The organism is Nocardia arthritidis (assembly GCF_011801145.1).
GTDB lineage: Bacteria > Actinomycetota > Actinomycetes > Mycobacteriales > Mycobacteriaceae > Nocardia > Nocardia arthritidis_A.
In genome coordinates, this window is record NZ_CP046172.1 from 5,676,609 (window position 1) to 5,734,279 (window position 57,671).

At 68.5% G+C, this 57,671-nt stretch carries 44 protein-coding genes (2 of these 44 cut by a window edge); 20 read left to right on the plus strand and 24 right to left on the minus strand.

The features are described 5' to 3' along the window. From F5544_RS25525 to F5544_RS25535, 3 genes are all read right to left on the minus strand, one after another. Positions 1-17 carry the start of a serine hydrolase domain-containing protein gene (locus tag F5544_RS25525; RefSeq protein ID WP_167475531.1) on the minus strand. Its footprint begins 1,237 nt before the window's first position, so only the first 17 of its 1,254 coding nucleotides appear in the window; its start codon is at positions 15-17; the stop codon falls past the left edge of the window. Positions 18-68: 51 nt separating this feature from the next. Continuing rightward, the gene (locus tag F5544_RS25530; protein WP_167475532.1) at positions 69-2,300 is read right to left on the minus strand and encodes a phosphocholine-specific phospholipase C; all 2,232 of its coding nucleotides are present in this window, start codon (positions 2,298-2,300) and stop codon (positions 69-71) included. Positions 2,301-2,405: 105 nt separating this feature from the next. After that, positions 2,406-2,858 (minus strand): cupin domain-containing protein, encoded by a 453-nt coding sequence (locus tag F5544_RS25535; protein WP_167475533.1) that lies wholly within the window; start codon positions 2,856-2,858, stop codon positions 2,406-2,408. 51 nt (positions 2,859-2,909) lie between these two features. Between F5544_RS25535 and F5544_RS25540 the strand changes: the two genes are divergently transcribed. Then, on the plus strand, positions 2,910-3,461 hold the full coding sequence (locus F5544_RS25540; RefSeq protein WP_174867405.1) for a class IV adenylate cyclase: 552 nt from the start codon (positions 2,910-2,912) through the stop codon (positions 3,459-3,461). A 1-nt stretch (position 3,462) separates the two neighbouring features. Here the strand turns inward: F5544_RS25540 and F5544_RS25545 are convergent, their stop codons facing one another. Then, a complete protein-coding gene (locus F5544_RS25545; protein ID WP_167475534.1) occupies positions 3,463-4,155 on the minus strand; it encodes a class I SAM-dependent methyltransferase in 693 nt (230 codons plus the stop codon). A gap of 133 nt (positions 4,156-4,288) precedes the next feature. On the opposite strand from F5544_RS25545, the gene F5544_RS25550 reads away from it, so the two are divergent. Both F5544_RS25550 and F5544_RS25555 read left to right on the plus strand, forming a co-directional pair. Further along, positions 4,289-5,404, plus strand: coding sequence for a sensor histidine kinase (locus F5544_RS25550; protein ID WP_167475535.1), 1,116 nt, complete (start codon positions 4,289-4,291; stop codon positions 5,402-5,404). Next, positions 5,362-6,051 carry a response regulator gene (locus F5544_RS25555; protein WP_238846656.1) on the plus strand — a complete coding sequence of 230 codons (690 nt, stop codon included), beginning with the start codon at positions 5,362-5,364 and terminating at the stop codon, positions 6,049-6,051. The genes F5544_RS25550 and F5544_RS25555 overlap by 43 nt, the downstream gene beginning before the upstream one ends. Positions 6,052-6,096: 45 nt before the next feature. Here the strand turns inward: F5544_RS25555 and F5544_RS25560 are convergent, their stop codons facing one another. Beyond that, complete coding sequence (locus F5544_RS25560) at positions 6,097-6,891, minus strand: maleylpyruvate isomerase family mycothiol-dependent enzyme (protein WP_238846657.1); 795 nt, start codon at positions 6,889-6,891, stop codon at positions 6,097-6,099. Between the two features lie 86 nt (positions 6,892-6,977). Continuing rightward, the gene (locus tag F5544_RS25565; protein WP_203217350.1) at positions 6,978-7,433 is read right to left on the minus strand and encodes a nuclear transport factor 2 family protein; all 456 of its coding nucleotides are present in this window, start codon (positions 7,431-7,433) and stop codon (positions 6,978-6,980) included. A 133-nt stretch (positions 7,434-7,566) separates the two neighbouring features. Between F5544_RS25565 and F5544_RS25570 the strand changes: the two genes are divergently transcribed. Continuing rightward, positions 7,567-8,382 carry a DUF6585 family protein gene (locus F5544_RS25570; protein WP_342760382.1) on the plus strand — a complete coding sequence of 272 codons (816 nt, stop codon included), beginning with the start codon at positions 7,567-7,569 and terminating at the stop codon, positions 8,380-8,382. A gap of 86 nt (positions 8,383-8,468) precedes the next feature. Here F5544_RS25570 and F5544_RS25575 read toward each other — a convergent pair whose 3' ends face one another. Further along, a complete protein-coding gene (locus F5544_RS25575) occupies positions 8,469-9,956 on the minus strand; it encodes an HNH endonuclease signature motif containing protein (RefSeq protein WP_167475538.1) in 1,488 nt (495 codons plus the stop codon). A gap of 479 nt (positions 9,957-10,435) precedes the next feature. Here F5544_RS25575 and F5544_RS25580 point away from each other — a divergent pair, with 479 nt between their 5' ends. Beyond that, the gene (locus F5544_RS25580) at positions 10,436-10,699 is read left to right on the plus strand and encodes a hypothetical protein (RefSeq protein ID WP_167475539.1); all 264 of its coding nucleotides are present in this window, start codon (positions 10,436-10,438) and stop codon (positions 10,697-10,699) included. Between the two features lie 203 nt (positions 10,700-10,902). Here F5544_RS25580 and F5544_RS25585 read toward each other — a convergent pair whose 3' ends face one another. The 14 genes from F5544_RS25585 to F5544_RS25650 form a co-directional block, all read right to left on the minus strand. Continuing rightward, positions 10,903-12,720: an ArnT family glycosyltransferase gene (locus F5544_RS25585; RefSeq protein WP_167475540.1), complete on the minus strand. Its 1,818-nt coding sequence runs from the start codon at positions 12,718-12,720 to the stop codon at positions 10,903-10,905. Next, positions 12,720-13,508, minus strand: a complete 789-nt coding sequence (locus tag F5544_RS25590; RefSeq protein WP_167475541.1) for an ABC transporter permease — start codon at positions 13,506-13,508, stop codon at positions 12,720-12,722. Before F5544_RS25590 ends, F5544_RS25585 begins: the two co-directional genes overlap by 1 nt. Then, complete coding sequence (locus F5544_RS25595) at positions 13,495-14,454, minus strand: ABC transporter ATP-binding protein (RefSeq protein ID WP_167475542.1); 960 nt, start codon at positions 14,452-14,454, stop codon at positions 13,495-13,497. Before F5544_RS25595 ends, F5544_RS25590 begins: the two co-directional genes overlap by 14 nt. Continuing rightward, positions 14,417-15,955: an SDR family NAD(P)-dependent oxidoreductase gene (locus F5544_RS25600; RefSeq protein ID WP_167475543.1), complete on the minus strand. Its 1,539-nt coding sequence runs from the start codon at positions 15,953-15,955 to the stop codon at positions 14,417-14,419. Before F5544_RS25600 ends, F5544_RS25595 begins: the two co-directional genes overlap by 38 nt. Further along, entirely contained in the window at positions 15,952-16,203 is a 252-nt protein-coding gene (locus tag F5544_RS25605) for an acyl carrier protein (RefSeq protein WP_167475544.1), read from the minus strand. The genes F5544_RS25600 and F5544_RS25605 overlap by 4 nt, the downstream gene beginning before the upstream one ends. Continuing rightward, positions 16,193-17,947, minus strand: coding sequence for an HAD-IIIC family phosphatase (locus F5544_RS25610; protein ID WP_167475545.1), 1,755 nt, complete (start codon positions 17,945-17,947; stop codon positions 16,193-16,195). Before F5544_RS25610 ends, F5544_RS25605 begins: the two co-directional genes overlap by 11 nt. After that, on the minus strand, positions 17,925-18,911 hold the full coding sequence (locus F5544_RS25615) for a hypothetical protein (RefSeq protein ID WP_167475546.1): 987 nt from the start codon (positions 18,909-18,911) through the stop codon (positions 17,925-17,927). Before F5544_RS25615 ends, F5544_RS25610 begins: the two co-directional genes overlap by 23 nt. After that, positions 18,908-20,638, minus strand: a complete 1,731-nt coding sequence (locus F5544_RS25620; RefSeq protein ID WP_167475547.1) for a fatty acyl-AMP ligase — start codon at positions 20,636-20,638, stop codon at positions 18,908-18,910. Before F5544_RS25620 ends, F5544_RS25615 begins: the two co-directional genes overlap by 4 nt. Beyond that, positions 20,635-26,241: a non-ribosomal peptide synthetase gene (locus tag F5544_RS25625; protein ID WP_167475548.1), complete on the minus strand. Its 5,607-nt coding sequence runs from the start codon at positions 26,239-26,241 to the stop codon at positions 20,635-20,637. Before F5544_RS25625 ends, F5544_RS25620 begins: the two co-directional genes overlap by 4 nt. Next, a complete protein-coding gene (locus F5544_RS25630; RefSeq protein WP_167475549.1) occupies positions 26,234-29,185 on the minus strand; it encodes a type I polyketide synthase in 2,952 nt (983 codons plus the stop codon). Before F5544_RS25630 ends, F5544_RS25625 begins: the two co-directional genes overlap by 8 nt. Further along, a complete protein-coding gene (locus F5544_RS25635; protein WP_167475550.1) occupies positions 29,182-34,551 on the minus strand; it encodes a non-ribosomal peptide synthetase in 5,370 nt (1,789 codons plus the stop codon). Before F5544_RS25635 ends, F5544_RS25630 begins: the two co-directional genes overlap by 4 nt. Beyond that, positions 34,535-37,765 carry a type I polyketide synthase gene (locus tag F5544_RS25640; RefSeq protein ID WP_167475551.1) on the minus strand — a complete coding sequence of 1,077 codons (3,231 nt, stop codon included), beginning with the start codon at positions 37,763-37,765 and terminating at the stop codon, positions 34,535-34,537. Before F5544_RS25640 ends, F5544_RS25635 begins: the two co-directional genes overlap by 17 nt. Further along, the gene (locus F5544_RS25645; protein WP_167475552.1) at positions 37,762-38,595 is read right to left on the minus strand and encodes a CPBP family glutamic-type intramembrane protease; all 834 of its coding nucleotides are present in this window, start codon (positions 38,593-38,595) and stop codon (positions 37,762-37,764) included. Before F5544_RS25645 ends, F5544_RS25640 begins: the two co-directional genes overlap by 4 nt. 636 nt (positions 38,596-39,231) lie before the next feature. Next, positions 39,232-39,705 carry a VOC family protein gene (locus tag F5544_RS25650; RefSeq protein ID WP_167475553.1) on the minus strand — a complete coding sequence of 158 codons (474 nt, stop codon included), beginning with the start codon at positions 39,703-39,705 and terminating at the stop codon, positions 39,232-39,234. A gap of 79 nt (positions 39,706-39,784) precedes the next feature. Here F5544_RS25650 and F5544_RS25655 point away from each other — a divergent pair, with 79 nt between their 5' ends. Continuing rightward, the gene (locus tag F5544_RS25655; protein ID WP_167475554.1) at positions 39,785-40,426 is read left to right on the plus strand and encodes a TetR/AcrR family transcriptional regulator; all 642 of its coding nucleotides are present in this window, start codon (positions 39,785-39,787) and stop codon (positions 40,424-40,426) included. Positions 40,427-40,429: 3 nt separating this feature from the next. Here the strand turns inward: F5544_RS25655 and F5544_RS25660 are convergent, their stop codons facing one another. Further along, the gene (locus F5544_RS25660; protein ID WP_167475555.1) at positions 40,430-41,452 is read right to left on the minus strand and encodes a LacI family DNA-binding transcriptional regulator; all 1,023 of its coding nucleotides are present in this window, start codon (positions 41,450-41,452) and stop codon (positions 40,430-40,432) included. Positions 41,453-41,599: 147 nt separating this feature from the next. On the opposite strand from F5544_RS25660, the gene F5544_RS25665 reads away from it, so the two are divergent. From F5544_RS25665 to F5544_RS25705, 9 genes are all read left to right on the plus strand, one after another. Continuing rightward, a complete protein-coding gene (locus tag F5544_RS25665; protein WP_203217351.1) occupies positions 41,600-42,958 on the plus strand; it encodes an MFS transporter in 1,359 nt (452 codons plus the stop codon). Between the two features lie 5 nt (positions 42,959-42,963). After that, positions 42,964-44,553, plus strand: a complete 1,590-nt coding sequence (locus tag F5544_RS25670) for a metallophosphoesterase (protein WP_167475556.1) — start codon at positions 42,964-42,966, stop codon at positions 44,551-44,553. A gap of 409 nt (positions 44,554-44,962) precedes the next feature. Continuing rightward, positions 44,963-45,238: a hypothetical protein gene (locus F5544_RS25675; protein WP_167475557.1), complete on the plus strand. Its 276-nt coding sequence runs from the start codon at positions 44,963-44,965 to the stop codon at positions 45,236-45,238. Beyond that, positions 45,235-46,881 carry a sensor histidine kinase gene (locus F5544_RS25680; protein ID WP_167475558.1) on the plus strand — a complete coding sequence of 549 codons (1,647 nt, stop codon included), beginning with the start codon at positions 45,235-45,237 and terminating at the stop codon, positions 46,879-46,881. The genes F5544_RS25675 and F5544_RS25680 overlap by 4 nt, the downstream gene beginning before the upstream one ends. Next, entirely contained in the window at positions 46,833-47,483 is a 651-nt protein-coding gene (locus tag F5544_RS25685; RefSeq protein WP_167475559.1) for a LuxR C-terminal-related transcriptional regulator, read from the plus strand. Before F5544_RS25680 ends, F5544_RS25685 begins: the two co-directional genes overlap by 49 nt. Before the next feature lie 98 nt (positions 47,484-47,581). Further along, complete coding sequence (locus F5544_RS25690; RefSeq protein ID WP_167475560.1) at positions 47,582-48,322, plus strand: VIT1/CCC1 transporter family protein; 741 nt, start codon at positions 47,582-47,584, stop codon at positions 48,320-48,322. A gap of 21 nt (positions 48,323-48,343) precedes the next feature. Then, entirely contained in the window at positions 48,344-48,754 is a 411-nt protein-coding gene (locus tag F5544_RS25695) for a TIGR03668 family PPOX class F420-dependent oxidoreductase (RefSeq protein ID WP_167475561.1), read from the plus strand. 63 nt (positions 48,755-48,817) lie between these two features. Further along, complete coding sequence (locus F5544_RS25700) at positions 48,818-49,375, plus strand: HAD family acid phosphatase (RefSeq protein WP_167475562.1); 558 nt, start codon at positions 48,818-48,820, stop codon at positions 49,373-49,375. A 172-nt stretch (positions 49,376-49,547) separates the two neighbouring features. Then, positions 49,548-50,459 (plus strand): serine hydrolase, encoded by a 912-nt coding sequence (locus F5544_RS25705; RefSeq protein WP_167475563.1) that lies wholly within the window; start codon positions 49,548-49,550, stop codon positions 50,457-50,459. 21 nt (positions 50,460-50,480) lie between these two features. Here F5544_RS25705 and F5544_RS25710 read toward each other — a convergent pair whose 3' ends face one another. Together F5544_RS25710 and F5544_RS25715 are read right to left on the minus strand one after the other, a co-directional pair. Further along, a complete protein-coding gene (locus tag F5544_RS25710) occupies positions 50,481-51,344 on the minus strand; it encodes a class II glutamine amidotransferase (protein WP_167475564.1) in 864 nt (287 codons plus the stop codon). Between the two features lie 72 nt (positions 51,345-51,416). Beyond that, a complete protein-coding gene (locus F5544_RS25715) occupies positions 51,417-52,445 on the minus strand; it encodes an alpha/beta fold hydrolase (protein ID WP_167475565.1) in 1,029 nt (342 codons plus the stop codon). A 220-nt stretch (positions 52,446-52,665) separates the two neighbouring features. Here F5544_RS25715 and F5544_RS25720 point away from each other — a divergent pair, with 220 nt between their 5' ends. The 5 genes from F5544_RS25720 to F5544_RS25740 form a co-directional block, all read left to right on the plus strand. Next, complete coding sequence (locus F5544_RS25720) at positions 52,666-53,976, plus strand: extracellular solute-binding protein (protein WP_167475566.1); 1,311 nt, start codon at positions 52,666-52,668, stop codon at positions 53,974-53,976. 6 nt (positions 53,977-53,982) lie between these two features. After that, positions 53,983-54,909 carry a carbohydrate ABC transporter permease gene (locus F5544_RS25725; RefSeq protein WP_167475567.1) on the plus strand — a complete coding sequence of 309 codons (927 nt, stop codon included), beginning with the start codon at positions 53,983-53,985 and terminating at the stop codon, positions 54,907-54,909. Continuing rightward, the gene (locus tag F5544_RS25730) at positions 54,900-55,772 is read left to right on the plus strand and encodes a carbohydrate ABC transporter permease (protein WP_167475568.1); all 873 of its coding nucleotides are present in this window, start codon (positions 54,900-54,902) and stop codon (positions 55,770-55,772) included. Before F5544_RS25725 ends, F5544_RS25730 begins: the two co-directional genes overlap by 10 nt. Continuing rightward, on the plus strand, positions 55,772-57,172 hold the full coding sequence (locus F5544_RS25735) for a beta-N-acetylhexosaminidase (protein ID WP_167475569.1): 1,401 nt from the start codon (positions 55,772-55,774) through the stop codon (positions 57,170-57,172). Before F5544_RS25730 ends, F5544_RS25735 begins: the two co-directional genes overlap by 1 nt. Before the next feature lie 75 nt (positions 57,173-57,247). Continuing rightward, on the plus strand, positions 57,248-57,671 hold the 5' portion of the coding sequence (locus F5544_RS25740) for a carbon-nitrogen hydrolase family protein (RefSeq protein WP_167475570.1). It continues 311 nt past the right edge of the window; 424 of the gene's 735 nt are visible here — the first part of the coding sequence; the start codon lies at positions 57,248-57,250; its stop codon lies off the right edge, out of view.

Consider the following 57,671-nt stretch of genomic DNA (forward strand, 5'->3'; position numbering starts at 1 on the left):
CTCGTAGGCACGCTCACCCGACCATGGTAGGCAGGTTTTCGATCATGCCCAGACAGGGCAACACCAGCTCAGCCAGTGCGGCTGGGGCGGCCGTTCTCCAAGTGGCCGGTGAAGCGGCGACGCCAGTTGGGGCGGGCGGGCAATGTCAGGGTGACGTCGTACCAGCCGTCGGTATCGGCGACGGTGTGGTCGGCGGCGTCGCCCGGTGCGACGGTCACACTGACGCCCGCGATCGTGATATCGATCGGCTTCTGGCCCGAATTACGCATCGTCACAGTGAAATTCGGGTTCGATGCGGTTCCGCCGACGGCCGCGGATACGGTGAGGTCCGCCGCCGAATTATCTCCCGCGGCCTCGAACAGGAATCCGTTCGGGCCGTGCACCGCGACGTCGTACGCGTCGGTGAACGGGATGCGCGCGGTCGCGGTACCGCCCGCGGTGGCCAGCACCTGGCGGACCGGTGCGTCGACGCCGGGATGGTATGCGTAGCACTGGAATTGGAGCGCCGCCGCACCCTGGTTGGCAAGCATCAGGCTGAGCGGGGCGGCGGTGGTGTCGGCCCACGCCACCGGCTGATACGGCAGCGGGCGGGCCTTGGCGGTACCCGGCTCGGGTACCGGCATCTCCTGGTCGTCCGGCGCGGGCGGCACCGGTTTGGGCAGCGACGACTGGGTTCGATCCGCCTCCGCGCGCAGCGCGGCCGTATCGGGCAGCAGCGGAATGGTGGTGTCGGTGGTGCGGAAGTCGAAGCAGCTGGTCAGGTCGCCGCAGACGGCGCGGCGCCAATCCGAGATATTGGGTTCGCGCACGCCGGTCCACGCCTCGAGGAAGCGCAGCACCGAAGTGTGGTCGAACACTTGGGAATTCACCCAGCCGCCCCGGCTCCACGGGGAGATCACCAGCAGCGGAACCCGCGGGCCGAGTCCGATCGGCGTCGGCCGACCCCACGCCGGTCTCAATTCGGCGGAACCGGTTTTGCCGACCAATTCCGTTACCCCGCTTGCCGCCAGCTGCGGCAGCTCGGTGCCGCCGCCGGGTTGGTTGGCGGGCAGGAATTCACCCGGTGTGCCGGGCGGCGGCGTCGGTGGGACGAGATGGTCGAACAGACCGTCGTTTTCGTCGTAGTTGATCAGTACGACGGTCGACTCCCACAGTTTCGGGTTGTCCCACAACGCTTTCAGCATCCGCTGCACATATACCGCGCCGTCCACCGGACGAGCCGCCGGATGCTCGGTGTATCCCATCGGCGCGACCACCCACGACACCTGCGGCAGCGTATTCGTGGCGCACGCCGAAATGAACTGTTCCAGAACGTAATCCACATTTTTGCCGTCGGCGCCGTCGGCCGGTTTCCAGGTACCGGTGACGTTTGCGCGCTCGGCCAGCTGGCGCACCGCCGGATCAGTCGAGGCCAGCGCGTCGTGATAGGCCTGGAACAGCCACAGCGGATTGTCGCCGTAGTCGCCGAGGAATATCGCGTCGGTATCGCCCGCGCGGTCGTTGGCGAACACCTGCCAGGAGATGCCGGCCTGCTGCAACCGCTCCGGATAGGTCGTCCACCGGTACACGGGCTTGTAGTCGGCCGGGTTGAAAGTCGCCGGGCCGCCGAGGGTTCCGCCGGGATCGATCGTTCCGGTCCAGTGGTACAACCGGTTCGGCGTCGTCGGGCCCTGGATCGAACAGAAATAGTTGTCGCACAACGTGAACGCTTGGGCGAGCGCACGATGGAACGGGATATCGGCCTCGGTGAAATAACCCATCGTCATCTCCGACTTGGCCGCGATCCACGAGTGGTACGCGCCGTCGGCCCACGCCTGATGGGTGGTGTTCCAGTCGTGCGGGAGATCGCCCGCGTCCTGGGCGTCGAAGCGTGTGGTGTCCAGATGGAACGGCAGCAGATAGCCCGCGCCGAGCGAGTCCGGCTGCGCGAACACGTCGCCGCGCACCGAACCGCTACTGCCCGTCGGCAATCCGCTGACGCCGGTGCCCGGCTGCCTGCCGTTGGACGCGGCCGCGACGCCCTCGGCCACCGCCTGACTCGCCGGATCGGCGCCGCCGGGCAGCAACCGCAGCGCGGTCGGGTCCCCGAAACCCCTGGCGCCGGCCATGGTCCCGTAGTAGTGATCGAACGAACGGTTCTCCTGCATCAGGATCACGACATGTCGCACGTCGTCGAGGCTGCCGCGCCGCGGCGCCGCACCGGCCCGCTGCGCGCGCAGGCCGAGTCCGGCCACACCCGCGGCGGCGAACAGCCCGCCGAGTGCGGTACGCCGTTTGATCCTGCCAAATCTGTACGCCATCGGTCTCCGATCAGAGGGTGGTGTCCAGCGGATCCACGGCCCATGCTCACGGATGTGCGGGCGCGTTTCAACTGGATCAAGATCCCCAGCCGAACCGGGACCGGCTCAACTCAGCGCCCGGATCGCGGCAGCGTGCCGCGGATGCAGCCGCGTCAGCTCGGCGGCGTCGGCGGTGCGGACGATATCCGGGCGGAACGGCGGCGCGACGACGACGCTGGCGAGGGTGTATTCGCCCGTCGGGTCGGCGGCCTGCCAAACACCAGGTGGGACGATCAGATGTGGGTGATGGCCTGCGGCCGGATCGGGGCCGAGCAGGGCCTCGGTCAGTTCCCCGTTCGGATACAGCAGCGTGAAACGCAGTGGTGTGCCCGCGTGATAGGTGTACACCTCCGGATATTCGGCGCTGTGCAGACCCGCGCGATGGGTGGCGGGCATGAGCCAGTAGATGACGGTCGAATGGTCGTCGCGCCAGGTCTCCCGGAAATAGCCGTTGCAGACGGGCAGCGGAGCGAGCTCCAGGCGATCGATGATCGACTGTGTGGTCGAGCTGAGGGTCATGCTGCGAGTTTCCCCTGTACGAAAGAGACAAGCCATCCGGAAAGGGAACTGGTGATCGAAGCGGAATTCAAGGCGAAGCTCACCGATCCCGGTGCGGTTCGCGCAAGATTGGAGCAGCGAGCGCGCCCCGAACAGGCGACCTATCGGGACACCTATTTCGATACCGCGAATCACGCACTCGCACAAGCGGATCGCGAACTCCGACTGCGAACTGTCATCACGGGGAACGAAACCCGCGAACTGCTGACGTTCAAGGACGCCGCCGTCGACGCGGCGACCGGTTCCAAACCCGAATTCGAGGTCATGGTCGGCGAGCGCGAACCGATGGCGCGGATCATCGCCGGGCTCGGCTACGAACCGGCGATCGAGTTGACGAAGCGGTGCGAGAACTTCCGGTTCGTGGCGGCCGGGCGCGAATTACTCGCATCGCTCGTCACGGTTCCCGAAATCGACGGTGTATTCCTCGAATTGGAGACGCACGCCGCCGAACAGGACCTCCGGGCGGCGCTCGACGATCTGCGGACCGTGCTGTCCGAACTGGGTGTGTCCGAGGATCAGTTGACCACCGAGCTTTACACCGATGCCGTGGCCCGGCATCGATAACTCACCGCTCGGTGCGGGCCGAGGTGCCGACCGGAATATCCGCGTGCACCGGACGGCACAACCGGTGCACCCGGGCGGGCGGCAGATTCAACCACGCGGTGCGGCATCCGAGCGCGTAGCGCCGCCGATATCCGTCGAGCACCGCCTCGACGCGGCGATGACGCAGCGCCTCGCTCCGGCTGGACAGCAGGCCGCGGGCCGTCGCGGTGCCGCGATAGGCGAAGTAGGTGAGCACGCCGCCGGGCCGGAGCAGCTCGAAATAGCGGCCCATAATCGAATCCACCTGGTGCGGTTCGAAATTGGTGAACGGCAGACCAGAGACGATCACATCGTAGCGTTGGCTGGTTTCCAGTTGCTCCACCAGAGTCTGATGCAGCCGCACCCGAGGACCCGCCGCGTCGGCGAGTTCGCGCAACAGTTCGGCGAACCGCGGATTGGCCTCGACGATATCGAGCTCGCTGTCGGCGCGCAGCAGCGGGAGCAGTACGCGAGTCACCGCGCCGGTGCCGGCGCCCACCTCGAGTATGCGCAGCGGACGATCCTGTTCGGCCCGTACGGGTTCGGTCAGCAATCGGGCGAGCGCCCGGCCGCTCGGCGCGACCGCACCGGTGGCGCGCGAGTCGAGGATCGCCTCGGCGATGAATTCCAGATGTTCGGAAAAGCGGTGCCTGCGTGGATATTTCGAGGTAGTCACGGCATTCGACGGTAGAAATCGTTGCCGCCCTTCGAATCCGCCATTACACGACCGCCACCCCCGACGAAAGTAGGGGTTCGGCGGGGCGGAAAGTCGGCGGCGCGCGGGCGGGGCGCCCGCCTAGAATTCCCGGATGAGCTGGAACGACAGCGCAATCTGGGCTCGGTTTGGCCGCGCCGTGCTCGTTGTCACGGTGACGGCGGTCGCCGTGCACAACGGCGCCATCAACGCGCAGGGCGGCTACCTGACGCCGTTCACGGCGGCGGCCGTGCTGTGCGGTATCGCGCTGCTGTTGCGGCGACCGTGGTGGCTGCCGCTCACCGCCACCCTCGCCACGGCGGCCTTCTGGGGCGTGCCGATGCTGCCGCCGCTGCTGGTCGCCCTGTACGACGCGACATCCGCGGGCAGGCTACTCGCGGCGCTCATCGGCGCAGGACTCACGCTCGCGGCCAATTCGCTGTGGCGGCCCGACCATTCGCTGTGGGCGATCCAGCAGTACGGCGCGACGCTCTTCCTGCTGGTCGCCGTGGCGACCGGACTCCTGGTGAACGACCGGCGCCGCCGCGTCGCCGCGCTGGCCGCCGAGGTCGACCATCTGCGCGTCGAACGCGAGCTGCGGGAACATGCGGCGCGCAGCGCGGAACGATCGGCCGTGGCCGAGGAGATGCACGATGTGCTCGCCCACCGGCTCAGCCTGATCGCCCTGCACACCGGCGCGCTGCTGACCAGGCGCGACGATCTGCCCGAACCGGTCGGCGAGCGGCTCGCGCTGCTGCGCACCACCGCCACCGAGGCGCTCGCCGACCTGCGCGACGTGCTCGGCGCATTGCACGACGACGAAACTCCCGCCAAACCACCGGCACCGACGCTGCGCGCGGTGGCCGACCTGGTCGACGAGGGACGCGCGGCGGGACAGCGAATCGAATTGCACGTCGACGGCGAACCGGAGCGGGTGCCCGCCACCCATCGCCTCGCCGTCGCGCGGCTCGTGCAGGAGGCGATGACCAACGTCCGCAAACATGCGCCGGAGGCCACCGCCGCGGTCCGCATCACCTACGGCCCGCCGACTACCGTTGTCGAGGTGAGCAACAGCGCGAGCGCCCGCCCAGCGACAACAGTGCCATCGGGTTACGGCCTGATCGGCCTGCGCGCGCGGGTCGCCGCACTCGGCGGCGAATTACAGGCCGGGCCGACGGATTCGGCCGCATGGCTGCTCAGCGCCCGGATACCGCACCCGGATATCGCATGATTCGCGCCATGATCGTCGACGACGACGCGCTCGTCCGGCTGGGCCTCACCGATCTGCTGGCCGCGGACCCGCGGATCGAGGTCGTCGCGGAGGCCGCCGACGGGCTCGCCGCCGTGGAACGGGCCGCCGCACAGCGCGTCGACGTCGCACTGGTCGATGTCCGCATGCCGCGGATGGACGGCATCACCGCGATCGGACGCCTGCGCGCACTGCCCACGCCGCCCCGGATCATCACCCTCACCACCTTCGACCTCGACGAATACGTCTACGACGCACTCGCCGCCGGTGCCGACGGCTTCCTACTCAAAGACACCGATCCCGCCGAAATCCTGCGCGCCGTCCACCTCGTCGCCGACGGATCCGCCATGCTGCATCCGGCCGCCGCGCGCCGGGTGATCGACCGATTCCACCGCACCGACCAACCCAGAACCGCGGCGGCCCGTTCCCGGATCGCGGCCCTCACCCCGCGCGAACGAGATGTCCTGACCCTGCTCGGCGCCGGTGCCACCAACGCCGAGATCGCCACCGATTTGCGCATGCGCGAGAGCACGGTGAAGGCGCACGTCAGCCGAATCCTGCTCGGGCTGGAGGTGACCAACCGGGTGCAGGCCGCGTTACTCGCCCGGGATGCGGGTCTTACGAACTGACGCAGCGGATTTCACGTCGCCGGACGGATACGAGCCGGCGCCGGATCAGGCGACCACGGCCAGCAATGTCATTGCCGCGTCGGACAATTCGGGGTCGCCATCCCGCTCGGTGCGCCGACGCGCCTCATCGACGGTGAGCCCGCGGCTGGCCAGCCGCCAGAGCGTGTCCTGGTCCATCCGCACCGACGCGGCGGGCCGAGGCGCCGGTGTCGAGCCGAGATCCCAACCGGCGCCATCGGATACGGCCGTCCATTGGCCGCCTGCCGGACCGGTCACCTCGAACCGCACCACGGTCCCCGCCGGGCGAACTCGATCGCGCAGCGCGAACGGCAGGGCATGCAGGAATGTGATGAGCACCGGACGCATCATCAGCACGTCGTCGGCGCCCGGACGCGACACCGCATCGCGGATCTGCTGGTGATGCACCCAGAATTCGGTGTACTCACGAGCGATATCGAGCCACGCCGGACTGCTTCCCGGGCCCGCCCACGATACGTCGAGATGCGCGGGGCCCGCGAGATCCGTTGCCGCCCAGATGAAGTCCAGCTGAGGACCCAGATGGTCCAGCAGATCGATCAACACCTGCGGACTGCACTGTCGCATCGCACGGACGAACTCGCCGTTCACCCGTGCCAGATAGGTCGGCAAGGTGTCGCCCTGCTCGAATACCGCGCCGCTGTATCCGTCCCGGGCGCCCGAGATTCGACGCAGATGGTCGTTGACGATATGCGCCGTCACATCGTGGACATCCCAGCCGGGACATGCGGTCGGCTTCGCCCAGTCGGCCGCGTCCAGCGACCGCAGGAGCTCCGATAACGCCTGCCGTTCAAGTGGAAACAAGGATCGGGTGTCAAGTGGGATCACCGTGCGCAGTCAACCGCTCACGAACCGGCGATGCCACCGAATTTCCAGACTCTGGAACGCGGCTAGGGCCTGTCCTCGCTGACAGACGACGAGCAGGCCTCGGCGATTATCGCCGTATCCCAGTAGAAGGGCCGGACCTCGGTGATCCTCCCGTCCACCACGGTGATCGTTTGCAGGATAGGGAAATTCAGCTCACGACCGCTGACGCGGGATCGAGCGCGCACGTGAGTCAGCACGACAAGCGGGTCGCCCTCGGACAGGAATGCCTGTTCGATCAGCTCGAAGCGCTCCCAGGTCGCGCTCATCGCTAGAAAAAACCGCTCCATACCTTCATGGCCGCGCCACGCTCCCCCGTAAGGCAGCGAATCTGCCTGCCACAACACAACTTCCGGCGCGAAGAACGGCGCAAGCGTGCTGAACGAAGCCATGCCGGGACCGCCGGCGGCGAGATATTCGGCCTCGGCCCGATACATGCCCTCCAGCACAAGCCGGGCCGGGGATACGGAAGATACGGTCATACCGGCAACTATCAGTCCTTTGCCAATGGATTGCTGGCGATTATCGGACGGCGCATTCGGACCAGTTCCAGGGATCGTTTGTACTTGGTCGGATAGTGTCTCGGGCAAAGGCATATAGGTCATGGGGGTAGCTATGTCCGCGAAAGTCGGTCGGGTTCAGACGGATTCGAACCTGCTGGGACAGATTGCGCAGGCTGCGTCGCAGGCGGGGCTGGGGCAGCATCGTTCGGCGCATCTCGCTGGTCCGTCGCCGCATCGGAAGAGTTTGCGCAATGCCAGCCTGGGCGTGGCGATACTGGTGCCGGTGGCGCTGGTCGGCGTGGCGACAAGAGCCCCGTGGGCGATGTTCGCGGCAATCGGTGCGACGATATTCGGGCTGGCCTTGCTCATTGTTGCCCTACAAAGCAGGCCCTATCTTGTCGCGGATCGTTGCCTGCGGATCGATCTGTACGAGCGTGGTCTGGTGGCGGTGCAACGCAGGGGCCTGCGGGCGGTGCGTTACGAGAACACCTCGGTGCGGCAGTCGATCACCACGTTCGAACGCACCGGGCGTACCGAATACCGCTACCGAATCACCGATGTCACCGGTGTGCAGCTCGAGCTTCGCGGGAACCTCGAGCACCCGCAGGACTGGGGACCGGCGATCCAGAGCGGAGTCGCCGACGCCCAGCTGCCGCTGATGTGGTCCGCGGTGCAGGCCGGGCAGCGAGTCGAATTCGGTCCGTTCTGGATCACGTTGTCGGAATTCGGTACCGCGCGGAAGTCTGTGGCGTGGAACCAGATCGAGGAGATCAAGATCTACGATGGCTCGGTTGTCGTGCAAGTAGTGGGACAGCTGTTGATCTTGGCGTCCGCCGAGGTGCGCGACATTCCGAACCTTCTCGTCTTCCGGGCCTTGGCCGATCATTTGTGCAAGATGCATGGGCGCGACGACGCCGTGCGTGCGTAGCCGGATACCCACCAAGACCGTCGGAAAATAACGCCACGGATAGCCGCCGACACGACCTGTGCCCGCACACCCTGGGGATGTGCGGGTCAGTCCGAATCAGTTGGTGGCTGTTGGTCTTTCAGCCACTCACCGTGCCGTGACAGGTCACGGTGGTTGCGGTGGTGGATACGAGACAGCGCCCGCGCCAGCAGCTCACCCGGATGGTGGCGATGGTTCACTCGCGGTGTCCCAGTGGGGTCGATATGCGGCGGCGCGATCCACCCGGTCCGCCCCGGATACCGTGAATCCTCGCCAAGGACAACGGTTTTCCAGCTGTTCGGGCCATCATTGATCAGCGCATGACAGTGATCGCAGGCCAGGGTCAGATTTCCCACATCCGTCGCGGCGCCCGCACTCCACCCCGTGACATGATGCACCGCACACATACTCGCGGGTGCATCACACCCCGGACGGGTACAGCCACGCAGCGCCGCGGTCAACGCCATCCGCTGCGCAGCCGAGGCCAAACGGCGTTTGCGCGCGAAATGCAGTGGCAGACCTTGTTTGTCGAACACCATCAGGTATGGGTCGGCATGTTCGGCCAACCGCAGGACTTCGCTGATCGGGATCATGCCACCGGTCGCGGTCGTCGCGACACCGGTCTTGCGTTCCAGATCCTCCACGCTGACGGTCATGATCATCGACACCGGCAACCCCCGGTGCTCACCCAACGCATCAACCCGCGTTTGCGGATGCAGCAAGGCGAGCAAAGCATCATGCTGACGTTGGGCCACGGTGCGGGTATCCCGGATCGCGGCCGCCACCATGGCCTCACGGTCCACGAAATCACAGGCCCCATGCGGAGAATCGGGATCATCAGGGTTGTTCAGGCCCGGGCGCGCGTATTTGGCTATGAACGCATCCCATAAGGCCCGCAACGTCGGAGAAAGCTCACCGCGAATCGCCGACATACCATCGGCACGCTGCGGACCCACGGTGATCCCCCGCATCCGCGCCCGATCCTTGTCGTCGGTGATGCGGCCGTCCGGATCGAGGTAGGCCAAGATCTTCTCCCCGACGACAGTGATATCGCGCGGGCTCAGCGTGCGCGCGTGCTCCGCGAGCAGCTTCTCGACGGCCTCGAACTCAGGGTTGTCCACCGACCCGGGCACCCGCTTCATCACCGCCGAAATCCGTTGCGCATGCTCCGCCGTGATCGCACCCTCGGCCTGGGCGGCCGCCGTCGCAGGCAACAACGGCGGATGCACCTCACCCGCCATATCGATTCGAGGACCGAGCTCCTCGGCGGCTTTGGCCCGCGCCGCGGCCTCGGACTGCGAAATATTCAGCGTCTCAACCAAAAACCGCGACACGCCCGCCGCGCCCACCCGCGCCGGAATCGACCGCTGAGACACCTGCGCCAACACCTGATGCCCGAACCCCGCCAACCGCCGCACCACACACTCGACATCCCGCACCAACTGGATCAGATCCTCATCCAACAATGGTGTCAACGGAGTGTCCACCAGCCGATCCACGCTCGCGAGCAACGAGTCGGCGACTCGTTGCCGTACCGCAGGATCGTCCGGTGTCATACCCACACCCTATCGAACCAACATTCGATTGTCACGAAAAAACGATGACCACAAAGGTAAAATACCGCTGCTCACAATCACGCCAAACCCTTTGCAGGGCAATAGAAAAGAGCGATCCAGCGACACCACGCTACATTCAAGCCCAGCCCGGCGCTTTCGACGTCGAGCGCTATCGCAAGCATGCGAACCTCGTTACGAGGCAGGACCTCAGCACTCATGAGCAACCGACTCGCCTCCGCAATCGCCCTTCACGACGAGCCGTCGAAAGGAATGCGAAGCCGACCTCACCTGCCGACACGAATCCGGCACCTTGCAACCGGCGTTCACTGCCCGCCGGACTGAGGATCGGCTGAAGATGGCGGCCATCGGCTGGGCGAGGAACAGCGGGCGGGGTTGAATCGGCTGTGTGATCGGCTGAGCGGCGCGCGAGCCTGACCGAGATCACCTGGTACACAATCTCTTTCGAAAAGGTGAGTGATATGACGAACGGAGCGCGACGGGGTCGAGCCGTCCGGGTCGCTGTTGTGGCGGCGGTGATTGCCACGCCATTGCTGGCCACGGCGGGAGTAGCCGCCGCCGATCCCGGGCCGAGCGGCGGGGCCGCTCAGCCGACGGTTCGGCTGGTCGATTATGACGATTGGTATCACTGGCACTGCCAGGTCCAGCACGAGTGGTGGCGGCCGCACTGCCACGACCACGACTGGGATCGGCCCGATCCGCCTGCGACCGGCAGCGCGGTATAGGTCCGGTCCGAACGGATGTGGCGCCGCCGAGCGATGCCACATCCGTTCGGGCACAACTGAATTAGCTTCCGGCGACAGGAGTCGACGTAGGAGGCCCGGACGAATCCGCCTGCGCACGAAGCTATCTCGCGACTTGGGCAAGTTTGACGGTCCCCGGCACGATCAGGGGCCTCCTGGGCACAGCGCGTCGGACAGGCGCAGCATCAACGCACTGAGGCCGGGGTGCACCGGTATGCGGTAACCGCGCCCTTGCCGAGCAGCCGCCCGCAGTGGTGCCGGATCCAGCCGACCCGTTCGTCATCGGATTCGGTGACCAGCACCAACCCGATATCGCCCGCCGCCACCCGGTCGGCGATCTGATCGACGGTCGGTGCGGGAGCGGTACCGGTGAACCCGCCGATGGACGGGATCTGTTTACCGGAGACCAGAATGAACGGCGCGGCCACCACCGAGGTGTAGGTGGTGACCGGATACCGGGAGCTGTACGAATTACCAACGAACGCAAGTAGTTCCGTCGCCTGATGCACTGCATCCCTGGAGTACCGCTGGGTGACGACGGTCGCCGCCAGCGGTTCGAACGGGGTATCGACGGGCCCGAAGCGATCGGCCGTCACAGCGACAGATGCCGCCGCGGGCGCGGCCAGCGCACCGATGAGCAGCGCGATCAGCCATCGGCCGCCGAGTAGCCCCAGCGCGACGCACAGCAGCGCGAAACAGACTATCCCCCACCGCACTTCACGAGGCGCGGGCGCGAGTAACAACCAACCATAGCCGACAGTGGCGATCACCGCCGCGATCCCAGCCCAACGCACCGCGGGCCGAGCCGCCAGCTCCCGGAATCCCACCGCCCCCATACCGATCAGCGCCGCGATCGAAGGGGTAAGCGACGCAAGGTAATACGGCGATACCGTACCGATGGCCTGGAATACCACCAGATGCACCAGCAGCGAGCCGCCCCACAGCACAAGCGCCGCCGTCTGCGGCTGTGTCCGCCGCCCTCGGGACCGAAAGGCCAAGCCCACCAGGCAGATCAGCGCGAGCGGCACCAGCCAGCCGATAGCCCGCCCGCCCCCGCCCGCGAAAATATGCTCCATCCGCTGATCCGGACCGAATACCAGGATGTTCCGGTACCCGACCCCGCTGTCACCGACCGCGATATTTCCCGCACCGACACCGAACGAATCGTTCGCCCGGTTCGCCGCATTGAACAGAAAGACCTGCTCGAAGAGCGAATTATGCTGGCTCCCATCGACATACGGCCGCGAGCCGACCGGTATCGCCGAAACCACCGCCATCCACAGCAGCGACACCGCGACGGCGCTACCGGCGAACCAGGCGGTGCCGGTGATCCGCTGCCGCAGTTCGGCTTTCGGTGCGGTGCACAGCACGGCCGCCACGACGGCGGGTACCACCAGCCACGCCTGCACCATCTTCGCGTTGAAGGCCAGGCCGACGAGGATCCCGGCATATCCGAGATTGCGCAGGCGACCCGTGGTGAGCGCAACGGCGACCCGGTCGAATGCCAGCACCAGCAGCAGGATCAGCAGCGAATCCGGGACGTTGCCGCGGTTCAGCGCGACCGTCGCGGGTGTCACCGCCAGTACGAGCGCCGCGATCAGACCCGCGGCCGGGCCCGAAATCCGTTGCACGGCGCGGAAAAGCACCAGCACGGTGAGCACGCCCTCCACCACCTGCGGCAGGATGTAGGCCCAGTCGTGCGGGCCGAACACCCGCACCGAGAGCGCCTGCACCCAGAACGCGGCGGGAAGTTTGTCGATGCTGATCGTGGCATCCGGGTCGAAGGCGGCGAAGAAGAAGTTGTGCCAGCTCATGGACATCGACCGCGCGGCGGCGGCATAGAACATGACCGGCGGCTGGGTCCGGATGCCCCAGGCATAGCTCGTCGCGGCCAAGGCCGCGATCAGCAGCAGCGCGGGGCGCACCCAGCGTGCACCGTCGCGCCGCGGCAATGATGTTCGGTCGGTTTGGGTTTCGGGATATGCGATGGTTGTCGCGGTCATCAACTCCGGCCAATCTTGGTGTGCCGCAATCGGAATCGAAATGCGGCCAGAAGCGCGCCGACCAAGCCGACGCCGAGCAGAACCAGGCAGGGCGTCACGACGGCGCCGAAGCCCTCGCCGCGCAGGATGACATCCTGATAGCCCTTCAAAGCCCAGTACTGCGGTGTGTACGGCGAGAGCGCCCGCGCCCATCCGGGCAGGGTGGCCCTCGGTGTGATGGTGCCCGCCAGTCCGCCGAGGGCGAGCGACCCGAGCTGCGCCATGATCGACAGCTGATCGATGGTGCGGCACAGCGAAACAAGCGCGATGCCGAACCCCCAGGTCGCGACGGCGAGGGCGGCGGTGAGCACCGCGATCGGTCCGATCGACCCCTTGCTGTGCAGATCGAACACCCGGAAGGCGACCACCCACAGGATGGTCAGCTGCACCGCCGAGAAAAGCAGTGTGGGCAAGGACTTTCCGACGATGATCTCGGCCGCGCGCACCGGCGCCGCACGCAGCCGGTCCCAGGTACCCCACTCGTGTTCGCGGAAGAACGAGGCGCCGAGCAGTGTGGTGATGAAAAAGGCGAACAGCACGATGGTGCCCGGTCCGGACTGTTCGGCGCCGTTGGCGTTGAAGTAGCCCGAGAAGCGCAGCTGCGCCTTGTTCGCCGGGGTCAGGAAGGCCATCATGCCGATGGGCAGCACGGTGATGACCATCAGCTGGGCCGGATCGTTGCGGATGCGCCGCAGATCCGCCCAGGACAGCGCGCGCACCCTGGCGAGCGCGGAATCATGCAGCAACATGTTCGGTTCCTTCTGTGACAACGGTTTTCGCCGGACCCGCCGCCGCGGCCATGATGGCCGTGTACGCGTTCTCCAGGTCCGGGTGGTGCACCTCGGCCGAGAGCAGCCGCTCGGTGTCGCCGTTGAGGACGGTGAACAGGTGCGCCAGCAGCTGACCGGGCGTTCCGGTCGGAATGGTCAGCCGGGTTCCGCCGGCGGCCGCGCCGTCGATTTGCCGGAAGCTGTTCAGGCAGTTCGGTATCGCATCCGAGAATTCCAGGCTGACAGCGGCTTTCGCGTATTTTTCGACCAGCTCGGTGACGCTGCCCTGCGCCAGGATCCGGCCCTGGTGCAATATCACCACCCGCGCGTCGAGCGCCTCCAGTTCCGGCAGGTAGTGCGTCGCGTAGACCACCGCCGCGCCGCGGTCGGCCAGGCTGCGCACCTCGGCGAGCAGATCGCGGCGGGCGTTGACGTCGGCGCCGACGGTCGGCTCGTCCAGCCACAGCACCTCGGGCTCGTGCAGCAGCGCCATCGCGGTGTGCAGCCTGCGCTGCTGACCACCCGAGAGGTGTTCGGCCTTGATATCGAGAAATGCGTTCACGCCGAGACTTTCGGCCACCGCCGCGACGCGTGGGCCGAGATCCGCACGCCCGACGCCCATCAACCGTCCGAAGAAGATCAGGTTCTCCCGCGCGGTGAGCGTCGGGTAGACGCCGAGTTCCTGTGGCGCCAAACCCAATTTGCGCCGCGCCTGCCGGGGCCGCTCGCGCACGTCGATGCCCGAGATCCGCACCGTGCCCCCATCCGCCGGGGTCAGTCCGGCGACGATCGATGCCGTTGTGGTCTTGCCCGCGCCGTTGGGCCCGAGCAGTCCCAGCACCTCGCCGGGGGCCACCTCGATATCTATGCCGCCGAGCACCTTTCGCTCACCATACGACTTGACGAGCCCGCAGATCTCCAGCATCTCGCACCTCCTCAGCGACCGACGGCCAGGGCTGGGTATCCGGCCCGATTATCGAAACTTCTCCCGTGCCCGCGTCTTCCGATCGGAACGCGGTGACGATCTCGGCGGCGACCGGCGCGATCGGATGACTGGCGGCCCGCCCGCCCGGCGTATTCGTCAGGTCGGTCCACAGCCGGGGCGGACGCGCCACCACCACATTCCAGTGATGGTGGTGCGCAAGGTATTTCGCCAGGCCCTCCAGCGCGGCCTTGGCCGCGACGTAATGCGGCCACCAGCGCGGCGGTTCGACGACGGCCTCGGACGACACCAGCACCACCGTCGCGCCGGGCCGCAGCCGAGGAGCGCACACCGACAGCGGCCCGAAGACCAATCTGGTGCTCGCGGCCATGAATTGGGCCGCGGGCTCGATGGCGTCGGGCGCCAGCGAGAGGTTCGGGATGGCGGGTGCAGCCAGCAGTACGACACCGTCGAGCGGGGTGTCCGGCAGCGCGGTCTGCAGCGCCCAGCCGTCGCTCACGTCGGCGAGCACCGGCACCAGCCGACCCGTATACCGGCTCGCCGCCTCCATCAGCGGATGCGAGACGCGGGTGCAGCTCACCAGAACTCGCGCGCCCTGGCTCGCCAGCCCGATCGAGACCGCCGCGCCGAGCCCCCGGCTGCCGCCGACCACGAGAATGGTCCGCCCGGCCAGGTCCTGCGACGGCGGCAGCACCGCCGCCAGCTCGGCCGGGTCCGGTCCCGGAACCGGTTCGCGGATAAGGCTTTCCACGGTGATGTCGGCGGCGGCGCCGCGCGTGCTGCGCGCCCGCACGGTCACCAGTCCGGAGCCTCGGTCGGCCTCCGGTTCCTGTGTCTCGAATTTTATTGCGCCGCAGCCCGATCCGCGTAGCCGCATGGTCAACGCGACGAGCAGCGCGTCCCGACCCGGCGTGCACATCCCGGTCCAGTAGCTGGCCCAGCCGAGCACCGTCGCCAGATGTTCGGGTATCCAGCCGCCGATCACCCTGGCCACCAGTCCGGACACCTGCCGGTAATCGATGGCGTACGAACCACGTTCGCGGCCGGGTCCACCCGATGGGCTGATCAGGTGGCCCAGTCCGAGCACCCGCGGCTCGGTGCGCAGCTCCGCGCCGACGGCGGCCGGACCGCACCACGGCAGCGCTGCGCCGAGCACGCACCGGATATCGACGACCTCGATATCGCCGAACCGCACCCGGCCGCGCGCCCGCCCGTCCGAGACCGTCCAGTCGATCTCGTAGCGGCGGCCCGGCAGCGTCGGCTGCCGGAAGATCACCCGGATCTCGTGCACCGTACGCGGATCCAGCAATTCGGCGAGCGCGCCGAGTGCGAGCGTCACCACCAGCGCGCCGTGCGCGACCGGCCTGCCGTAGGGCGAGCGCCTGCCGAATTCGCCGTCGACGTGCAGCGGGTTGCGATCGCCCACCGCGCTGGCATACGCGGCGATATCGTTGTCGACGAGCCGGAAAACCCTTGTGGTCATGACACATCCGCCTCCCGCGCGGCGGATATGGCGGCGGCCACCTCGGCGAGCGATACCTCGGAGGTGAGCAGGTTCCCTGGCAACTCGACGCCGAAATGTCGCTCCACCGCGTACACCAGCCGCACCTGGGCCAGCGAATCCCAGACGTCCATATCGCCGCGCACGGTGTCGATTCCGTGTACGGCCGGATCGCCGACCACATCGGCGAACAGGGTGAGCAGATCCTCGATCACGCGTTCAGTGCTCATGTTGTAGCTGCGCCTCTCGTATATGGGGACTCGCGGGCACGGGGCCGCCGGTGAGGTCGTATCCGAATACCGACACCTCGGGCGTTCGCCGTTCGGTGTCGAAACCCAGCCGGGGGTACAGATCGGCGACGAGCGCGTTGCGCACGGTCGGCACGTAGCGGCCGGTCAGCTGCCGCGCTCCCCGCTCTATCGCCCAATGCGACACGGCGGCAAGCAGATTCGACTCGGCTGTGCGCCCGATGACCCGGCAGCTCAACAGCAGCGTGTCGATCTCGACGCCGTCGCCGATATGTTCGGCGAGCAGCACCCCGACGATGCCGTGGTCGGCGAAGCGGTCGCGCAGCCGCAGCGTCGCGGTGAACCATCGCTCGTCCGTGCGCAATTGGCCCACCTCGGCCTGGGTGTGCCTGCGGGTGGTCAGGTTGAACTGGTTGGTCTTCGCGATCAGCTGTGCGGCGCGGTCCAGGGTGCGGGCATCGATCGGTTCGATCACCGCGGTCATCTCCAGACCGTCCAGGAATTCGTCGAGGGAATTGCCGACCGACAGCTCCTCCGCGGCGGCCAGCGCCTGGTAGGAGCGTTGCCGAGCGAAATCCTCCGCCGAGAGCGTGCCCGGCTGCAACCACGGCACCGCGGCCAGCGCGGCCGGGAATTTCGACGGCGCGACCGGCAGGCAGATGGCACGCACCTGCGGATGCGCCGCCACCACCTGCTCACATTCGGCCCGGTTGTCGTCGACGAAGACCATACTGGCCAGACCGAGTCGCAGCTTGTTCGAAATCTCCTTCAGCTGTTCGGATTTCGGCCGCCAGTCGGCGACTACGCAGGCGAAGTCCGACGGGCGCAACACCATTCCCGGCGTCTCGGCGAGCGCCTCCAGCGCGAGCTCGCGATCGTTCTTGCTGGCCACCGCGAGCAGCACACCGCGCTCGGTGAGCCCGCGCAGGTATCGCTGGAAGTCGGCGAACGCCTCACCTTCCGCGCCGACGCCGACGCGGACACCGGTGATGCCGTCGTCGCCGAGCACGCCGCCCCACAGCGTCCCGTCCAGATCGACGACCACGCACCGGGCCGACAGCCCGCGATCGGCGGCGATCGTGTCCGCGATCGCGGTGGCCAGCCATGGCAGGCTGTCGGCCGCGAACGGTTGGCGCATCGCGTACCAACCGCGCCCATCCTCCCAGTTGCGCAGCCCGACCTGGGCGGCGAGCTGTTCGACATCGACGAAAAGCACACGGCCCGCGGCATATTCGGCCAGCTGCCGGTTCACCTCACGCACCAGCGCGGAACGCGACCGCGGGGTGCGCAGCGCCGCGCCCCGATACGGGTCGAGCACCGGCGGCGCGAAACCCAGCTGCACCACCCGCACGCCGAGCCTGGCCGCGGCCTCCCACAGACCGACCCAGCGGCGCACACTGTCCTCCACGGTATCGACGAGATCGTGGTGACTGCCCGCGAGCACCACGTAATCGCCCTCGCGCAAATCGTTTTCGCCGTCGAACAGCACCTGTTCCAGCTGGCCGAAGGGGAAGGTGCGCAGCTGCGCGGACAATCCGGCGCGGGCCGCCGCCAGCGGCAGCAGATCGGCCAGGAATTCCGCGGCGAAGGTGGCCAGCAGCGCGATCCGCACCGGTGGCCGCCCGGCCGCGTCCGGATCCGGTTGCCGCTCGAAGGCTTTCGCGCGTTCGGCCCAGGCCGGATAGCCCGCGTCGGCGCGTAGCTCAGTGGCCAAGCGGGAGTGCATGATGTCCCATCTCCTCCGGTCGGTCGGCGAACGCCTGATGCCTTCCCTCGAATTCGGCCAGGGCCGTGAGTGTTTCGACGATGCGGCCGGTATCGACCGTGCCGCCCGACGCGGCCCGCATGCGCGCGTGCAATAGCAGCGGCGGCAGTTTGCGCCATTCGTCGGTGGCCCGCTGCCAGTGCTCGCGACCCGCCGCGTCCAGCACCGCGTCGTCGATACCCGCCGCCCAGACCAGCAGTTCGCGCTGGCGCAGCGCCTGCCACAGATCGTCCACCTGCGCGAAATCCGCCGTGGTGCGGGCGAATCGGAAGCGGGCGGCCAGCGCGGTGAGCGCATCGGGGCCGACGAGGCGATCCGGGTCCGGCGCGGGCGCGACGGTATCCGGGACCGCCTCCAGCCAGCGGTAGCGGCACTCCGAGTAGATCTCCGCCGTGCCCGCGGCGGACTGCTCCCGCAGCCGCGAAACGGTATCCGCCCGTTCGATGCTCACCGCCCACTCACGCAGGTCGGCGGGGGTCGGCACGGGTACCCGGGTACCGAGTTGCGGCCCCAATTCGGTTGTCATGCTCAGCGGGTCGTCCAGTACCAGGATCTGCCCGTTGTCCACCACCGAAAGCCAGTGCGGCGCATGCCATTTGCCGTGCGCTCGCTGCCACGGCAGATGGTGGATGTCGGCGAGCAGCACGGCGGCGCCGTAGCTGTCCACCTGCTCGCTGATCGCCGGGTAGGCGATATCCCAGTCGTCCGAGCCCGCGATTCGGAAGCCGAGCGCGGGCAGCGGCGGCACCGCGTGATGCTCGAACAGCAGCAGGTCCTCCTCGGCCGGGCGCACCGCGAGCACCGGGCCGTCCACGAGCAGCGGCCGCCACCAACGGGTTTCGCCGCTCGCGACCAGGGCGCTGGCCAGCGCCGCGGTGAAGCAGGTGAGTTTGTCGCCGTGTTCGGCGGGACTCGTACCGTTCATCGCGCCCTCGCATTCCGCAACGTGCCGTCGAGGTAGGCGGTGCGCGACGCGGACCGCTGGATCTTGCCGCTGGAGGTGCGCGGAATGGCGCCGGGTGCGAGCAGCACCACCTCGTGCACGCTCACCGCGTGCGTGTCGAAGATGGCCTGCCGCACCGAATCACGCAGTTGCGCCGCCGCGTCCTCGGCGGATTTGCCGCGCTGGGTTTCCACCAGCACCACCACCTTCTCCTGCGCGTCCTGTTCGATCGAGAAGATCGAGCAGCGTCCGGGCAGCACCTGCGGATGCGCCTGCTCGGCCGTGGTTTCCAGATCCGGCGGGTACAGGTTGCGGCCGTCGACGATGATCAGATCCTTCAGCCTGCTCGTCGGATACAGCTCGCCGTCGTGCAGGAAACCGAGATCGCCGGTGCGCATATAGCGTTTGCCATCGGGCGGCGTGAGCTCGGCGTGGAAGGTCTGCGCCGTTTCCGCGGGCCGATTGAAATACCCTGCGGCGACAGCGGGTCCGTGCACCCACACCTCGCCGATCCGGTCCTCCGGCAAACGCTCGTGGGTGGCCGGATCGACGATCAGCATGTCGGTATCGGGCACGACCGATCCGGCGCCGACCACCTCCACACCGCTGACGGCCTCGGTGGCAATGCCTTTCGCGAGCGCGTCCCGGTCGACGGTGCGGATGCGGATCCCGGATTCGGTGCGCCAGTTCGCCGAGACGATCAACGTCGCCTCGGCCAGCCCGTATCCGGCGATCACCGTCGAGGCGGGCAGACCGTTTCCGGCGAACATCTCCTGGAATCGGCGAATCGTGCTCGCGCGCACCGGTTCCGCTCCACACAGGCCGAATCGCCAGCGACTCAGGTCGACGCCGTCGAGCTGATCCGGCTTGATCCGCTGCGTGCACAGCTCGTAGGCCATATTCGGCGCCGCCGACATGGTCTGCTCGGGGCGGCCGCCGATAGCGCGCAGCCACCGTTCCGGCCTGCGCAGGAACGACATCGGCGACATCTGCAGCACCGGATCGCCGCCGACGGCGGGCAGCGTCACCCCGACCATCAGGCCCATATCGTGGAACAGCGGCAGCCAGCTGACGAAGGTGAGCGGCTCGTCCGCCGAAATGCCGACGCTGTCGAACATTTCATAGATCTGCCTGCCGTTGGCCAGCAGCCCGCGGTGCGGCACCATCACCCCCGCGGGCGTGCGGGTGGAGCCGGAGGTGTACTGCAGCAGGGCGATATCGTCCGCGCCGAGTTCGGGCCGGGCCCACGAGTCGGCGAATCCGGGATCGACCTCGGCGATATTCAGCACCAGCCGGGTGATCTCGGCGGGCGCGTCGTCCAGCCACGCGGTGACCGTCGGCAGGTCGGCGTCGGCGGTGATCAGGCAGATCGGGTCGGAGTCGAGACATACCGCGTCGAGCCGATCATTGCTCTGGTGCGCGCTCGGCGGAAAGAGCGGCACGGCAACGACTCCGGCGTACAGGCAGCCGAAGAACGCGGTGACGTACTCCAGTCCGGGCGGCAGCAGCAGCACCGCCCGATCCCCCGGCCGGGCGAGCTGGCTCAGCGTCACGGCGAACGCCCGTGCGGCACGGTCGGTTTCGGCGAAGGTCAGCGAATCGACCTGTCCGTGCATATCGCGCGAATCCGGATAGCTCACGAAGCTGTACGCCTCGCCGCCCGGATTCCGCTCGCAGCGCTCGCGCAGCGCGTCGACCAGGGTTGTCATGCCTCGACCTCCTGTCGGGCCGGCTCCGCGAGAAACCCGATCTTGCGGAAGTAACTCAGGTAGCGTTCGAACAGCTCTCGCGACACGGGCGGGCACGCCACATCGAGCCGGGCCAGCGCCGGATCGGGCGCGAATCGCAGTGCGGGCGCGAGGCCGTCGTGCCCGCCGAGCAGGCTCAGCACCCGGTGCGCGGCCGAATCCGGTGCGGTGGCGGCGTATTCGGTGATCGCCGCGCGCCATTCCGGAATATCGGCGGTGCGCAGCTCCCAGCCCGCACCGCGCAGCCACTCGACCGCCTCGGCGAACGCACCCGGCGCGTGGTTGCGGATGTGGTAGATGTTTGCGCCCGGCCCGGTTTCGCGGGCCAGCTCCACCATGGCGGCGGCGGCGAAATCGGCCGGGGCCAGATCGACGACGAAGTCGACGTCCGGCGCCAGCCCGGCCTCCTGGCTCGCCTTCACAAGCAGCCAGAAGAAATCGCTGGTCTGGCAGGCGCCGGTGACGCTGTCCCCGGCGATCCGGCCGAGCCGGAAGACGTTCACCGGCAGCCCGCGCTCCCCTGCCGCGCACACCAGGCGTTCGGCCACCCACTTCGTCTGCAGATAGCCGAGCGCCAGCCGGGACGGATCGCGGGCGAGCGCGGGCGCGCCGATCTCGCCCGCCGCCGCGTCGCCGGGGCCGAGCACGTACAGCGAGGACACGAAATGCAGTGGGGTGCCCGCGATCCGGGCCAGCGCGATGATCTCCTGCGTACCCGCGACATTGGCCGCGGCCAGCGAATCGTATGGCAGCGCGAAGTTCACCTGCGCGCCGTTGTGGTAGATACCGTCCACGCGACGGCCGAGCAGCAGGAATTCCTTCTCGGACAGGCCGAATCGCGGTGCGCCGAGCTCGCCGAGCACCGGGATGACCCGGTCCAGGCCGTCGGTGGGCAGTTCGTATGCCTCGAAGGCCGCGACAAGCCGCGCCAGCGCCGCGTCCGCGGTCTGCGCGCGCACCAGGCAGTGCACCCGGGAATCGGTGCGCCGCAACAGCTCACGCAGCAGGAACGCGCCGACGAAGCCGGTCGCGCCGGTGAGCAGCACCTCGCCCGTCCGTGGCCGGGCGGCCGGGATCGGGACGTCCGGCCAGGCCGCGATTCCGGCGCGCACCTGCGCCGCCAGATCGATGGCGGCGGCCTCCTCCGCTGTTCCGGACAGCAGCGCGACCACGCCGGCGACGGTCGGCCGCGCGAACACCGATCCGAGCGGAATATCCTCGGCGAACGTCTCTTTCAGCCGCAGGATCAACTGGGCCGCCAACAATGAATGCCCGCCCAGATCGAAGAAGTTGTCCGTGCGCCCGACCCGGGGCACGCCGAGCACCTGTGCGAAGACACCGGCCACCCGCTGCTCCAGCGGGGTGCGCGGCGGTTCGTACTCCAGCGTCGTGCGCCGCACCGTGGGCGCGGGCAGCGCGCGCCGGTCCAGTTTTCCGTTGGGGGTCAACGGGAAACCGTCGAGAACGACGACGGCCGACGGCACCATGTGCTGGGGCAGTCGCCGGGCCAGCCGGGCCCGCACCGCGACCGCCAGATCGGCACGCGCCTTGACCCGCAACGGATCCGAGACCACCGGCTCGTGCAGCCAGTCCGTATCCCGCCGCGGGATCGCCACCGGTCCGCTGTCGGCACGCGCGGCGACGACGTCGTAGCGGCCACCGGGACGGCGCAGCGCCTCCACCCGATACGGCAGCCGATCGGCCAGCCGCAGATAGTCTTCCGGATTCCGGCCGCCGGATTCGGCCAGCACGGCGCGGATCCGGGCGGCGTTGATCCGGCCGCGGCCGAATTCCTCGACCAGCGCGACGGGTCCGGCCACCCGGCCGTCCGTCACGTCCGGAACGATCACCGCCGCCGGGGCCTCCCGCTCCAGCAGTTCGGCGAGCAGCTCCGGGCTGGTGCCCGCGTTCAGCGCCTGCGGCCGCACCGGCAACCGCCCGAGGTCGGCGTGCAGCACCGCGTCGTAGCGGAAACGCGACATCTCGTTGAGGTGCACACCGCGCTTGAGCCGGATCCGGCAGCAGGCGAACCGGCTGTGTGCCGCGGCGAAATCGTGGAAGTACTTGGGCGACAACACCAATTCCGCGTCATTCTCGACACCGGCCTTGGTCGCGGCCGCCAATTCGGCGGAGTGCGCGTTCGGGGCGGCGGCCGCCGCCACCGAGGCGTGGAAGGCCGCGTTCAGCGTCAGGTCCCGCACATCGCCGACATACAGCACGCCGCCGGGCGCGAGCAGGTCGGCCGCGGATTCCAGTACGCGGGTGAGATATTCGGCGCTCGGGAAGTACTGCACCACCGAATTGATCAGCACCAGGTCGTAATGAGCGCCCAGGTCGGGCAGTTCGTCCGCGGCGCACTGGAACAGACGGACGTGGCCGAGCCCATCGGGTTCGACGATCTTCGTCCGCACCTGTTCGACCGCCGATGCGGACAGATCGGTGGCGTCGTAGTGCTCCGCGTCCGGGGCCAGCCGGGAGAGCAGCAGGCCGGTGCCGCAGCCGATTTCGAGGATCCGGCGGGGCGCGCGGGCGTCCGGCGGCGCGAAGCCGCGCACGGCGGCCACGGTCGCCTCCACCCATTCCCGCATATGTTCTTCCGGGATCTCGGCGTTGGTGTAGGAGCTGTTCCAGCCGGTGATGTTGAAATCGGCGGCCAGTTCGGCGCGTTCCTGTCCGTAGGTGCTGTCGAAGACGGCGGCCCAGTCGGCGACCTGATCTGCCTCCGGCGCGGCCTCCGACGCCGCGTCGGGCGTGAGATACGCGGTGAGCGCGACATTGCCGCCCTCGGTGCGGGCGATCACCACCGCCTCGCCGACACCCGGCTGCGCCGCGATGGCGGCCTCGATCTCGCCGAGTTCGATCCGGAAACCGCGCACCTTCACCTGCTGATCGATCCGGCCCAGGTATTCGAGTTCGCCGTCGGCGCGGCGACGGGCGAGATCACCGGTCCGGTACACCCGCCGACCGTCCAATACCGGGCTGGGCAGGAATCTTTCGGCCGTCAGCTCGTCGCGGCCGAGATAGCCGCGGCCGACACCGGCGCCGCACACGTACATTTCGCCCGCGACACCGTCGGGCACCGGATTGCCGGCCGAATCCAGCAGCAGCACACCGAGATCCGGCAGCTGCGCGCCGATCACGCTGCCGACGCCCTCGGCCACCTCCGCTCGGGTGAGCTCGCGATAGGTGACGTGCACCGTGGTTTCGGTGATGCCGTACATATTCACCAGCCGGGCGCGGTCGCCGTAGCGGTCGAACCATGGCCGCAGGGTCGCCGGGTCCAGCGCCTCGCCGCCGAAGATCACCCACCGGATCGCCGGATCCGCCGCACCGTCCAACGTCCGCAGCAGCTGGACGAAGGCCGATGGCGTCTGGTTCAGCACGGTGACCCGCTCGCGGATCAGCAGTTCGGCGAATTGTTCGGTGGCGCGACCGATTTCGCCGGGCACCACGACCAGCTTGCCGCCGTGCAGCAGCGCACCCCACAGCTCCCAGACCGAGAAGTCGAAGGAGTAGGAGTGGAACATCGTCCACACGTCGTCCGGGCCGAAGTCGAACAGATCCGCGGTGGTCGAGAACAGCCGCACCACGTTGGCATGCTCGATGACAACGCCTTTCGGCACGCCGGTCGAGCCGGAGGTGTAGATGACGTATGCGGCGTCCGAGGGCCGAGGCAGCGAAAATTCCTGCGGTGCGACGGCTTCGTCGATTTCGTCGATCGACAGGAGCCGCGGCCCCTCCAGCGCCGAGGAGCCGTCGGTGAGGATCAGCCGGGCTCCGGAGTCGGCGATCATGAACTCGACCCGCTCCGCCGGATACATCGGATCCAGCGGCACATATGCCGCGCCGACGCGAAGCACCGCGAGTATCGCGATCACGACATCGGCCGACCGATCGAGGTGGATGCCGACGAAATCCCCGCGCGTGACACCGTTTTCGGCCAGCACTCCGGCGAGCCGGGCCGCCGCGGCGTCGAGTTCGGCGTAGCTGAAGTCCCGGTCGCGATCCGTGAGGGCGATCGCATCGGGCGTCCGCGCCACCTGCGCCGCGAAGAGTTCGGGCAACGTCGCGGCCGGTTCCGCCGCCTCCGCGACCGGCAGCGCGGCCGCGACGGCCCGCTCCCGTTCCTCGGGCGCGAGGATGTCGAGTTGCGGCAGCGGTGTATCCGGCTCAGCCACCACGGCGGCGAGCAGCGCCTGGAAATGCCGGGCGATCCCGGTGACCGTCGACTCGTCGTAGAGGTCGACGTCGTATTCGATGCCGCCGACGAGTTCGTCGTCCACCGCCCGCAGCGTCACCAGCACGTCGAATTTCGTTGTCCCCGAATGCACGTCCAGGAATTCCGCGCGCACACCCGGCACCCGCAGCTCCGGCATTCCGGTGTTCTGCAGGACGAGCGCGGTGCGGAACAGCGGCGAGTGGCTCAGCTCGCGATCCGGCCGCACCTGCTCGACCACCAGGTCGAACGGCACCTCCTGGTGATCGAAAGCCGCCGATACCACCCGCAATTCGCGGGCGAGCAGCTCGCGGAAGGTCGGCGCGCCGGACAGATCGGTGCGCAGCGCGAGCGCGTTGACGAAGAATCCGATCAACGATTCCACCTCGGGCACGGTGCGATTCGCGATCGCGGTGCCGACGGTGATGTCCTCGGCGCCGGTGTAATACCGCAGCAGCGCCTTGAATCCGGCCAGCAGCGCGACGAACAGCGTCGCGGGCCGGTCGTCCGCCCGCACCGATCCGGCCAGCCGCACCAGATCACGGTGCAGCTCCGCCGGAATCGTGAACGGCACTCGGGCGCCGCGGTTCTCCGGTTCGGCGGCCCGGGGGCGGTCGGGATGGAAGGTCACCAGCGGCGGTTCGTCGCCGAGCACGCCGCGCCAGTACTCCAGCTCGCCCGCGAAGCGGTCGCGCTGTTCGCGTTCGCGCAGCCAGGTGGTGAAATCGCCGTACTGCACCGGCAATTCGCGCACCCTCGGGGGCCGGTCGTCGACGTAGTCGGCATATGCCGACATCAGCTCGGTGGCGAAGACGCCGAGCGACCAGCCGTCGGAGATGATGTGGTGCATGGCCACCGCGAAGTAGGCGTCGTGCTCGTCGAGGCGCACCAGCAGCGTCGCGAACAGCGGGCCGGACAGCTCGAAGACCGTGCGGCCGAATGCCTCCACCCGGGCCAGCGCATCCGCCGCCGGCCGCTCCGGATCCAGCTCGGACGGCTCGACCACCGTGAGCGGCACCGGTCCTGCCGGGTTTATCACCTGAACCGGCACGCCGTCACGCAGTTCGATGCCGGTGCGCAGCGCCTCCTGACCGCCCGCGACCAGCGTCAGCGCGCACCGGAACGCGTTGAGGTCGAGCCTGCCCTTCAGCCGCAGCGCCAGCGGCATGGTGTAGGTGGCGCGGTTCGGAAACAGCTGTTCCAGGAACCAGATCCGCTGCTGCGCCGCCGAGAGATCGGCGACCGAGCGGTCCGGGCGCTGCGGGATGGTGGGCCGGGCGATCATCCCGGTCGCCCAGCGCCGCAATAGTTCTCGGCGGGAGGCCCGCGCGTCCACGTGCTCAACCATTGTCGTTCCGTTCCTCCGCGGGCTCGGCGAGCAGCAGCTCGACCTCGCCGTCGGACATTGCTTCCAGCCGCTGCATCAGGTGATCGCCGATGCGCTCGGTCATCGCGGCGATGGTCGGCTTGGCGAACAGCTCGCCGAGCGGCAGTTCCAGCGGGAACACGGCCCGCAACCGGGTCGCGACCTGCACGGCGAGCAGCGAATCACCGCCCGCCTCGAAGAAATTCGCGTGCTCGTCGATGTCGTTGACGCCCAACGCGGTGCGCCACACCTCGGCGACGCCGCTCCGGATCGATTCCGTCAGTTCGTCTTCCGGCGGGAAGTCGTCGAATGCCTCGGCCGCCTCGACAATCGGCTCCGGGACCGGTTCGGCGGATATCGGGCGCGGCGCGTCCGGCGGCTCGATCCAGTGCCGCTGCCGCGCGAACGGATAGGTCGGCAGGCTGACGAATCCGGCGCGCGGGCGGCCGTGTACGGCAGCGAAATCGACGTCTACCCCGCTGACCCACAGCCGTCCGGCCGCCACCACCACCGCCTCGCCGGTACCCGTGCCGCTGGCGACGGTCGTCGCCGATCGATCGGCGGTGCGCAGGAACGAGATCAGCGTCCGTCCCGGACCCACCTCGAGTCCGACGGTGGCCGACTGTCGCGCGCCGAGCGCCTCGGCGGCGGCGCGGAACCGCACCGGACCGGTCATCTGCGCGGCCCAATAGCCGGGATCGGTGGCCTGTTCGGCGGTGATCGGCGCTCCGGTGTGATTGGACCAGAACGGTATCCGCGGCGCCTGCCGGGGTACGGACGCGACGAGTTCGGCGAAGCGCGCCGCCGCATCCCGCAGATACGGGGTGTGGAAGGCGTGCCGCACCGGAAGCAGGGCCGTCGCGGCATTCTCCGCCGCCAGCTCGCCCGCCAGCCGCTGCACCGCCTCGGGCGATCCGGCGACGACGCACCTGGTGGCCGAGTTGTCCGCGGCCAACCAGACGCCTTCCGGCAGTCGGTCTTCGATATCGGCCGCGCCGAGCGACACCGTCAGCATCGCGCCGTCCTGGCTGGCCGCCATGAGCCTGCCGCGCGCCACCACCAGCCGCAGTGCGTCCGGTAGCGCGAAAACACCGGCGACCGTCGCGCAGACCAGTTCGCCCAGGCTGTGACCGAGCAATTCCTTTGGTGCGACACCGAATTCGCGCCACATGTGGGCCAGGGCGTATTCCACCGCGAACAGCGCGACCTGATCCCGCGCCGGATCGCCGCCGTCACCGATCGCCCGCGCCAGATCGAAATCCGATTCCGCGCGCAGCAATTCGGCGCATTCGCGTAGACCCGCGCCGAATGCGGGCACCGCGGTGGCCAGTTCGTTCCAGCCTGCCCCGAGCGTGATGCCCTGTCCGGGGAACAACCACACCAGTTCCGGCGCGGGCTGTGCCTGCCCCGCGATCGGTTCGGTCAATGCCTGCGCGGCCGCGGCGACCGTCGCGCCGACGGCGACCCGCCGGTGTGTGAAGCGGCGCCGGCCATAGGCCAAAGTGTCCGCGATAGACGACAATTCCTGCTTCGTATCGCGGAGGTGGGTGGCCAGGTCGGCGGCGAGCCGGTCCGCCTCGGCGGCGGTGCGGGCGGAGACGAGCAACGCCTGCGGTCCGGTCGCGTCGGCCGAATTCGCCCGCGCGGGCGGCCGTTCCAGGATCACGTGCGCATTGGTGCCGCCGATCCCGAAGGCGCTCACCGCCGCGCGACGCCGCTCGTCGGGCCACTCCCGCAGTTCGGTATTGACGAAGAACGGGCTGTTCGCGAAGTCGATCTCCGGGTTCGGTCGGGTGAAATGCAGGCTGGCCGGGATCTTTCCGTCCCGCACGGCCAGCACCGCCTTGATGAACCCGGCCACGCCCGCCGCCGAATTGAGGTGTCCGACATTGGTTTTCACCGAGCCGATGGCGCAGAACTGCCGGGCCTCGGTGTGCTCGCGGTAGGCCGAGGTGAGCGCGGCGATCTCGATCGGGTCGCCGAGCCGGGTGCCGGTGCCGTGCGCCTCGACGTAGCCGATGCTCTCCGCCGCGATACCCGCGACATCGAGCGCCTCCCGGATCACGTTGCGCTGCCCGGTGATCCCCGGCGCGGTATAGCCGACCTTGCGGCCGCCGTCGTTGTTCACCGCCGAACCGATGATCACCGCGTGGATGTTGTTCCCGTCGGCGAGCGCGTCGTCGAGTCGTTTCAGCACCACCGCACCGGCGCCGGAACCGAATACCGTCCCGGCAGCCGCCGCGTCGAACGCGCGGCAGTGCCCGTCCGGGGACAGGATCGAGCCTTCCTCGTAGACGTATCCCGTCTCGTGCGGCACCTGCACGCTGGCCCCGCCCGCCAGGGCGAGATCGCAGTGGAAGTCGAGCAGTGCCTGTACCGCCTGATGGATGGCGACCAGCGAGGTCGAGCAGGCGGTCTGCACCGCGACGCTCGGCCCGGTCAGGTCCAGCTTGTAGGACACCTTGCTGGCCAGGTAATCCGAGGCGTTCCCGTGCAGCACGGGCAGCTGCGTGCTCGGCGTCTCGAACAGCCCGCCGTGCCCGATGAGGTTGTTCAGCAGGTAGGTGCTGACGCCGGCGCCCGCGAAAACGCCTACGGGGGACGGATTTTCGCCGGGCACGAAGCCCGCGTCCTCGAAAGCCTCCCAGGCGCAACGCAGGAACAGCCGGTGCTGCGGATCGGTCAGCTGCGCCTCGCGCGGGCTCATCCCGAAGAAATCGGCGTCGAAGCGGTCGACATCGGACAGCGTCGCGCCGACGTGCACGTAACCGGCGGGCGTTCGGGCCGGACGGGTCTCGGCGGCCAAGGGCCGCAACGACTCCCGGCCCGCGCACAGGTTCCGCCAGTACTCCTCGACGGTATCCGCCTCCGGGAAGTGGCAGGCCATGCCGACCACGGCGATCCGGAATGCGTGTTCGTCCGTCATGGCCTGCTCCCTTCACGATCGGCCCGGCCGCGCGGACGGCGGTCGGCGGTGCGCCGGGCCATGGCGGCGCGGCGCTCGCGGCCGCGGTCGGATTCCGCGGCGGGCGCGAGCCGCCCGGACAGCAGCCGCGCGAGATCGTCGACGGTCGGCGCGGCGAACAGATCGGTCAGCGCCAGTTCGACATTCAGCCGCCGCTCCAGCAGCCCACGCACCCTGGCCAAGGCCAGTGAATGCCCGCCGAGGTCGAAGAAGTTCTGCCCGAGTCCCACCTCACGGCCGAGCACCTGACCCCAGATCTCGGCCACCGCCTTTTCCAATTCGGTGCCCGGCGGCGACCATACGGGCGGTTCGGGCGGCGCGATCGGCGGCAGCGCGGACCGGTCGAGTTTGCCGGTCATCCCGCGCGGCAGGGTGTCGAGCACCAGATAGGCCGAGGGAATCATGTAGTCCGGCAACCGGGTTCGCAGATATGCCGACAGCTCGCGCGGATCGGGGGTGAGCGGTCCGTCCTGGGTCAGGTACGCGACCAGACGCGGTTCCGCCGCCGCGGTGTCCAGTACGACGGCCGCCTCACCCACCGTGGGATGCGACCGCAGGAAGGTCTCGGCCTCACCGGGTTCCACTCGGTGACCGCGAATCTTGACCTGCCGGTCCTTGCGTCCGGCGAATACCAGTTCGCCGTCGGGCAGCCGCCGCGCGAGATCGCCGGTGCGGTAGTACCGCACACCGTCCGAACCTATGCCGAACGCCGCCTCGGTCAGCTCCGGACGCCGCCAGTAGCCGAGCGCGACATGTTCGCCGCGCAGCGCGATCTCACCGTAAACCTCGGTGGGACGGCCGTTCTCGTCCACCAGCTCGACGCCGACACCGGCCACCGGATGACCGATCGGCACGCCGTCGCGCTCCGCGTCCGCCGCCGTGATCAGATGTTGCAGCGCGACAGAGCATTCGGACGGCCCGTAGAGGCTCACCAATCGGCATTCGGCCGGGAAGTGCCGCGCGAAATCGCGAACGTCGCCGCGCACCACCTCCTCGCCGCCGAAGGCGACCAGGCGCAGCGTCGCGGGCAGCCAAGGTTCGTCGATATCGCTCAGCAGGTAACGGAACAGTGTTGGCGTGCAGTGCAATACCGTGATGCCGGCGGCCTCGATCGCGGCGCGCAGTCCGGCCGGATCGTGGTCGTGCGGATCGAGTACGTGCAGCCGCGCACCCGCGACGGCCGCGCCGAACGAGTGCAACGCACCGGCGTCGAAGGTGTAGCGGGAGCTGCCCGCGACCACGTCGTCCGGGCCGAGCCGCAGCCGCCGCGCATACCGGACGGCGTGGAACAGCGCGTTGTCCCGGCTCTGCGCAACGCCTTTCGGGCGGCCGGTGGATCCGGAGGTGTGCAGGATGTAGGCGATCTCGGCGTCCTCGGGCACCACCGCCGAATCCGTTGCCGCGGTGGGCACCGCCGCGATCACCGCGATCGAATCACCGGCCACCGCGGCGGCGAGCTCCGCCAGCGCCGGATCACACAGCAGCGCGGCAACTTTCGCCTCATCGATGATCTCCCGCAACCGCGCCAGCGGCGCCCGCGGGTCGAGCGGCACATACGTCAGCCCAGCCCGCAGGACCGCCCAGACCGCGACGAAACTGTCCGGCGTGTGGTCGAACAGCAGCGCGACTCGCGCGCCGGGCGCGACCGCGTTCACCAGCGCCGCAGCCATATTCGCACTGCGTGCGCCGAGTTCGGCATAGGTGATGGCGTTCTCGCCCGCGCTCAGCGCGACGGCGCCGGGCCGTTCGGCGATGTGCCGCGCCAGCCGGTCGGTGAGCCGATCGTCCGATCCGCGTTCGGGCACCGACGGCGTGCCGGGCAGCGGCCAATCCGGTATCACCGCAACAGGATTCGGCTCCTCGAGAGCAACCTCGCCGACCAACAGACCGGGCTGGGCGACCACCCGTGCCAGCGCCTCGGCGTAGTGCCGCAGCAGACGGTCGGCGGTCGCCGCGTCGTAGATATCGGTGCTGTATTCGAGCTCCAGCCGGGCCGCGGCGCCGGTCTCGTCGACGGTGAGGTCCAGGTCCATCCTGGCCGTACTGCGCGGGGCGTCGACGAATTCCACGTCGAGCCCGGCCATATCGTAGGTGGGCGGCGGGGTGTTCAGATAGTTGAACATGATCTGCGCCAACGGTGTCCGGCTCGGATCCCGGTCGGGCACCAGCGCCTCGATCACCTTCTCGAACGGCGCGTCCTGGTTGGCGTGCGCCGCCAGCACCACCTGACCCACCTCGGCGATCAGGTCCCGGCAGCTGCGCTCGGGATCCACCCGGCCGCGCAGCGCCAGCGTATTGAGGAAGCAGCCGACGAGCGGTTCGGTCGCGGCCCTGGTGCGCCCGGCGATCGGCGCGGCGACGATCAGATCCCGTTGCCGGGTATAGCGATTCAGTACCAGGTAGAAGGTGGCGAGCAGCACCGCGAAACCGGTGACGCCGAGTTCGGCCGCCAGCGCGCGCACCTGGGCCTGCACCGCGGGGTCGATGGTGCGTCGCGCCACCGCGCCCCGGCCGCTGCGGCGCGGCGGACGCGGCCGGTCACCGGGCAGCTCGGTCACCGGCGGGTCGGCGAGCTCGGTGCGCCAGTAGTCCAGCTGGTTTTCCAGCCGACCGGCGATATCCCGCTGCCACACCGCGTAATCCGGGTATTGCACCGGCAGCGGCGGCAATTCGAGTTCGCCGCCCGTCGTCGCCGCCCGGTAGACCGCCGCGACCTCTTGGCTCAGCACCGCCAATGACCAACCGTCGCAGGCGATGTGGTGCAGCGCGATGAGCAGCAGGTGCGCGCCGGGGCCGGTGGTCAGCAGGTGATACCGCCATACCGGGCCCTCGGCGAGATCGAACGGCGCGGCGTAGACCGCGGCGGTGAGGTCGGTCTGGATGCGCGCGGCCCGCTCGGCGGGCAGCCCGCCGATATCGGTGTGCGGCAACGGACGTGGCGTCGCGGGCCGCACCAGCTGGCGCAGCTCGCCGTCCTCGGTGGTGCGATATACGGTGCGCAGCACCTCGTGCCGCTTCTCCACCCTGGACAGCGCCAGCTCCAGCGCGTCGATATCGACCGCGCCCCGCAGCCGCAGCCCGCCCGGCATGATGTGGGTGCTGTTGCCCGGATCCAGCGCCTCGAGGAACCACAGCCGCTCCTGGGCGTAGGACACCGGAAGCAGATCGCCGTCGGCACGGGCCGCCGGACGCAGCGCGGGCAGCGAATTCTCCTGCGCGGGAGCCGATTCCAGCAGCAACGCGGCCTGGGCGACCGTCGGGTGCTCGAACAGCTCGCGCAGCGAGACGGTGACGGCGAATTCGTCGAGCAGCTGGGCCAGCACTCTCGTCGCGCCCAGCGAGGTGCCGCCGAGCAGGAAGAAATCGTCGTGCCTGCCGACCTCGGGCAGGTCGAGCGCCTGCGCGAACAGCGCCGCGAGGCGCTGCTCCAGCGGTCCGACGGGCGCCTCCGAGCCACCCGCCTGCGTACCGAGCCCGTCCTGACGCTCCGGTTCCTCCGGAATCGGTTGTGCGGCACGATTGTTCGATCGGTCGAAACCCCAGGTCGCCAGCCTGTTGTCGCCGACGGACAGCTCGGCGACTCGCCGCCCGACCAGCCAGCCCGTCGCGAAATCGTCGGCCGCCGTGCGCTCGTCGAGCTCGACCACCCTGGTATCCGCGATCGCACCCCGGGTGCGCACCTGACCGGTCGGGCCCACGAGCAGGCAGACGATTCCGCCGTCGGCACAACGCTTTACCAGCTCCGCCACGTCGGCACGGCTGTCCCGCACCACCAGCAGGTCGACCTGGTCGTCCGGCAACTCGGCGGTGGACCCGCCGGTCACCCGGGCAGGTACCGAGCCGCGAGCCAACGCGGCCGCGATGCCCGCGGCGACAGTGCCGTCCGGCGATTCGAGCACATGAATGGACAGGTACCGGCGCGGCAGTTCGGCCGTCAGCTCGGTGATCGCCGCGGTCGGATCCCATGCCGCGGCGCGTGCCACGGTCAGCACGTCGCGCACCAGTCCGATGGCGACCGGCTCGTCCAATACCGCGGTGTTGTAGGTGAGTTCGCAGGCGAAGCCGCTTCCGGTTTCGGCCAGGTGGAATACCAGGTCGTACAGCGTCGCCCCGGTCTCGATGGGCTGCCAGTCCAATGCGAGCCCGTCGCCGGTCGGGGCGGGCCGGTCCAGCCGCTGCTGCACGAACAGCACCTGGAACACCGGGCTGAACGCGGGATCCCAAGGCCCGCCGATGGTCTCGACAACCCGCTCGAACGGGATGGTCTCGTCGGCGTACGCGGCCAGCGCGGTATCCCTGGTGCGGTGCAGCAGGTCGCGGAAGGACCGCGCCGCGGCGAGGTCCGACCGGATCGGCACGGTGTTGACGAAATGCCCGATGGTGTCGGCGAGTTCGGTGTACGGCCGCCCCGCCATCGGAATGCCGACGCAGAACTCGTCCTGCCCGGTGTGCGCGGCGAGCACCAGTTCGTAGCAGGCCAGCAGGAAGACGAACGGCGGAACCTCGTTGGCGGCGGCGCACTTTCGCACCGATTCGGCGAGATCGTGCGGGAAGTCCGTACGCACCCGCGCACCGTCGTTGCGCACCCGCCGCGGCCGGGGCCGGGTCGCCACATCCAGTGCGGGCACACCGTCGACGAGCGCGGCGCGCCGCCGCACGGAGGCCGAAGATGGTGTGGCACTGGGGTTCTCGGCCAGCCAAGTGGCGTAGTCCGCATATTGGCGGCGCGGCGCGAGCTCGGGTTCGACACCGGCCCGGCGCGCGTCGTACGCCGACCACAGCCGGTCGATCAACAGTCCGATCGAGATTCCGTCCAGCACCAGGTGATGGGCGACGATGCCGAGCACCCATTCCTGCCCGCCGACCCGGAGCAGCGTCCACCGCACCGGCGGACCGACCGCGAGATCGAAAGGCGCGCACGCGAATTCGGACAGTTGCTCGGCAACGGCGCTATCCCGCGCCGCCTCCGGGATCAGCCGCAGATCGTGGTCGCGCCAATCCGGATCCACGACGTCCGCCACGGTCGCGCGCAGCCCGGCCGGGGTGTCGGCGAAGACCGTCCGCAACGTGTGCTGCTGCCGAATCAGATCGGCGGCCGCGGTTTTCAGCGCCGCGACATCCAGCGGACCGGAGATCCGGATGCCGAACGGCACGTGGTAGAGCGCCGGGTTGTCGGCCAACTGTTCGTGCAGCCGGATGCCGCGCTGGGCCGCGGTGGCCGGATACGGCCCGGATCCGGTCCGTGCCGCGATGGTGGCGACCGCCGGGCCCGCGGCCCGGCGCTGGCGCAATCGGGCCAGTGCGAGTTCGCTAGCCGGTGAGTTCATCGGTGGTCTCCAATAAGGCTTGCGCTTGTTCGACCATCAGCTGCTCGAGCGTGGCCGCGACCTGGGCGACCGTCGGCTCGGTCAGCATGCGCCGCAGCGGCATATCGATCTCGAACCGCTCGCGGACGGTGCGCACAAATTGCGTTGCCAGCAGCGAATGTCCGCCGAGCCGGAAGAAGTTCTCGAAGACGCCGACCCGGTCCAGGCCGAGCATCTCGGCCCACATCTCGGCGACCACCTGCTCGTATTCGTTGCGCGGCGCCACCAGATCGGCGTCGTCGGCGAACAGCCCGGTGCGCGCGGCGCGCTCGGGAGCGGGCCCGATTTCGGTGCGTCCCTGCACAATTCGGAAGGACGACCGCTCGTACGGATACAGCGGAAGGGGCACCCGGCGCGGCGCCCTGCGGTGCAGTGCGGACCAGCGCAGCTCGTGTCCGCGCACATGCAGCTCGCCGAGCGCAGCGTGCAGCACGGCCTGGTCGTCCACATCCCTGGTGAGCGACGGCACCGCGATCCCGGCCCGATCGTGTTGGCGCAGCAGGTTCTTCAGCATCCCGCTGAGCACCGGATGCGGCCCGATCTCGATGAAGTCGGTGACGCCCGCCTCGATCATCGAGCCGATCGCCGCGGCGAAGGCCACCGGCATGGTCACCTGGTCGGCCCAGTACCCGCCGTCCAGCGCCGCGCCGTCCAGCAGCGCGCCGGTCGCCGTCGAATAGAACGGGACGGCGCTCGCCGTCGCGGTGAACGCGGGCATCGCCGCCGCGAAATCGGCCGCGCAGTCCCGCATCAGCGGCGAATGGAAGGCGTACGGCCCCGGCAGCGGCCTGGCCAGGATCTGGCGCTGCTCCAACCCGGCCAGCAGCGCGGCGATCGCGGTATCCGTACCGGAGAGCACCGTCCAGCGCGCCGCGTTCACGCCCGCGAGGTGCACGCCCTCCGGCAGCGGATCCAGCTCGGCGAGCGGGCAGTTCACCACGGCCATGCGACCGTTGCCGCGGGCGGACGCGGTCGCCTTCGCCCGCGCGGCGATGATCGCCGCCGCCGCGGGCAAGTCGAGCGCACCCGCCACGTACGCGGCGGCCACCTCGCCCATGCTGTGCCCGGCCACCGCGGCCGGTTCGATGCCGAGCGAGCGCCACAGCGCCGCGAGCGCGACCTGCAGCGCGAACAGAACGGGTTGCGCCACACCGGTATCGGTGAGCTCGTCGGCGTCGCGGCCGCGGTCCAGGATGGTGAACGGCGACCATCCGAGCAGCGGCCGCAGTTCCTTGTCCACCTCGAGCAGCGCATCACGGAAGACGGCCTGCCGCCGGATCAGCGTGCGCCCCATGCCGATCCACTGATTGCCCTGCCCGGTGAAGATGAATCCGACAGGTCCGGCCCCGCTGCGCGGTACCCGTCCAGCCGCGCAGCCGGGCGGCAGCGCGCCTGCGGTGAGCGCCGCCAGCTTGTCGGCCAATTCGGCGGGTTCGTTCGCGACCACCGCGATCCGGAACGGATGGTGAGTGCGGTGTGCCAGCGAGGTATCCGACAACTCGGCCAGATCCGTTGTGTCGTCCAGCATTTCACGCCACGATTCGGCGACCGCAAGCGCGGCGGTCTCGCTGCGACCGGACAGCGCGAACAGGTGCGGCCCACCGGACGCGACGGACGGCCGCTTCGGCTCCCGCCGCGCCACGCCCGTCGCGACGACATGTGCGTTGGTGCCGCCGAATCCGAACGAGCTCACCCCGGCCAGCGCCGGACCGTCGCCGGGCCATGGCGTCGGCGCGGTCGGCACCTCGAACGGCAGATCCGCGAAAGCGATGTGCGCGCTGGGTGATTCGAAGTTCCGGTTGCCGGGCACCTGACCGTGGTGCAGGGCGAGCACCGTCTTCACCAGCCCGGCGATGCCCGCCGCAGCCTCGAGGTGCCCGAAGATGGTCTTAACCGAACCGACCAGTGCCCGATCGGCTTCCGTGCGCCCGTCGGTGAGTACCGCGCCGAGTGCCCGCGCCTCGATGGCATCGCCCAGCGCGGTGCCGGTGCCGTGCGCCTCGATGTACTGGACCGCGCCAGGTGCGACGCCGGCCCGCTCGTAGGCGCGCCGCAGCACATCGACCTGCGCGCGGTAGTTCGGCGCGGTGAGCCCGTTGGTGCGGCCGTCCTGGTTCACCGCGCTGCCGAGCAGCACCGCGTACACCCGGTCGCCATCGCGCTCGGCGGCGGCCAGCGGCTTCAAAACGACTGCCAGGCAACCTTCGCCGCGCACATAGCCGTCCGCGCGGCGATCGAAGGTCTTGCACCGGCCGTCGGGCGCGAGCATGCCCGCCGCGGCGAGCGAATCGGTGACCCGGGGGTCGAGGGTGAGGTTCACCCCCGCCGCGACGGCGAGTTCGCAGTCGCCGTCGTGCAGGCTGCGCAGCGCCAGATGCACGGCGACCAGCGAGGACGAGCAGGCGGTGTCGACGCTCAGGCTGGGGCCGCGCAGATCGTAAAGGTAGGCAAGGCGATTCGCGGCGATGCTGCTCGCGTTGCCGGTCACCGCGTTGATATCCGCGCCGTCGGCGCCCGCCAGCTCGCGGCCGTAATCGCCCGCGCCGATACCGACGAACGTCCCGGTGGCGCTGCCCGCCAGCCGCTCGGTGGGCAGGCCCGCGTCGTCGAATGCGTCGGCGACGGTTTCCAGCAGGATGCGCTGCTGCGGATCCATCTGCGCCGCCTCGGCCGCGGAGATGCCGAAGTGGTTGGCGTCGAACGCGTACGGATCGGGCAGGAAGGAGCCGAACCCGCCGGGTCCGCCGCGCCACCGCGGCGCCGCGCCGACCAGTTCCGTTCCATCGCACAGCGCCTGCCAGAGCTGTCGCGGCCCACGCAGATCCGCGACAACGCAACCGATGCCGATCACCGCGACCGGCTCCTGGGCGGCCCCCGACGCCGCCCGGGTGCGCTGGTCGACGGGCGTATCCCGCTGCGCGGCAAGCCCTTCGGCCATCTCCCTGATGGTCGGGTACTGCCAGGCCAGATCCGGCGGCAGGGTGCGGCCGAGCCAACCACCGACCCGCTCCACCATGGTGACCGCCGACGCCGACGAAAGACCCAGCGCGGCAAAGGTTTCCCGAACGCTCACCTGCTCCCGCGGCACTCCGGCCAGTTCGGCGATGGTGCGAGCGAGGAAGGCGCTGATCTCGTCGGCGCTGGGCGCACCCCGCTCGACGGACGCGGTGGTCATGGACGCGCCTCCACCGGGCCACCCGCCTGGGCGAGTGCGCGTTCGGCCTGCTCGTCGTCCAGCGTTTTGCCCGGGATCTCGGACAGCCCGCGCGCCGCCATATTCTTCCTGGCCAGCGTCAACGGGAAGGCGAGCACCCGCAGATCATGGAACAGCTTGACCGCCAACACCGGCCACAGCGCACCGGTGAATTTGTACAGCACCGCAAGGGAAGTCGCGCCGAGCACCACCTGCGCCGCCACCGCGGGCCGCACAATGTGGCGCGCACCCTCGATCACGCCGCCGCCGAGCACCACCAGCCACCAGAACGGCACGCCCGGCCACAGCACTTGGACCGCGTACAGGGTGAACCCGCGATAGATGATTTCCTCCGCGGGCGTGGAGAACGAGTTCGTCACCCACCACACCCGTTCCTTCGCGGTCGCGGGGGTGATGAATACGACGTACTCGATATTGCGGGCGATGAAATCCCGTCCCCTGCGCCCGGTCAGCGGAAGTACGACGGGACCGAGCAGATAGCAGATGTATGCCGCGATGAGCACCAGCCCGAGCACCTGTTCGCCACGGCTGCGCTCGTGGAACAGCGTGGTGTCGAAGCCGCCCAGCCCGAGCCGGGTGAGCGAGGTGCCGTTGATGGCGAATGCGATGACGATCACCGCCAGAATGAACCAGGTGCGGAATACACCTTCGCGGTACAGCCGGACGCGCGCGTCGTCCCGTATCGCGTACTCACCCATGAAGGTGCGGACCGCCCGCGCCTCCAGCCACGGCTCGAGCGCAGCGAGATATATCAGCCCGATGACGCAAAAGGCCTTCACGGAGAACTCCATTTCACGCTTGTTTATCCGAATTGCTCACCCGTTATCCGAATAGTTCGGCTTCGAGGTGTCGCCCGGTCATCCAAGAATGGATGAAACAGGCCGTTGGACGGTTTTCAGGTATCCCCCGCGGAACAGAGACGGTACTGCCAGCTGGAAACAAACGTCCAGACTTGTGCTCGTTTTGCGCAATACCGGTCAGGTGTCCGATTAATCCCGTTCCGTGCCATTCTCGGTCGTCGATTTCCAGCAAACTTTTCGCTAATAATGGACTATTCGTATACATGCGATATCCGGCATGAAATATGTTCCGACGCAGCGAAAGCGCTACGTACACAGTGGATTCGAGTTCGAGAATTGCCATGTCCACATCGCCGGAAAGGCGGTCCGACAGGCGATTATGAGCACCCATCCGAATTGACAGATGCTCGCAATATTCCAGGATTTACGGCGCCTGATGTGGCGTACGCCGCAATTATTACCGCACCGAATGGAGTTTGCCGCACCTCGGGCATCGTTCGAAAGTAAAGAGAAAGTCAAGGGCGATTGGGTTACCTACGATAGCGTAAGCGAGTCAACCGCCCATAGCCTTTTTGCAATTTTCTGCCAACCGGCAGTTACCTTTCTGACCAAATATCTCAGCGACAGCTAGTCCGCGCCCGGAAAATTGAGATAGTGCGCGAGCCCCGGACCGCCCCGGCCCATCTCGACGAGCTCCAAATACAGCCCCTCGCTCGTCCGGTGATAGAAAACGCCGGGGTCGGTGTCGCCGCTCAGCACCACGGCGGCCGCCTGCAGCGGAAACCCCTTACTGCTCAACAGGTCCGAATCGCCCCGGGCGTCTGCGGACCAGAAACCCAGGTGATGCAGCCCCGGCCTATCCCAGATCGTGTCCGGAACCCGTTGCAGCAGTTCGATATACGGCGGACCCTGGTTGGAGATCGTCATCAGCGGGCCGATTCCGTCGCCGGACGCCGCGATACCGTGTTTGCCCAATATCTGATGACCGCTGCGCAATACCGGCCCCCAATCGAGGCCCAACATCTCGGTCAGCTCCGACATAGCCTGTTCCAGATTGTTCACCACGACTCCGGCGTGGTAGTTGGCGGGAATGGTCGGCATGTCGCCCTCCAATCATGCGGTTATCGAATAACCAAAGAATATGACCGACCAGTCGGATAGTTTATGTTAAGTTATTCACATGCCCGATCCCACTCCGACCGACGGCCGCCGAATCCGCGGCGAACGCACCCGGACCGCCGTACTGGACGCGGCCGTCCGCCTGGCCTCGACCGACGGACTCGGCGGCCTCAGCCTGGCGCAGCTCGCGTCCGGGCTGACGGTGAGCAAATCGGCGCTGTTCACGCACTGGCCGGATAAGCAGGCACTACAGCTGGCCGCCGTCGACCATGCCGCCGAGCAGTGGGCCGAGCAGGTGGTCCGCCCCGCGCTCGCGGACCGCACCGGGGTGCGCGCGCTGTGGGCGCTGGCCGAGCACCGGCTCGACTTCTATCGGAAACCGGTGCTGCCCGGCCGCTGCTTCTTCGTCACGACACAGGCCGAATTCGACGATCATCCCGGCCCGGTGCGCGACCGCCTGCGCAGCCACCTGCGGACCTGGGACGAGTTGACGCGCAACCTGATTCGCCAGGCGATCCAGGCGGGCGAGCTGAACAGCGAGACCGATCCGGCACTGCTCTCCTACGAAATCGACGCGCTCACCGGCGCTGTGGTCGTGCGGTCGCACCTGCTCGACGAGGACACCTTCGCGCTGGCGCGGGCCGCGGTGCTGGCCCGGCTGCGCGGGCTCGGCGCGGATCCCGCTCTGCTGCCGAAGAATTGACGATCACACCGCCGGCGGTGCGGTCGACGAGCGCACCCGCAGCAGGACCGGGACGATCACCTCGGTGGCCTCCGGCGTCCGCCCGCCGAGCGCATCGATGAGCAGCGTCGCCGCGCGTTCGCCGATCTCCCTGCGGTTCACCGCGACGGTGGTCAGCGGCGGCGCGAGCGACGCCGAGGTCGGCAGGTCGTCGTGGCCGATCACCGAAATATCGTGCGGCACGGTCAAATCGAGATCGGCGGCGGCCAGGTAGACGGCGTGCGCGAGGTAGTCGCTGTTGGCGATGAACGCGGTGGGCCGCTCCCCCGGCGGACGGCGTAGCTCCGCCACGGCGGCGGAACGCGCTGCCGCGGCCGATAGTTCGGTGACCACCGCGTCCGCCCGGAAATCCAATTCCGCGCTCAGCTCCCGGAAGCGTTGCCAGCGTTCGGGATCCGGTGATTTCTCCGGCGGCGCCACCAGCATGGCCAGCCGCCGGTGGCCCAGCCCGATCAGGTGCCGCACCGCGAAATCGACGGCGGCGCGGTGATCCGCGCGCACGCTCATCGGCGCGCGCTCGCCGCGCTCGGCGGCGTTGAGCAGCACCACCGGCCGTTTGGTCGCCGAATGCCATTCGCGCACTTGCGGACTCGCGCCGATCGGGGCCACCGCCAGCCCGTCCACCGCGCGGTCCTGAAAAGCGTCGAGCAGTTCGCGCTCCCGGTCCGGGTCGTAGCGCGACGAACCGACCATCACGTCGTATCCGGCGCGCGCGCAGGTCTCGTCGAAACCGTCGATCACGTCGAGGAAGTGCGGGTTGCGCAGATTGCGGATGAGCAGACCGAGCACCTTGGTGCGCTTGGTGCGCAGCGCAACCGCGGAAACGTTGGGGCGATAGCCCAATTCGGCGGCGCGGGCGAGGATCTGCGCGCGCAGCCGGTCGCTGACGCCGGCCCGCCCGGACAGCGCCAGGCTCACCGCGGAGATGGAGACGCCGAGCGAGGCCGCGACGTCTCGCTGGGTGATCGGTTCCCGCCCGGCTACCACGAATGGACACCTTAGCGAACGGAATCTGAACCGAGATGACCGTGTACCGAACACTCGACGACATCGGGCGCTACCCTCTGGCTCAACGCCACTGCCATTGCTAAAACGTTTGAGTACCGCCCCTACGAACGATTAGGACCAGCCATCGTGTCGCGCGATGCCTTCTCCGTCCTCGACTCGACGGATCTGACCGCCTTCCACCGCCGCGTCACCGTGCTCTCGGCCGCGGGCATGTTCCTCGACGGCTACGACATCACCGTGATCGCGGTCGCCCTGCCCACCGTCACCAAGCAGTGGCATCTCTCCTCGCTGATGTCCGGCGCGCTCACCGCGTCGGCGGTGATCGGCATGTTCGTCGGCGCGCTCGTCTTCGGCAGGCTCACCGACCGGCTCGGTCGCAAGAAGATGTACCTGGTGAACCTGATCGGCTTCGTCGCGTTCGCGGTGCTCGCCGCGTTCACCCAGGATGCCTGGCAGTTGCTGGTATGCCGGTTCCTGCTCGGGCTCGCGCTCGGCGCGGACTACACGATCTCCACCTCACTGCTCGCCGAATACGCGCCCGCGCGCCGCCGCGGCAGCCTCATGTGCCGGCTCGGCGCCACCTGGTTCGTCGGCGCGGCATGCACCTATCTGTTCGCTTTGCTGCTGCTGCCGCTCGGCGAATACACCTGGCGCGCAATGCTGCTGCTCGGCGCGATCTTCGCGCTGATCGTGCTGTGGATGCGGCGCAGCATCCCGGAATCGCCGCGCTGGCTCGCCGCGCGGGGACATACGGACCGGGCCCGCGCGGTACTCACCGAACTCGGCGATACCGCAACGGCGGCGACCATCGCCGACAACGCAGCGGCGCAACACAATTCACCGTGGCGCACGCTGCTCACCCTGCCGCTGCTGCGAATGACGCTGTTCTGCTGCGGATTCTGGTTCATGTACACGCTGGCCTACTACGGCATCACGCTGTACACGCCGACCATTCTGAAGCAGGTCACCACCAGCACCGCGGGCAGCTACACCGGATCGCTGATCATCGCGTTGGTCGGCGTCGCGGGCGCGTTCACCGGTGTGGCGCTGGTGGATCGGGTCGGCCGCAGGCCGCTGCTCATCACCGGATTCGCGGGTATGCTCACCGCGCTCACCATTCTGGCGCTGCTGGGCTCGCCCGGACTCGCCGCGCTGGTGATCCTGCTCGGCATCGCGGTGCTGTTCGCCAATTCCGGTCCGGGCATCGTGAACCTGGTCTACCCGAGCGAGGTGTTCCCGACGGCGGTGCGCGCCACCGCGAACGGGCTCGGCACCGCCGTCTCGCGCATCGGCGCGATCACCGGAACCCTGCTGCTGCCGACGCTCATCAACGCCTGGGGCCTGCACAATGTGCTTTGGATCTTCGTCGCGGCGGGTGCGATCGGGCTGACCATCGCGATAACGCTGGCCCCGGAGACCAAGGGCCGCACGCTGGAGGAGCTCACCGAAACCCACACCGCCGCACCGGAAAAGGTGGTGGGCTGACCGGCATGTCCACCAGCGACCGAACCGTGACACCGGCCGATGGCGGCGGTTACCGCAAGCTGACAACCGGTCCGGGCGAGGCGCACGTGCCGCGCACCGAACTGGCGGCGGCACCGGAACGCGGCACCGCCGCGACGCTGCTGCGCTTCGTCCATCTCACCGATTTCCAACTGGCCGACCCGATTTCGCCGGGCCGCCTGGACTTCCTGCAGCGGCTGGCCGGCCGTCCCGGCTGGGACGGGATGTTCCCCGCGTACCGGCCGCAGGAGCTGGTCGCGCCGCAGGCGTTCGAGGCGATGATCCGGACCATCCGCGAAACCGCCGCCGCGGATACCGCATTCGTCATCACCACCGGAGACAACACCGACAACGCGCAATACAACGAGCTGCTGGCATTTCTCACCCTGCTCGACGGCGGCGCCGAATTCGATCCGCTCTTCGGCGCCACCGATCCGAAAACCCATCCGTCGCATACGGTCTCGGGCGACTTCTACAATCCGGAGCCGGCATCCCGCGACCGCTACAAACGCGAGCACGATTTCCCGGACGCGCCGGGAGCGCTTGCGGCGGCGGCACTTCCGTTTCCGGCCCGCGGCCTCGGTATCCCGTGGCTGGCCTGCTTCGGCAACCACGACTGTCTGGCGCAGGGACGCGCACCGGTGTCGCCGGAATTCCAGCGCCTGGTGACCGGGGACCGCAGGCCGATCGATATTGCCGGAGAGTTGCCGGACGATCCGATGGCGCGCTACCTCGCCGACCCCACCGCGCTGTCCGGCGGCCCCGCGCTGCCCATCGAATCCCGCGCCGATCGCCGTTTGGTGAGCCCGGCGGAGTACATTCGCGCCCACCTGGACAGTCCGGCCCTGCCGCCCGGCCACGGCTTCACGCCGGACAACCTCGCCGATGACACGACGTACTACTGCTACGACGATATCCCCGGAGTCCGGGTGATCGTACTCGACACCACCAATCCCGCGGGCGGCGTCACCGGCAGTATCGGTGCGCGGCAGCGGGATTGGCTGATCGACCGGCTCACCGAGGTGCATTCCGCGCATCTGGACGCCGACGGCGCGACGGTCCGCACCGGCAACCGGGACCGAGTGGTGATCCTCGCCTCCCACCACGGTATCGCCATGCTGGACAACGCCATCCAAGGTCACGAACCCCGCTACCTGGCCGCCGATATCGAGGCGATCCTGCACCGCTTCGGCAATGTCGTGCTGTGGCTGGCCGGGCACGAGCACCGCAATTCGGCCGTACCGCGTCCGGGACCGACCGGCGGCTACTGGCATGTCATCACCTCGGGCCTGTGCGAATGGCCCTGCCAGGCAAGGACATTGGAACTCCTGCGGCCCGCCGAGGGCGACCGTCTGATCATCCGGTCGACCATGATCGATCACGCCGCGCCCGCACACCCCGAACACGATTGGGATCTCTGGCAACTCGCGAGCCTGCACCGCGAACTGGCCTACAACGAGCCCACCCGAGTCGGCGGACCACACTCCGCGGGCACCCCGGCCGACCGCAACGCCGACCTGGTGGTCCCGATCAGTCCAACCCTCGCCGCCGAACTCGCAGCGCTCGCCGAGCAGTAACCGCCGCGCCTCGTCTTCGAGCCGGACACCCGGTACTTCCAATGCACGGTTCGAAGACGGGGTGCGGGCCGCCGTACCAGGTACCATCGCCGACCACACGCGCCCGCATGACATTCATGAAGGCGCGAGAAGCTGAAACTTGCGCGAGAACGGCGTCATCCGAGGCGCGCGACCGCCACGCCGCATATCAGCGCACCCCGCACCCACCTCGGGCGATTACGTCGTCGTCGCGGCGCAACCAATTCCCGACGTACCGATCCCTCGGCAACCCAGCCCAAACAGACCCGACACGAGCACTAGCCCCGTCCGAAGGTGGTGCCAGCCCCACCGTCATGCGGGACCGAGGGCCAGTGCGTCCCAGCTGCTGGATAGTCCAGACTGGACTTCCGGCAGAGCAGGAGACGACACGATGCGGCACGGGCGCGGCAATTTCATCGCGATAGCGCGTGGTATCGCGCTGTTCGCGCGCGGCCCGCTGGCGCTGCTGGCATTCGCGGCACACGTGTTGGCGATCGCCGGGGCCTGTGTCGGCCTGATCTTCCTCATGCCACCGGTTGTCTCGACCAGCAGGCGGCTGACCGAATCGGCTCGGCGTCTCGCGCCGGATTGGTCCGGTGTGCCGATTCCGTCGCCCTACCAGCCCCGGAGCCACTCGAGCAGGACGACGACGGTTTCTACCGGGTGACGGGCAGCCAGCACGTCTATTTCGAGCGGCGCACCGCCGCTTTCGCCGCCCGATCGCGCAGGATCTGGACCGATCCCGCGACCTGGCGCGACCTGCTCTGGACCATCGCCGACCCGGTGGTCGGCGGCGCGCTCGCGGTGTCGCCCGCCGCGCTGATCGCCTTCGGGATAGGCGCAATCGCGCTGTTGCCGTTGGTATTCGGCCCGCTCGCCGTAGCCTGCGTCGCGATCGGCTGGTTCATCGCGCCGAAAACCCTGCGCTGGCACGGCCGTTGGACCGCGCTACTGCTCGGCCCGCCGACACCGGCCGGACTGGCCCGCGGCCGCGCTTGGCGGCGCTGGTTCGGCGCGGGACTGCTCTCGGTGTTCCGGGGCGTCGTCCTGAGCGGACTTTCGCTGATCGCGTTGCCGCTGTTGCTGATCTGCCTGCTGGCGGCGGTGTTCACCGGACCGGTGGTCGCGATGTGGGTGGTGTCCCGGGCCCGCTGGTTGCCGAATCTGTTCCGGCGGTTGGGCGGTCACTGGTCGGGCGTCGAGCTGCCCGCACCCTATCTGACCACCCCACGGCTGCCGGAGCGGGAATCCGCGGCGCGCCAATCGACTTCGGCGTGGTGGGCCGCATTCTCCGCCGGCGGCCGCGCGCTCTGGCACGACCCGTCGACCTGGCGCGACCTGCTGTGGCTGGCCGCCCAACCGCTGGTCGGCACGCTGACGCTGCTGCCCGCCGCGCTGATCGGTTACGGAATCTGGGGTTTGGCGCTGCCCGCCCTCCAGGTGCCATTCGGCATGACGCCCTCGCCCGGCTACGGCGAACTGTTCGGCGCGGTATGGCCCGCGGTGCCCGCCGGGCTGCTGCTCGCGGCGGCCGGGCTGACCATCGCGCCGAAACTGCTACGGCTGCACGGCCGCTGGCTGACGCTGCTGCTGCGGCCGACCGGACGCGCTCGGCTGCTCATCGAACGCGAACAGCTCACCGCGCGAGTGGAGCGGCTCACCGAGACCAGGGCCGACGCGGTCGCCCGGCTCGGCGCCGAACTGCGCCGCATCGAGCGGGATCTGCACGACGGCGCGCAGGCCAGGCTGGTCGCGCTCGGGATGACCCTCGGCGCAGTGGAAGCGCTCATCGACCGCGATCCGGCTGCCGCGAAAAACCTTGTCGCACAGGCCAGGAACGCGTCGGTGGCGGCGCTGGCCGAACTGCGCGGGCTGGTGCGCGGCATCCATCCGCCGGTGCTGGCCGAGCGCGGTCTGGTCGACGCGATCCGGGCGCAGGCGCTCGACTGTCCCGTGCCCGTCACGGTCGACGCGGCGCTGGACGGAACCGTCGATCCGCCGGTCGATTCGGCCGTTTACTTCGCCGTCGCCGAACTCCTGACCAATGCCGTGCGCCACGCCGACCCGCGAAATATTCGGATCACGGTGCGGCACAGCGGCGCCGTCCTGCGGGTCACCGTCGCCGACGACGGCAGCGGCGGTGCGGATCCGAACGGGGGCAGCGGACTGCGCGGGCTCGAGCGCAGGCTGGGCGGCTTCGACGGTAGGGTGGCCATCGATAGCCCGGCCGGCGGGCCGACGATGGTGACACTGGAGGTGCCGTGCGTGTTGTCCTCGCCGAGGACCTCTTCCTCCTCCGCGACGGCCTGACCCATCTGCTCACCGCGCACGGCTTCGAGATCGCGGCGGCCGTCGCCACCGGGCCGGAGTTGCAGCACGCCCTGCGCACCGCGAATCCGGATGTTGCCGTCGTCGACGTGCGGCTGCCGCCGACATTCACCGACGAGGGGCTGCAGGCCGCGCTGCAAGCCAGGCGGGAGCGGCCGGGCCTGCCGGTGCTGGTGCTCTCGCAGCATGTCGAGCAGCTCTATGCCAGGGAGCTGCTGGCCGACGGCACCGGCGGCATCGGCTATCTGCTCAAGGATCGGGTTTTCGACGCCGACCAGTTCGTCGACGCGGTGCGCCGGGTCGCCGCGGGCGGCACCGCGATGGATCCCGAGGTGATCGCGAAACTCCTTGCCAGCACGGCGCGTAACGAACCACTCGCCGCGCTGACGCCGCGCGAGCGCGAGGTGCTCGCGCTGATGGCCGAGGGCTGTTCCAATGCCGCGATCGCAGGCCGGTTATACGTCAGCGAGGGCGCGGTCGGCAAACACATAGCCAACATATTCGGCAAGCTCGGCATCGGGCAGTCCGACGAGACCAACCGCAGGGTGCTCGCCGTCCTGGCCTACTTGAACGGCACCGATTAGGTTAGGTTCGAAATACCTTCCTATGCAACGCATTACCTCACTTCGGTGAGCCTTTCATTGCTGGCGATGCGCTGGACACTTCGTTACTTTCTAGGTTTATGAGCGCAGACCTGACCGCGATCACACGGCAAGCCGAAGCGATCCATCCCAACGAACCGCATGCGACGGGTCTCGCGACACGGCTCAACTGGCTGCGCGCGGCGGTGCTCGGTGCCAACGACGGCATCGTTTCCGTCGCGGGCATCGTGGTGGGTGTGGCCGCGGCCACCACCGCCCGCGGCCCGATCCTGACCGCGGGCGTCGCGGGGCTGGTGGCGGGCGCGGTATCGATGGCGCTCGGCGAATACGTGTCGGTCAGCACTCAGCGCGACAGCGAGCGCGCCCTGCTCGCCACCGAATGCCGCGAGCTACGCGAGCAGCCCGAGGCGGAGCTGGCCGAGCTGGCCGCCATCTACCAGGCCAAGGGGCTGTCCGCCGAAACCGCGCGCCTGGTCGCCGAGGAGCTCACCGAGCACGACGCCTTCGCCGCGCATGCCGAGGCCGAACTCGGCATCGATCCCGACGAGCTCACCAACCCCTGGCATGCCGCGATCTCCTCGGCGCTCTCCTTCACCCTCGGCGCGCTGCTGCCGCTGCTGGCAATCGTGTTGCCGCCCACCGGGTTCCGCATTCCGATCGCCGTCGCGGCGGTACTGGTCGCGCTGCTGCTCACCGGCAGCCTCGGCGCACGGCTGGGTGGCGCGCCGGTGCTGCGGGCCACCGTGCGGGTCACCCTCGGCGGCGCGGCCGCGATGGCCGTCACCTATTTCGTCGGGCATTTGGTGGGGATCGCGCTCTGATCACCGGCTAACGTGGCCGGGGTGGACGCCGAAGCAGCCCGTACCCGCTTGGCCGCCGCCCGGGTGGCCCGGCTGGCCACCGCATCGGCCGACGGGGTGCCGCATCTGGTCCCGATCGTGTTCGCAGTACGCGGCGAGCGGCTGTACTTCGCGGTCGACCATAAGCCGAAACGCGGTACCGACCTGCGCAGACTGCGAAATATCGCGGCGAATCCGGCGGTATCGGTACTGGCCGACGAATACAGCGACGACTGGCGGCGGCTGTGGTGGGTCCGCGCCGACGGCAGCGCAACGATCCTCGTCGACGACGTCCTACGAACCGAGGCACTGGACCTGCTCGCGGCAAAATACGAGCAATATCGCGCGGAGGTGCCGCAGGGCCCCGTCGTCGCGGTGACGATCCACCGGATCACGGGCTGGTCGTTCACGTAGCCATCATCGGTCGTTCGCCGATCGCTGGCGCCAATGTCGCTGCCGCACTACAGTCTTGGCCCGATGAATACGACCACGCGTACCACCCTAGCCGCCGTGATCGCCACCGCCGGACTCGCGCTGCCCGCCCAACAGGCGCAGGCCGCCGAGCCGCTGCCCAGCAAGGCGCAGTGGTTGGCCGACGTCGCCGCGGTCATGCGGGACGGCAAACCGTATCTCGACGAGCGCGGCGCCGGAGGCGGTAACAAACTCGCCATCGTCCTGGATATCGACAATACGGCGCTGCAGTCACACTACGATCCGGGCAAGGCGACGCCGCCCGTGCTCGAATTCGCCCGCTACGCAAAGTCTCTCGGGTTCAGTGTGCTCTTCGCCTCCTATCGGCCGGAGGCCGAATCCGCCCGGTACGCGGTGCGCACGGCCGGCTATCCGGTCGACGACATGTGCGTGCGCGCACCGGCCGATTCCGGCAAGGCGGCGACCAAGCAGCGCTGCCGCCGCCAGTACACCGACGCGGGTTACACGATCACCGCGAACGTCGGCAACCGCGACACCGACTTCGTCGGCGGCGACTACGAAAAGGCTTTCAAACTCCCGGATTACGACAATCAGCTGTCCTGAGTTCGGCCGCGACTCGCCGGATGACACGCCGGGGGACAGCTAACTCTCACGGTTCGACAGCTAATTGGCATCCCCCTCTCGAGATACTCACAGACTGCTGACGATCAAATAAGGTATGAGTTCGTATGTTCGGCGAAATCGGCCGCCCACGGCGCGATTTCGGGTGCGGCCGATGGTGGTGGGTGCGATCGCGGCGGGTGCCGCGACCGCGATGGTGATCGGGGTTCCGACGGCTATGGCGCAGGGGCATCGCCCGGCGGGTGCGGTCGCACAGCGCGCCGTAACGGTTCCTTCGGCCGTTCCGGTCGCCGCCGACGCGGTGTCGGCGGCGACCTCGGTAGCCCCTGACGCGCTCGGGCAGCAGATCGCGGCGGCGATCACCGCCGCGTCACCGAACACCCAGGTGGGTGTCGACGTGGTGAATCTGGAGACGGGCGCCTCGCTCGCCGGGCTCAATGTGGACCAGCAGTTCTACACCGCGTCGGTGGTCAAGCTCCTCATCGCCATCGACGCGCTGAAAAGCCAAGGGTGGCAGCCGGATCCGGATACCGCATCGCAGCTGCGGCAGATGCTCGCGGCCAGCGACGACGATATCGCCGACGAACTGTGGGATGCCAACGGCGCGGACGATATCGTGCACCGGATGATCGATCTGATGGGCCTGACCGGAACCCAGGCGCCCGACGACGATACGCAGTGGGGTGAAACACGCACCACCCCAAGCGATGTGGTGAACATCTACCGCTACATCGCCACCTCGGTGCCGCAGCCGTCCCGCGATCTGCTGGTGGGCGCGCTCACCGGCGCCGACCAGATCGCCGCCGACGGCACCGACCAGTACTTCGGTATCCCGGACGGATTGCCGGGTACTGCCTGGGCGGTCAAACAGGGCTGGATGACGCTGGGTTCGTCCACCACGCTGGACACCACCGGCCTCGTCGGCCCGCAGAACGACCCGCTGCGCTACGCCGTCGTCCTGATGACCACGCAGCCTGCCGACACCACCTGGGCCGCAGGCGGTTCCGCCGTCACCGCGGGAATCGACGTGCTGCGTACCATACTCGCGCTCCCGACCACCGGCTGAGCCGGGCGGGCGGTGCGAGGATTACTCGGCCGCCTGCGAAGCCGCGGCCCGCGGGCTCAGGTCGGCGTGCGAAAGCAGATGGCGCGGTGCGGAATCCAACACGATCCGGGATCGCACCCGCAGCTGCCCGTCGACGTGCAGCAGTTCGCCGGGCGCCAGCTCGCGCCAGTCCGGGTTCTCGTCCATCCGTTCGCTGGCCACGATCACCGAGTGGCGCTCCGCCAGCTCGGCGCTGCGCACCCGCAGGGTCCGGCTCGCGTGGTCGAGGTGCCTGCCACCGTGGTGGCCGCCCGAATGACGTTGCAGCACATACAGGTGGTGCGTCTGCGGGTAGCGCAGCGCCCACAGGTCGGTCGGCGTGGTGAGCAGCACGTTCAACGCGTAAACCGGGATGTTGTCGGCGATCCAGCGCACCGCGTCGACCAGCCCGGCGGTGACATCGCCGCCGTTGCGATCTACCCGCTGGGTGATCAGTGCGAAGACTCGCTCCGAATCCGTCTCGCCGCCAACGAGTTTCCGGTAGTCACCCAGCTCGGCGTCGAGCGCGTCCAGCCCGTGCACCACGCCGTTGTGCGCGAAGAGGCGGCCGTGCTGTTCGAACGGATGGGTGTTACGGACGTCGAGACCGCCGGTGGAGGCGTGCCGGACGTGGGCGAGGAAAGTCGCCGACTCCCGGTAGCGGGCCTCCCGGGCGAACGCGGCGTCCTCGTACGCGGCGATCGGCTGCTTCTCCACTCGCGCCGACCCATCGGCGCGGTAGGTGCCGAGCCCGGTGCCGTCAGGTTGCTTGTGGCTCTGCGTCTCCAGGCTGTCCGGCGCGTCCAGCAGCCAGAAGGTGGCCCGCACCCGGTGCGGTGCGGCGGACAGACCGAACAGGCGACACATGGACGCTCCCTTGGATTTCGGCCGCCGTGGCAGGCACAATCGCCTACCACGGCGCGCGGTGCCGGACGCGGCTCAGGATAGCCCGCCGGGCTTGTCCAGCAGCTCACGCAGGCCGGTGTCGATGAAGGCGGTGTCGTCCGGGTTGCTGCCGTGTCCGGCGAAGTGCCCCCAAATACCGGGAATCACACGAAGTTCGGCATTCGTCATATGGCTCACCGCCCACGCCTCGTCCTCCGGCGGGAAGTACAGATCCTTCTCGGCGGGCAGCACGAGCGCGGTGGCCCGGATGGAGGCCAGTGCCGCCTCGGTGTCGCCGTCGAAGCCGGGCGTCCGGCCGACATCGCCGTTCTGCCAGGTCCACAGCATGGTGAGCAGGTTGTTCGGGTCGCGGCCGTCGAGGAAGAAGCCTTCCCAGAAGCCGATCAGGAAGTCCTCCAGCGACGTGTAGCCCAGCTTCTCGTATTCCCGCTCCCAGTAAAAGGCTTGGGAGAAGCCCCATCCCGCGTACACCCGGGCCATGGCGCGCAGACCGGTGGTCGGCAGGTCCCGGTACCAACCGTTCTGGAATGCGCCGTCGGCGGTCAGCGCGGCCTTGACGCCCTCCAGAAAGACCTTGTTGTGTAGGCTGGTTCGCGCCGATCCGCAGAACGGCGCGATCCGCTCGACCATCTCCGGATGGCTCACCGCCCACTGATACGTCTGCCCCGCCCCCATCGACCATCCGGTCACCAGCGCGAGCCGCTCGATGCCGAATTTCTCGGTGACCAAACGGTATTGGGCCGCGACCTGGTCGTAGACGGTGATGTGCGGGAAGCGCGCGCGATCGTAGGGCGCGGGCGTATTGCTCGGCGAGCTCGACAGCCCGTTGCCGAGCATATTGGGCACGATGATGAAGTACCGCGCGGGATCCAGCGCCATGCCGGGGCCGATCAGCCATTCGTTATCCCAGTGCCGCCCGGAGTACCAGGTCGGGTAGACGATGGCATTGCTCTTGTCCGCGTTGAGTTCACCGTAGGTGGTGTAGGCCAGGAAGGCGTCGCGGAGCGTGGCTCCGTGCTGGGTCGTGAACGCGCCCAGATCGAATAATTGCAGGTCGGTCATGTATCGGTCTCGCTGTTCGCTGCTGATTCGGATCGAAGCCGAAGCTTCACCGGGAAGTATTGCGGTCGAAACTATTTCTTGTGGCGGTATTCCGCTATGCCGATCGAGATCGGATGCGCCGTGCGTCACATCCACCCCTTGAATGTGATCCGTCTTGATGCTAAACACAGTGGCACACAACGCAACTAGCGTTGCATAATTTGCAATACAGAGGAATGGTATGCCGCACCGAGGTTTTCGGCCCCGCCGGGCCGGACGACAGGCGCTCGCGGCCGCCGCAGCGCTCTTCCTGTTCACCGGATGCGCTCCGGTGCAATCGAATCCGGCGGGCGCGGGCGCCGACGAACGCACCGGCACCGTCCGGGTCTGGCTCTTCGACGAGGCCAATCGCGCTCCGAAGGAGGCGGTGCTGGCGGAGGCCGTCGCCGAATTCGTCGCCACCCGGCCCGATGTCAAGGTCGACGTGCAGTGGGTGCCGGTGGCCGGGCGCGCGGACAAGTTCTCCGGGGCCTTCATCGATCCGGCCAGCGCGCCCGATGTCGCCGAATTCGGCAACACCGACGTCGCGGGCTACGCGGCGACAGGCGCCTTCGCCGAGCTGGGCACCGAAATCGCGGCATGGCCCGACGGTTCCGACCTCATCCCCTCGGTGCTCGACACCGCGAAGTTCGGCGGCAAGGTCTACGGGCTGCCCTGGTACACCGGCGTCCGCGCGCTCTACTACCGCACCGATATCTTCGCCGAACTGGGGCTGAAGCCACCGACCACGCTCGCCGAGCTGGCCGATACCGCGCGCCGCATCCACACCGCCAAGCCGGATATGTACGGAATCTCGGTGGGCGGCAAGTACACCTACGCGATGCTGCCGTTCCTCTGGGCCCACGGCGGCGAACTGGCCACCTACGACGGCACCATGTGGGAGGCGGGCGTGAACTCCGACCGGGCCGCCGCCGGAATCACCCAGTACACCAACCTGATCCGGCCCGATATCTGCCCGCCCGCACAGTGCGCCGATTTCACCGGGACACAGAGCGTGCAGGCCTTCGCGGGCGGTAAGGCCGCCATGACCATCGGCGGCGACTTCAACCGCAAGGCCGTCGATCAGGGCGCGGCCAAGGGCAAGTACGCGGTGATCCCGCTGCCCGGAATCCAACCCGGTTCGGTCGCACCGGCTTTCGCGGGCGGCAACCTGCTCGGGGTGTTCCGGGCGAGTAAACACCGCGGGCTGGCCCGCGAATTCGCCGAACTGCTCGCGAGCGCGAAATACCAGGAGAAGATGTACGTGGCGATGGGTAATCTGCCGACGCTGGCGGGCGTGCAGCACAAGCTGGTCGAACACGACCCGTTCCTCCAGCCATTCGTCGAAACGCTGCGCGCCGGAACGAAATTCGTACCGAGCACGCCCGCGTGGTCCAGGATCGACAGCCAGAACGTGCTGCCGACCGCGGTGCAGCAGATCGCCACCGGGGCCAAGGATCCCGCGGCGGCGCTCTCGGTCGCGGCCGCCGCGATGAACAAGGCATTCCGGTAGGCGCACATGACGATTCGCGATTTCATTCCACGCAGGCCGAGCCGCGACACCGCCACCGCCTGGCTCTACCTGGCCCCGGCCGGGCTGCTGCTGGTGGCCGTGCTCGCCTATCCGATCTACCAGATCGTGCTCATCTCGTTCTACGACTACGGGCAGCAGCAGGCCGTCGGCATCGCGCCGCTGGAATTCGTCGGCCTCGGCAATTACCGAGAGCTCCTGGGCGACCGGCAATTCTGGACCGTTGTCGGCAACACCTTCGTCTTCGGCGCGGTGTGCGTGCTCGGTTCGCTCGTCGTCGGCACCGGGTTGGCGGTGCTGGCCACCAGGGTGCGGCCGCTGCCGCGGATGCTGCTGTTCCTCGCCGCGCTCGGCGCGTGGGCCACCCCGGCGATGGCGGGCTCCTACGTCTGGCTGTTCCTGTTCGACACCGATTTCGGCGTCGTGAACGCCGCACTGTCCGGGCTCGGCTTCGGGTCGATGAGCGGGCACTCGTGGACGTTCGGCACCGTCAGCGCGTTCGGAGTCGTTGCGGCCGAGGTGATCTGGTGTTCCTTCCCGTTCGTCATGGTCACCATGTACGCGGGTATCAAGGCGATTCCGGAGGAGGTGCTGGAGGCCGCGGCGCTCGACGGCGCGTCGATGTGGCGCACCGCGTGGTCGGTGATCCTGCCGATACTGCGGCCGCTGCTGCTCATCGCGACGATCCAGTCGATCATCTGGGATTTCAAGGTCTTCACCCAGATCTATGTGATGACCAATGGCGGCGGCGTCGCCGGGCGCAATCTGGTGCTCAACGTCTACGCCTACCAAAAAGCTTTCGCCGGACAGGAATACGGGCTCGGCTCGGCGATCGGCGTCTTGATGACGCTGCTGCTGTTGTCCGTCACCGGCCTGTACATCCGGTCCCAGCGCAGGAGTACCAAATGGGCCTGATATCGACTCGTAAATCGGTGCGGCACAAGCCGAGACGTCTCATCACCGAGGCCGTCACGGTGGTGATCGCCGGCCTGGTGGCCTTCCCGCTCTACTGGATGGTGCTCTCGGCGGTGAAACCTGCGGGCGAGATCCAATCCGCCGACCCGAAACCGTGGACGTTCGCTCCGAGCTGGGACAGCTTCGGCCGGGTGCTCTCGATGAACGGGTTCGGCCGGTACTTCCTCAACAGCCTGCTGGTCGCCGTGGTGGTGGTGACGCTTTCGCTGCTGCTGTCGTTCCTGTCCGCGGTGGCGCTCACCAGATTCCGGTTCCGCGGCCGGACGGTGCTGCTGGTGATGATCCTGGTCGCACAGCTGGTTCCGGTGGAGGCGCTGACGATTCCGCTGTTCTTCCTGATGCGCTCGATCGGCGGCGCCGTGCCCGCGCTGGGGCTCAACGAACTCGGTTCGATCATGCTGGTGGACTTGGTGTTCAGCCTGCCGCTGGCCATCTGGCTGCTGCGTGGATTCGTCGCGGCGGTGCCGGTGGAGCTGGAGGAGGCGGCGAAACTCGACGGGGCGAGCCGACTTCGGTTCACCTGGCAGATCCTGCTGCCGCTGGTGCTGCCCGGGCTGGTGTCGGTGAGCGTGCTCGCGTTCATCCACGCCTGGAACGACTTCCTTTTCGCCAAGACGTTCATCATCTCCAAAACCGAGAATCAGACACTGCCGCAGGCGATCCTGGTCTACTTCAAACCCGAGGACACCGACTGGGGCGCGGTGATGGCGGCATCGACGCTGATGACCATTCCGGCGCTGGTGTTGTTCGTGCTGGTGCAACGAAAGCTGGTGTCCGGCATGGATGGGGCGGTGAAGGGCTGATGCCTGGCTTCGAAACACTGCTCCCCCGTCCGTTTTCGGTGACGCGACGGCCGGGTGACTGCCCGTGGCCGGTCGAACCCGAAATACGCACCGATACAACCCTTCCGGCCGAGGGCTACCGTTTGACGCTCACCCCCGGCGGTATCGCGATCGACGCCGCCGACGCCGCGGGCGAGTACTACGCCCGCCAGACCCTGCGTCAGCTGATCGGCCCGGATGCCTTCCGCGCGGCCGGGATTCGCGACGCCCGACGCACGCTGCCGTGCGGTGTGATCGAGGACCATCCGCGCTTCCGCTGGCGCGGCTGCCTGCTCGATGTGGCGCGCAACTTCCGCACCAAGGCCGAGGTGTTGCGGTTCGTCGACCTTCTCGCCGCGCACAAACTCAACGTGCTGCACCTGCACCTGACCGACGACCAGGGCTGGCGCATCGAGGTACCCGGCCTGCCCCGGCTCACCGAGATCGGTTCGTGGCGGCGCGAATCCATGGTGGGCAGGCACGACGGCCCGCAACGCGACGGCCGCCCGCACGGCGGTTTCTACACCACCGACGACCTGCGCGAGATCGTCGCCTACGCGGCCGAACGGTCCGTCACCGTCGTCCCGGAGATCGATGTGCCGGGCCATGCCCGCGCCGCCCTCGCCGCGTATCCGGAGCTCGGCCCGGAAACCGAAGAGCCGTGGGAGGTTTGGACGTCGTGGGGCATCAGCACTGCCCTGCTGGCGCCCACCGATTACGCGCGGGATTTCTTCCGCCGCGTCTTCGATCATGTGCTCGATATCTTCCCGTCGGAGGTGATCGGCATCGGCGGTGACGAAGTACCAGGTGCGACAATCGAACACGGACTGTTCGTCGCCGATCTCGCGCGGTATCTGGCCGAACGCGGCCGTCGCGCGCTCGGCTGGGACGAGGTGCTCGAGATCGGCGCGCTGCCGCCGATGGTGGTCGGGGCGTGGCAGGACGAGGCCGCCGCCGCCCGCGCCGTGGCCGCCGGTCACGACGTGGTGCTGTGCCCGGAGGACCGAATCTATCTGGACCACCGGCAATCCGACCATCCCGGCGAACCGATCCCGGTCGGGTACCTGCGCACACTCGAGGATATGTACCGCTACGAACCGGGTTTCGACGGCCCGCACATCCTCGGCATCCAGGCCCAGATCTGGAGCGAACACCTCGACACCGTCCGCCGGGTCGATTACGCCGCCTTCCCCCGCCTGTGCGCGGTCGCCGAAACAGCTTGGAGCCCAAAGGATCGCGACTACGAGGAATTCCTCCCCCGCCTACGCGACGAGCACCTGCCGCGCCTCGACGCGCTCGGCGTCGAATATCGCCCACTCACCGGTCCACACCCGTGGCAGACCCGGCCCGATGTCCCGGCCACCGCGCACCGGCCGCGATGAGCGAATGGCCGGGGATGAATCACCGTGCGACCGAAATGATTCGACAATCGCGCGGCGATCGTCGATTATCCCTGTGTGATCATCGGTGCTGGACAGTTCGCAGCGGTGCCGGGCGATATCGCGACGAACGTGGGCCGGATGGCCGCACTGCTCGCCGCGGCCGCCGACACCGGAATCCATTTGGTGGTCTTCGCGGAACTCGCGGTGACCCACTACGACCTCGCGGCCATCGCCGCCGACCCAACGCTCCTGATCGCCGACCACGACGACGCGCGGTTGGATCGCGTCCGAAACGCCTGCCGCGAGTTGGGAATTGCCGCGGTGATCAACGCACCGGCGCAGGCCGTGGACGAATCGGGCCGTACCATAAGCACATTCGTCTACGGACCGGACGGCGGCCTGCTCACCCGCTACGACAAATTGCATATGTTCGAAGAAACCGAGGCCGGCATCTTCGTGACGGGGGCCGCCGACGGCCGATTCGAGCTGGACGGCCTGC

Bases quoted from the DNA above. Each gene is read 5' to 3' on its own strand.
- F5544_RS25530 (WP_167475532.1), bottom strand. From the start codon at position 2,300: ATGGCGTACAGATTTGGCAGGATCAAACGGCGTACCGCACTCGGCGGG.
- F5544_RS25535 (WP_167475533.1), bottom strand. From the start codon at position 2,858: ATGACCCTCAGCTCGACCACACAGTCGATCATCGATCGCCTGGAGCTC.
- F5544_RS25550 (WP_167475535.1), top strand. From the start codon at position 4,289: ATGAGCTGGAACGACAGCGCAATCTGGGCTCGGTTTGGCCGCGCCGTG.
- F5544_RS25555 (WP_238846656.1), top strand. From the start codon at position 5,362: ATGGCTGCTCAGCGCCCGGATACCGCACCCGGATATCGCATGATTCGC.
- F5544_RS25565 (WP_203217350.1), bottom strand. From the start codon at position 7,433: ATGACCGTATCTTCCGTATCCCCGGCCCGGCTTGTGCTGGAGGGCATG.
- F5544_RS25570 (WP_342760382.1), top strand. From the start codon at position 7,567: ATGTCCGCGAAAGTCGGTCGGGTTCAGACGGATTCGAACCTGCTGGGA.
- F5544_RS25575 (WP_167475538.1), bottom strand. From the start codon at position 9,956: ATGACACCGGACGATCCTGCGGTACGGCAACGAGTCGCCGACTCGTTG.
- F5544_RS25580 (WP_167475539.1), top strand. From the start codon at position 10,436: ATGACGAACGGAGCGCGACGGGGTCGAGCCGTCCGGGTCGCTGTTGTG.
- F5544_RS25585 (WP_167475540.1), bottom strand. From the start codon at position 12,720: ATGACCGCGACAACCATCGCATATCCCGAAACCCAAACCGACCGAACA.
- F5544_RS25590 (WP_167475541.1), bottom strand. From the start codon at position 13,508: ATGTTGCTGCATGATTCCGCGCTCGCCAGGGTGCGCGCGCTGTCCTGG.
- F5544_RS25595 (WP_167475542.1), bottom strand. From the start codon at position 14,454: ATGCTGGAGATCTGCGGGCTCGTCAAGTCGTATGGTGAGCGAAAGGTG.
- F5544_RS25600 (WP_167475543.1), bottom strand. From the start codon at position 15,955: ATGACCACAAGGGTTTTCCGGCTCGTCGACAACGATATCGCCGCGTAT.
- F5544_RS25605 (WP_167475544.1), bottom strand. From the start codon at position 16,203: ATGAGCACTGAACGCGTGATCGAGGATCTGCTCACCCTGTTCGCCGAT.
- F5544_RS25610 (WP_167475545.1), bottom strand. From the start codon at position 17,947: ATGCACTCCCGCTTGGCCACTGAGCTACGCGCCGACGCGGGCTATCCG.
- F5544_RS25615 (WP_167475546.1), bottom strand. From the start codon at position 18,911: ATGAACGGTACGAGTCCCGCCGAACACGGCGACAAACTCACCTGCTTC.
- F5544_RS25620 (WP_167475547.1), bottom strand. From the start codon at position 20,638: ATGACAACCCTGGTCGACGCGCTGCGCGAGCGCTGCGAGCGGAATCCG.
- F5544_RS25625 (WP_167475548.1), bottom strand. From the start codon at position 26,241: ATGGTTGAGCACGTGGACGCGCGGGCCTCCCGCCGAGAACTATTGCGG.
- F5544_RS25630 (WP_167475549.1), bottom strand. From the start codon at position 29,185: ATGACGGACGAACACGCATTCCGGATCGCCGTGGTCGGCATGGCCTGC.
- F5544_RS25635 (WP_167475550.1), bottom strand. From the start codon at position 34,551: ATGAACTCACCGGCTAGCGAACTCGCACTGGCCCGATTGCGCCAGCGC.
- F5544_RS25640 (WP_167475551.1), bottom strand. From the start codon at position 37,765: ATGACCACCGCGTCCGTCGAGCGGGGTGCGCCCAGCGCCGACGAGATC.
- F5544_RS25645 (WP_167475552.1), bottom strand. From the start codon at position 38,595: ATGGAGTTCTCCGTGAAGGCCTTTTGCGTCATCGGGCTGATATATCTC.
- F5544_RS25650 (WP_167475553.1), bottom strand. From the start codon at position 39,705: ATGCCGACCATTCCCGCCAACTACCACGCCGGAGTCGTGGTGAACAAT.
- F5544_RS25655 (WP_167475554.1), top strand. From the start codon at position 39,785: ATGCCCGATCCCACTCCGACCGACGGCCGCCGAATCCGCGGCGAACGC.
- F5544_RS25670 (WP_167475556.1), top strand. From the start codon at position 42,964: ATGTCCACCAGCGACCGAACCGTGACACCGGCCGATGGCGGCGGTTAC.
- F5544_RS25675 (WP_167475557.1), top strand. From the start codon at position 44,963: ATGCGGCACGGGCGCGGCAATTTCATCGCGATAGCGCGTGGTATCGCG.
- F5544_RS25690 (WP_167475560.1), top strand. From the start codon at position 47,582: ATGAGCGCAGACCTGACCGCGATCACACGGCAAGCCGAAGCGATCCAT.
- F5544_RS25700 (WP_167475562.1), top strand. From the start codon at position 48,818: ATGAATACGACCACGCGTACCACCCTAGCCGCCGTGATCGCCACCGCC.
- F5544_RS25705 (WP_167475563.1), top strand. From the start codon at position 49,548: ATGGTGGTGGGTGCGATCGCGGCGGGTGCCGCGACCGCGATGGTGATC.
- F5544_RS25710 (WP_167475564.1), bottom strand. From the start codon at position 51,344: ATGTGTCGCCTGTTCGGTCTGTCCGCCGCACCGCACCGGGTGCGGGCC.
- F5544_RS25715 (WP_167475565.1), bottom strand. From the start codon at position 52,445: ATGACCGACCTGCAATTATTCGATCTGGGCGCGTTCACGACCCAGCAC.
- F5544_RS25720 (WP_167475566.1), top strand. From the start codon at position 52,666: ATGCCGCACCGAGGTTTTCGGCCCCGCCGGGCCGGACGACAGGCGCTC.
- F5544_RS25725 (WP_167475567.1), top strand. From the start codon at position 53,983: ATGACGATTCGCGATTTCATTCCACGCAGGCCGAGCCGCGACACCGCC.
- F5544_RS25730 (WP_167475568.1), top strand. From the start codon at position 54,900: ATGGGCCTGATATCGACTCGTAAATCGGTGCGGCACAAGCCGAGACGT.
- F5544_RS25735 (WP_167475569.1), top strand. From the start codon at position 55,772: ATGCCTGGCTTCGAAACACTGCTCCCCCGTCCGTTTTCGGTGACGCGA.